The following is a 55,598-nucleotide window of genomic DNA, read 5'->3' as shown; positions in this document are numbered from 1 at the left end:
TGGACCACCTGCTGGAGTGCGTCGACATCATGGACGCCACCGGGTCCCGCGACCTGAAGCTGTGGTTCGCCGACGGCACCAACTACCCCGGCCAGGACGACATCCGCGCCCGCCAGGACCGGCTCGCCGAGGCCCTCTCGGCCGTCTACGAGCGGCTGGGCGAGGACCAGCGGATGCTGCTGGAGTACAAGTTCTTCGAGCCCGCCTTCTACACCACCGACGTGCCCGACTGGGGCACCGCCTACGCCCACTGCCTCCGGCTCGGCCCCAGGGCGCAGGTCGTGGTGGACACCGGGCACCACGCCCCCGGCACCAACATCGAGTTCATCGTGGCGCTGCTGCTGCGCGAGGGGAAGCTCGGCGGCTTCGACTTCAACTCCCGCTTCTACGCCGATGACGACCTGATGGTCGGCGCGGCCGACCCCTTCCAGCTCTTCCGCATCATGTACGAGGTGGTGCGCGGCGGCGGGTACGGCCCGGAGGTGGCGTTCATGCTCGACCAGTGCCACAACATCGAGCCGAAGATCCCGGCCATCATCCGTTCGGTGATGAACGTGCAGGAGGCCACCGCCAAGGCGCTGCTGGTGGACCGCGAGGCGCTGGCCGCCGCCCAGGCCGAGGGCGACGTGCTGGGGGCCAACGCCGTGCTGATGGACGCCTACAACACCGACGTGCGGCCGCTGCTGGCCGAGCTGCGCGAGGAGATCGGCATCGACCCCGACCCGATCGCGGCCTACCGCCGCTCCGGCTGGGCGGAGACGATCACGGAGGACCGCAAGGGCGGCCGGCAGGCCGGCTGGGGGGCGTGAGCGCGATGACGGAACAGGCACACCACCAGGCGGAACGCCGGCACCCGGCCGTGGCCGAGCTGCTGGACCGCTCCCACCGGCTGGGCGCGGACCCGAGGAACACCAACTACGCCGGCGGCAACACCTCCGCCAAGGGCACCGCGACCGACCCCGTCACCGGCGGCGAGGTCCGGCTGCTGTGGGTCAAGGGCTCCGGCGGCGACCTCGGCACGCTGCGCCCCGAGGGCCTGGCGGCGCTGCGTCTTGACCGGCTGCGGGCACTCACCGAGGTCTACCCGGGGGTGGCGCGCGAGGACGAGATGGTCGCGGCGTTCGACTACTGCCTGCACGGCAAGGGCGGGGCGGCCCCGTCGATCGACACCGCCATGCACGGCCTGGTCGAGGCCGCCCACGTCGACCACCTCCACCCCGACTCCGGCATCGCGCTGGCCTGCGCCGCGGACGGCGAGGCCCTGACCAAGGAGTGCTTCGGCGAGCGCGTCGTGTGGGTGCCGTGGCGGCGCCCCGGCTTCCAGCTCGGGCTGGACATCGCCGCCGTGCAGAAGGCGCACCCGCAGGCGATCGGCTGCGTGCTGGGCGGCCACGGCATCACGGCGTGGGGAGCGACCAGCGAGGAGTGCGAGCGGAACTCGCTGCACATCATCCGCACCGCCGAGGCGTTCCTGGCCGAGCGCGGCCGTCCGGAGCCGTTCGGGCCGGTGCGGGAGGGGTTCGCGCCGCTGCCGGAGGGCGAACGCCGTGCGCGGGCCGCCGCGCTGGCGCCGGTGATCCGCGGGCTGGCGTCGGCCGACCGGCCGCAGGTGGGCCACTTCACCGACGCCGAGGTGGTGCTGGACTTCCTCTCCCGCACCGGGCACCCGCGGCTGGCGGCGCTGGGCACCTCCTGCCCGGACCACTTCCTGCGCACCAAGGTCCGGCCGCTGGTGCTTGACCTGCCGCCCTCCGCGCCGCTGGAGGACGCCGCGGCGCGCCTGAGGGAGCTGCACGCGGCGTACCGCGAGGAGTACCGCGCCTACTACGAGCGGCACGCGACGCCCGGCTCCCCCGCGATGCGCGGCGCCGACCCGGCGATCGTGCTGGTGCCGGGCGTGGGCATGTTCTCCTTCGGCAAGGACAAGCAGACCGCCCGGGTGGCGGGCGAGTTCTACGTCAACGCCATCAACGTGATGCGCGGCGCGGAGGCGGTCTCGACGTACGCCCCCATCGAGGAGTCGGAGAAGTTCCGCATCGAGTACTGGGAGCTGGAGGAGGCCAAGCTGCGACGGATGCCCGCGCCGAAGCCCCTCGCGACGCGGATCGCGCTGGTGACGGGCGCCGGCTCCGGCATCGGCAGGGCGACCGCGCGGCGGCTGGCCGCCGAGGGCGCCTGCGTGGTGGTCGCCGACGTCAACGCGGGCGCCGCCGCCGAGGTCGCCGAGGAGCTGGGCGGCCCGGACAAGGCGGTGGCGGTCACGGTGGACGTCACCGACGAGCAGCAGATCGCCGCGGGGTTCGAGGAGGCGCTGCTGGCGTTCGGCGGCGTCGACCTGGTGGTGAACAACGCCGGGATCTCCATCTCCAAGCCGCTGCTGGAGACGACGGCGGCCGACTGGGACCTGCAGCACGCGATCATGGCGCGCGGGTCGTTCCTGGTGTCGCGCGAGGCGGCGCGGGTGATGACCGAGCAGGGCCTGGGCGGCGACATCGTGTACATCGCGTCGAAGAACGGCGTGTTCGCCGGGCCGAACAACATCGCGTACGGCGCGACGAAGGCCGACCAGGCGCACCAGGTGCGGCTGCTGGCGGCCGAGCTGGGCGAGCACGGCATCCGCGTCAACGGCATCAACCCGGACGGGGTGGTGCGCGGCTCGGGCATCTTCGCGGGCGGCTGGGGCGCCAAGCGGGCGGCGGTCTACGGGGTGGAGGAGGAGAGGCTGGGCGAGTTCTACGCCCAGCGGACGCTGCTGAAGCGGGAGGTGCTGCCGGAGCACGTCGCGAACGCCGTGTTCGCGCTGACCAGCGGCGACCTCAGCCACACCACGGGGCTGCACATCCCGGTCGACGCCGGGGTGGCCGCGGCGTTCCTGCGGTGACCGCGCCGGGCGCCCGGCCGTTCGCCGCCGTGGATCTGGGGGCGTCCAGCGGGCGGGTGATGCTGGCGTTCGCGGGCGGCGGCACGCTGTCGCTGCGCGAGGCGTACCGCTTCGGCAACCATCCGGTGCGGGCCGGCGGCACCCTCCACTGGGACATCCTGGCGCTGTACCGGGGGGTGCTGGAGGGGCTGCGGGCCGCGGGGCAGGCGGCGGGGGGCCGCCTGGCGGGCGTCGGCATCGACTCCTGGGCGGTGGACTACGGCCTGCTGGACGCCTCGGGCGCGCTGCTGGGCAACCCGGTGCACTACCGGGACGAGCGGACCGGCGGCGTTCCCGAGCGGGTGTGGGAGCGGCTGCCGCCCGAGGAGCTGTACGCGGCGACGGGGCTGCAGCACCTGCCGTTCAACACCATCTACCAGCTGGCCGCCGCCGAGGGCAGCCCGCAGCTGGCGGCGGCGCGGCGGCTGCTGCTGATCCCGGACCTGGTGTCGTACTGGCTGACGGGCGAGGCGGGCACGGAGCTGACGAACGCCTCCACCACGCAGCTGATCGATCCGCGGACCGGCGACTGGGCGCGGCCGGTGGCCGAGGTGCTCGGCGTCGACCTGGGCCTGTTCGCGCCGCTGCGCGGGCCGGGCGATCCGGCCGGGCGGCTGCTGCCGGAGGTGCTGGAGGAGACGGGTCTGCCGGGGCCGGTGCCGGTGTGGGCGGTCGGCTCGCACGACACCGCCTCGGCGGTGGTGGGGGTGCCGGCGGCGGGCGCGGGCTTCGCGTACATCGCCACCGGCACGTGGTCGCTGGCGGGCCTGGAGCTGGACGCGCCGGTGCTGACGGAGGACTCCCGGCGCGCCAACTTCACCAACGAGCTGGGCGTGGACGGCACGGTGCGCTACCTGCGCAACATCATGGGGCTGTGGCTGCTGCAGGAGTGCCTGCGGGAGTGGGAGGCGGCGGGCTTGCGGTGCGAGCTGGGCGAGCTGCTGGACGAGGCGGCCCGGCGGCCCGCGCTGCGGTCGGTGGTGGACGCCGGGGACCCGGCGTTCCTCGCCCCGGGGCGGATGCCGGAGCGGATCGCCGCGGCGTGCCGGGCCGGCGGCCAGCCGGAGCCCGGGGACCCGGCGCAGACGGTGCGGTGCGTGCTGGACTCGCTGGCGCTGGCGCACCGCCGGGCGGTGGTGGACGCGCAGCGGCTGTCGGGCCGGGAGGTGAGGGTGGTGCACGTCGTGGGGGGCGGCGCGCACAACGAGCTGCTGTGCCAGCTGACGGCGGACGCGTGCGGCCTGCCGGTGGTGGCCGGCCCGGCGGAGGCGGCGGCGCTGGGGAACGTGCTGGTGCAGGCGCGGGCGGCGGGCCCGGTGGGCGGTGGGCTGGCCGAGATGCGCTCGCTGCTGCGCGAAACGCAGAGCTTGCGGCACCATGAGCCCTCGGGCGACCGCGCGGCGTGGGACCGGGCGGCGGCCCGGATCGCCGACGGCGGGAAGGGGTGAGGTGCGACGATGCGGGTCGCGCTGTTCGTCACCTGTGTCAACGACGCGCTCTATCCGCGCACCGGACAGGCGGTGGTGGCGCTGCTGGAGCGGCTCGGGGTGCGGGTGGAGTTCCCCGGGGAGCAGAGCTGCTGCGGGCAGCCGCACTTCAACACCGGCTACCGGCACGAGACGGAGCCGCTGGTGCGCCGCTTCGAGCGGGCGTTCCGCGGCGTTGACCACATCGTGACGCCGTCGGGCTCCTGCGCGGCGATGGTGCGGGAGAACTATCCGCGGATCGGCGCGAAGGCGGCGGAGGAGGGCCGGGGCGGGGAGCTGGCCGAGGCGGCGGCCTCGGTGGTGCCGCGCACCCTGGAGCTGACGGAGTTCCTCGTGGACGTCCTCGGCGTGACCGACGTCGGGGCGTACTACCCGCACACCGTCACCTACCACCCCACCTGCCACGGGCTGCGGATGCTGGCTCTGGGTGACCGGCCGCGGCGGCTGCTGGGGCAGGTCAAGGGCCTGGACCTGATCGAGCTGCCGGGCGCGGAGGAGTGCTGCGGCTTCGGCGGCACGTTCGCGGTGAAGAACGCCGCGGTGTCGGCGGCGATGGGCGCGGACAAGGCCCGGAACATCACGGGCACCGGCGCGGAGGCGGTCTGCACGGTGGACAACTCCTGCCAGATGCACATCGGCGGCACGCTGGCCCGCACGGGGTCGCCGGTGCGTCCGGTGCACATCGCGGAGATCCTGGCCAGCACGAAGGAGCGTCCCTGGTGAGGTCACGGTGAGCGACGAGCGCGCGGCTGCCGGGTCGCGGACGACCGCGATGACCGCGCACTGCCGCGCGATCGCAGAAGCGAACGGACGGGCACAGTGAGCGGCACGTATCTGGGCATGCCGGCGTTCCCGGAGGCCGCGGCCCCGGCCGTGGCGGACGAGCGGCTGCGGGGCAATCTGCGGCACGCCACCCACACCATCCGCGACAAGCGCGCCCGGGCCGTGGCCGAGCTGCCGGACTGGGCGGGTCTGCGGGCGGCGGGCGCGGCGATCAAGGACCGGACGCTGCGTCACCTCGACCACTACCTGGAGGAGCTGGAGCGTTCGGTCACCGCGGCGGGCGGCCGGGTGCACTGGGCGGCCGACGCCCGCGAGGCCAACCGCATCGTCACCCGGCTGGTGCTGGCGACGGGCGAGCGGGAGGTGGTGAAGGTCAAGTCCATGGCAACGCAGGAGATCGGGCTCAACCAGGCCCTGACGGCGGCCGGGATCCGGGCCAGCGAGACGGACCTGGCGGAGCTGATCGTGCAGCTCGGCGACGACCTGCCCTCCCACATCCTGGTGCCGGCCATCCACCGCAACCGGGGCGAGATCCGGGAGATCTTCGCCGAGCGCATGGCGGACTGGGGCCGCCCGGCGCCCGACGGCCTGACCGATGCGCCCGCCGACCTGGCGGAGGCGGCGCGGCTGCACCTGCGGCAGAAGTTCCTGGACGCGAAGGTGGGCGTCTCCGGCGCGAACTTCATGGTGGCCGAGTCGGGCACGCTGGTGGTGGTGGAGTCCGAGGGCAACGGCCGGATGTGCCTGACGCTGCCGGAGACGCTGATCTCGGTGGTCGGGATCGAGAAGGTCGTGCCCACCTGGCGGGATCTGGAGGTCTTCCTGCAGCTGCTGCCGCGCTCCTCCACGGCGGAGCGGATGAACCCCTACACCTCGATGTGGACGGGCACGGCGGACGACGACGGGCCGCGGGAGTTCCACCTGGTGCTGCTGGACAACGGGCGCACCGACGCGCTGGCGGACGTGGTGGGGCGGCAGGCGCTGCGCTGCATCCGCTGCTCGGCCTGCCTGAACGTGTGCCCGGTGTACGAGCGGGCCGGGGGCCATGCGTACGGCTCGGCGTATCCCGGGCCGATCGGCGCGATCCTCACGCCGCAGCTGCGCGGGGTGGGCACGGAGCTGGACGCGTCGCTGCCGTACGCCTCGTCGCTGTGCGGCGCCTGCTACGAGGTGTGCCCGGTCGCCATCGACATCCCGGAGGTCCTGGTGCACCTGCGGGAGCGGGTGGTGGAGGGCGGCGAGGTCACGGTGCGCGGCGGCAAGCGGGTGATCCGGCCGGCGAAGGGGCACGCCGCGGAGCGGGCGGCGATGCGCGCGGCCCGCTGGACGCTGGACCATCCCGGGGCGTGGCGTACGGGGCAGCGGCTGGCGTCGCGGACGCGGCGGCTGCATCCGCGGCGGCTGCCGGGGCCGGGCCGGGCGTGGTCGGCGACGCGGGAGCTGCCGGAGGTGCCGGCCGAGTCGTTCCGGGACTGGTGGCGGCGCACGCGCGGCGGCGCGGCGGGAGGGACCGGCGATGGGCGGGCGTGAGGAGGTGCTGGCGCGGGTGCGGCGGGCCCTGGCGGACGTGCCGCGCGGGGAGTCGCCGCGGGACGTGCCGGTGGCGCGGGACTACCTGGACAGCCACTCCCCCGCCGACGCGGTCGCGATGCTGGCGGACCACCTGGCCGACTACCGGGCGCAGGTGCACCACACCGACGAGGCGGGCCTCCCGGCGTTGATCGCGCGGCTGCTGACGCAACGCCGGGCCCGCCGGGTCCTGGTGCCGGACGGGCTGCCCGCCGGGTGGCTGGCCGAGGCCGGGGATGTACGCCGGGTGGCCGACGAGGCCGGGCTCACCCCGCGCGAGCTGGACGCGGTCGACAGCGTGGTCACGGGCTGCGCGGTGGCGATCGCCGAGACGGGCACCCTGGTGCTGGACGGCGGGCCCGGCCAGGGGCGGCGGCGCGTCACCCTCGTGCCCGACCACCACGTCTGCGTCGTGCGCGTCCCGGACCAGGTCGTGGACTCCGTGCCGCAGGCGCTGCGGCGCCTGGCCCCGGACCGGAACCGGCCGCTGACGTGGATCTCGGGCCCGTCGGCCACCAGCGACATCGAGCTGAACCGGGTCGAGGGCGTGCACGGGCCGCGCACGCTGGAGGTCGTGCTCGTGCGGCCGGCCACCTGAGTCGCCGGCACCCGCGATGAGTGAGATCGTGGCCGGTATGGAGCTTGTGGAGGCGTTCGACCGGGGGCTGGAGGAGTTCGGCCGGCGGGTGCACCGGGTGCGGGGGGACCAGTGGGACGACGGCACGCCCTGCACCGAGTGGTCGGTGCGCGACCTGGTCAACCACCTCACCGGCGAGCACCTGTGGGCGCCCTGGCTGCTGCGGGGCGCGACCCTGGAGGAGGTCGGCGACCGGTACGACGGCGACGTGCTCGGCCAGGACCCGGTGGCGGCCTGGGACGAGGCGGCGGCCGCCTCGCACGAGGCGGTCCACGAGCCGGGCGCGCTGAAGGGCCGGGTGCACACCAGCGGCGGCCTGACGCCCGCCGAGGAGTACCTGCGGCAGATGATCCTCGACCTCACGGTGCACGCCTGGGACCTGGCGCGCGGCATCGGGGCCGACGACCGCCTGGACGACGGGCTGGTCGCGCTGGTGTGGGACTACGCCAAGGACACCGTCCCGGCCTGGCAGGGCTTCGGCATGTTCGATCCGCCGGTGGAGACGCCCGCCTCGGCGAGCCGGCAGGACCGGCTGGTCGCGCTGCTGGGCCGCCGGCCCTGACAACACCCGCGAGGGTCAGCCCAGGGTCGCGGCCGGACCGGCCGGCGTGAGCAGGTGCGTGGCGACGCTCCCGGCGCGCGGGCCGAGGAGCGAGGCGAGCTGGTCGGCCGCCTGGTCCAGGGCCTTGGGCCCGGCGTCGGGGTCCACGGTCTCCAGCAGGAAGACGACGTGGCGGGAGTCCGGCGTGACCTTGGTGCGGTCGCTGTCGCGGTGGTTCCAGTGCCGGGTGAGGACGGCCGGGCCGTCGGCGTTCTCATCGGCGTAGATGACCTCGCCCGCCCTGACGGGCTCGGCGGTCTCCGGCTCGCCGAGCGGCGTGAAGGTCTCCTCGCCGGTGGCGAACCGCAGGGTGATGCCGCCGCGCACGGCGGCCAGGTCGAAGGCGCCGGCCGGGACGCCGTGGGTGAGGGAGACGGCGTTGTAGGCGTCCACGGCGGCGTTGACGCGCGGCAGCCGCCCGGACTTGGCCAGGCGGCGGCCGAGGGCGTCCACGCTCGGACGGAAGCGGCGCGGGTTGGTGCCGAACGCCCGGTACGCCGCGTGCCAGGAGGCGAGCAGCGGGTCGGTCTCGGCCGGCGGCTGCCAGCCGCCGGCCGCCGCCGCGCGCTCCAGGCCGGCGAGCAGCGCCTCGGCGTCCTCCCAGGGCTCGCCGCCCTCGAGGTCCGTCGCGACGACGGCGGCCACCGCCAGATGCGGGAACGCCGCGCCGATCTCGTCCGCCACCCTCAGTTTCGTCATGGCCCCCTGGCTCTCTCCTCGTCGGGCGACCGCAGCTTACCCGGGGCCGGGGCCTAGTCCGATCGTCGCCCGGCCGATCGGTCCCGGGCCCGTTACCGGGCGGCCCGGGGATCCGTACCGTCGGCCGCATGGACACACGGGCAGCGGGAACGCTGGACGAGGCGCTGGGCCGGTTGCACGCCACCGGGCCGGAGTTCGAGGGCCGGCTGACAAATCACGGGCCGATGGCGGTGGAGGCCATGGTGCGGCGCGGACAGGGGGCGCGCGTGCACCGCTGGGTCGACGCCTACGCCCGGCGGCTGGAGGAGCGGCCCGGGCGCTACGGCCGCGTCACCGGGGAGAACTGGCGCGAGGCCCTGGGCGATCCGCGGTATCTGGCGGACTGGGCCGGGTACTTCGCGGAGCGGCTGGCCGAGGCGCCGTGGCGCGCGGTGCTGGCCGAGTGGTGGCCGAGGCTGCTGCCGGGGATCGCCGCCGGTGCCACCCATCCGGTGATCCGGGTGGGGCACGCGGTCCGGGTGCTGCTGCGCGACGGGGAGAACGAGCCGCGCCTGGCGGAGCTGGCGCACGGCCTGGGATACTGGGCCGCGCGCCACCAGCCGCTGCCGCCGGGGATCGCGCGGCCCGCCGCCCCGGGCCCGGCGGGCGAGGCGCTGCGGGCGGTGCCGCGGGTGCCGGACCCGTCGGGCGGCATCAACCACCGGCTGGGTCAGATCACCCGGCTGCCCGCCTGGGACGAGGGGGCGCCGGGCGCGGACTCCGGCGCGGCCCGGGAGCGGCTGGCGGAGCTGGTGCGGGCGGCCACCGGGTACTACGCCACGCACGGGCACGGCCAGCCGGTGATGCTGGTGCACGCCGCGACCGCGCCCAACGCCGTGCTGCGGGCGCTGCCCGCGCTGCCGCCGGAGCTGTGGCCGAGGAGCCTGTCGGCGGCGTGGTCGGCGAGCGCGGCGGTGGTCGCGGCGTACGCGCCGGGCGACGGCCCGCGCGAGCCGGCGGAGCCCGGCGGGGTGAGCGCGGAGGAGCTGTTCGAGCGGGCGGCGGCGCACGGGGACGAGCACGCCATCAAGCTGGTGGACACGGCGCTGGACGTGGCCGCCGCGCACCCGGAGGACGGGCTGGCGGGGGCGGCGGCGCTGCGCGCGGTCGAGCTGATCGACCCGCTGTCCTACTGACCCGCGCCCCCGGGCGGGCTGCCGGCACCGCTCAGCGGAGCTGAACGGATCGGTGAAGCGTTCATGCCCGGTGCTTCACGGTGGCGGCGCGGGCGGCGCTCCCGGCGTCAGGCCGTCGCCTCCCCCAACGCCTCGCCGAACGCCTCGTAGGCGCGCGGGTCGAACAGCACGAAGCGCAGCTCGGTGAAGTCGCCGGCCCGGGAGGTCTCGCGGACGGCCCGCACGGCGATGCGGGCGGCGTCGGCCAGCGGCCAGCGGTAGACGCCGGTGGAGACGGCGGGGAACGCCACGGTGGCGGCGCCCAGTTCGGCGGCGACGCGCAGCGACTCGCGGTAGCAGGAGGCCAGCAGCGCGGAGCGGTCCTCCTCCTCGGTGTGGACGGGCCCGACGGTGTGGATCACCCAGCGCGCCGGCAGCCGCCCGGCGGTGGTGGCGACCGCCTGGCCGGTGGGCAGGCCGCGCCCGTAGCGGGAGGCCCGCAGGCGCCGGCACTCGGCGAGGATCTCCGGGCCGCCCCGGCGGTGGATGGCGCCGTCCACTCCCCCGCCGCCCAGCAGCGAGGAGTTGGCGGCGTTGACGACGGCGTCGACGTGCTGCTCGGTGATGTCGCCCAGCACCCGGGTGATGTCCGTCATGCCGCCGGCTCCTGCCGGCGGGCGGCCCAGGTCAGGCCGCCCAGGAGGTGGCGGCGGAAGTCGGGGTCGGCGTAGGACTCCCGGGTGTGGCCGAGGGCGGTGTAGAAGGAGCGCCCGCCGGCGTTCTCGTGGCACCAGATCAGCGGGTGGTCGGCGCCCATGCGGCCGCCCTCGTAGGTGGTCTCGTCGGCGGTGGCCAGCACCCGCACCCGGCCGCGCGGGTTGGCGGTGAAGTTGTACCACTCGTCGGTGAAGGCCCAGCGCTCGCCGAGGTGGGCGGTGGCGGGGTGGTCGCGGTCCTCCACGGCCAGTTCGCCGGGCTGGAGCGCGGGATGGCCGTCGAAGACCGCGCCGACGGCCTCCTGGCCGTACCAGGGCCAGTCGTACTCGGTGCAGGCGGCGCCGTGGACGCCGACGAAGCCGCCGCCCCCGGCGAGGTGTTCGCGCAGCGCGCGGCGGCTGTCCTCGGTGAGGACCTCGCCGCTGGTGGACAGGAACACCGCGGCCGCGCAGCCCGGCAGCCACGCGGCGAGCTCGCCGGGGTCCTCGGTGGCGTCGACCTCGAAGCCGTGGGCGGCGCCCAGCTCGCGGAAGGCGTTCACGCCGTCGGGGATCGATTCGTGGCGGTAACCGGTGGTGCGCGTGAAGACGGCGATGCGGGGCGGGTTCATGGGTTCCCATCGTAGGAGGGGTGCCCCGCGCCCGGGAGCAGTGCCCGATCGCGTCGGATTCGTGCTGTCCGCTACCACGATCGGGGGGTTCTCGCGTCTTCCGCCACGGGCGGGTCAGGCCGCATGATCTTGTGGCGTTCGCCGGAGTGAGGAGTAACCATGCACCGCGAGCAGGCCGCCCGTTCCTTCGACCAGCAGGCCACCGCCTGCGCCCGCCTGGGCTCTCCGCTGTGCGCCGCGCTGCTCGGGCGCGTGGCGGCGGACATCCGGGAGGGCGGGCCGTGCGCCGAGGCGATCGCGGGGCACGAGCGCGCGACGCGGGACGACGCGGTGCCGCTGCGGCTGCTGGGCGGCGTGCACGCGCTGGCGCTGACCGGGCGGGCCCCGGAGCTGGCGGCCCACTACCCCAGCGCCGGCGGGGCGTTCGACCCCGGTCGCCCCGCCGAGGCCTGGCCCGCGTTCCGTGCCGCCGTCGCCGGGCACCCGGAGTGGGTGCGGCGGTGGCTGGAGCGGCCGCCGCAGACGAACGAGGTGGGCCGGGCCAACCTGCTGCTGGCCGGGCTGCTGTACGCCGTGCCCACGGCGCAGCTGCCGGTGCGGCTGTTCGAGCTGGGGTCGAGCGCGGGGCTGAACCTGCGGGCGGAGCAGTTCCGGTACGAGGGCGGGGACTTCGCGTGGGGCCCGCTCGACTCGCCGGTGCGGCTGGCGGACGCCTGGCGGGGCGAGGTGCCCGGCTGGCTGCGGGCGGGCGCGGCGCGCCACGAGGCGCTGCGGATCGTCGAGCGGCACGGCTGCGATCCCGCGCCCATCGACCCGCTGTCGGCCGACGGCTCGCTCGCGCTACGCGCGTACCTGTGGCCGGACCAGCCGGAGCGCCGGGCCCGGCTGGACGGGGCGCTGCGGGTCGCGGCGAAGGTGCCGGCCACGGTGGAGGCGGCGGGCGCGGCGGAGTTCCTCGCGGGGATCACGCTGGAGCCGGGCACGCTGACCGTGGTGTGGCACTCGATCATGCGGCAGTACGTTCCGGCCGGGGAGTGGCGGCGGGTGGAGGCGGAGCTCGGCCGGCTGGCGGCGGCGGCAGACGGCGGCGCGGGCTTCGTGCGGGTGTCGTTCGAGCCGCGCGTGGCGGCGGGCAGGGAGCGCTTCTGGCTGGCCGTGCACCGGGCCGGTGAGCCAGAGCGCCTGCTGGCGACGGCCGGTCCGCACGGTCTTCCGGCGTTCGCGCCGCAGACTTGAACCATGACACTCGATGCGCGCAGGCGGCCGCGGTCAGGGCGCGGCAACCCGTTCTTCGCCCGGTGCTACGCGCGGCTGAGCCCGGCGATGGACCGGCGCGGCATGGCCGGTCACCGCGCCGCGCTGCTGGCGGGCCTGGCCGGCGAGGTGGCCGAGATCGGCGCCGGCAACGGCCGGAACTTCCCCCACTACCCGCCCGGCGTCGCGCGGCTGGTGGCGGTGGAGCCCGAGCCCCGGCTGCGGCGGCTGGGCCGCGAGGCGGCGACGGCGGCCCCGGTGCCGGTGACGGTCGTCGCCGGGGACGCGGCGCGGCTGCCGCTGGCCGACGCCTCCTGCGACGCCGTCGTGGCCTGCCTGGTGCTGTGCTCGGTCGCGGATCCGGGGGCGGCCCTGGCCGAGGCGTACCGGGTGCTGCGGCCCGGCGGGGTGCTGCGTTTCCTGGAGCACGTGCGGGCGCCGTCGGTGGGCGTGCGGCGCGTGCAGCGGGTCTTCGACGTCACGCTGTGGCCGCGGCTGATGGGCGGCTGCCACACCGGGCGCGACACGGTGGCCGCGATCGGGCGGGCCGGGTTCGAGCTGGGCGAGGTGCGGGCGTTCCGCTTCCCCGACGCGCCGACGCCGACCGCCTACCACGTCTCCGGCGGCGCGTGTCGCCCGCCCGGCCCCCCGCCGGGCACGCCCTAGGCTCGCGGCATGCCTCCCGCGCGCTTCAAGAGCATCTCCCTGGACGCCAACGACCACCAGGCGCTCGCGGACTGGTGGTGCGCCGCGCTGGGATACGTCAGGCGCGAACCGCCCGCGGGCGAGGAGTGGCCGCCGGAGTGGCCGGTGGCGATCTACGACCCGTCCGGCCAGGGCCCGCTCATCTGGATCAACCCGGTGCCGGAGCGGAAGTCGGTGAAGAACCGCATGCACCTGGACCTGTGGGGGAACGCCGAGGAGCTGCTGGCGCTGGGGGCGCGGATGGTCAGGCGGCGGGACGCGGAGCGCGACTGGGACGTGCTGGCCGATCCGGAGGGCAACGAGCTGTGCGTCTTCACCCCGCCGCCGGAGCCGGCGGTGCGCCCCTCGGTGCGCTGACGAACCCGCCCGCGGTCACACGCCCCGCCAGGTGCGGCGGTCGCGGGCCACGCCGTAGATCGTCTCGATCACGTCGGGCTTGAGGACCCCGCCGCGCTCCGCCAGGGACGGCAGCTCCGGCTCGGCGAGCACCTCCACGTCCCGCGGCCCGGTGCCCACCTCGACCCGCGCGGCGGCGACGCAGACCAGCACGGGCCGCACCTCGACGGGGAAGCCGCAGCCGCGGGTCAGGGCGTGGGCGGCGCGGGTGCCGTCCCGGCGGCAGGTGCGGACGTACGGCTCGGCGCGGCGGCGTCCCGCCCGGGCGACCTCCACGGTGTCGCCGCCCACGGACAGCCGCGCGCCGCGGTGGAAGACGGTGCGGAAGCTCAGCACGCCGGCCGGGCCGATGGCCAGGTGGGAGATGTCGGGCGCGCCGGGCAGCGGGACGGAGTGCAGCACCCGCCAGCCGACGCCGGCGAGCCGGTCGAGGCGGGCCCCGGCGAACTGCTCGCCCAGCAGCCGGGCCCGCAGGTCTCCGGCCTCGCGGGAGCGCGCCAGCAGCCGGTCGCGCAGCCGCCGGGCGCGGCCCGCCGGGAGCGCCGCCACCCGGCCGTGGAGGGTCTCGCCCGGCCGGTTGGGCGCGAGGTCGTCGTCGGGATGCAGCCACAGCGGCCCGCCGCCGTAGGGCTGCCGGTCCGGAGTCTCCGGGTTCTCCATCGCACACCCCCAGACCTCCATGACACCATCGGGCGGGCCCGCGAGGCGAGTGCAGGAGGCAGATGGCAGTGGAGCGGCTGATCGACACCGTGGCCTGGGTGCACCTGGAGGGCGGACGGATCCTGGGGGCGCGTTCCCGGGGCCGGGAGCTGTTCTACATCCCGGGCGGGAAGGTCGACCCCGGCGAGGGCGAGGTGGCGGCGCTGGTGCGGGAGGTGCGCGAGGAGCTGGCGGTGGAGCTGCTGCCGGACACCGTGGCCTACCTGGGCACCTACACGGCGCCGGCGGACGGGCACCCGGAGGGCACCCTGGTGCGGATGGCGTGCTACACGGGGGCGTACCGGGGCACGCTGACGGCCAGCAGCGAGATCGAGGAGATCGCGTGGCTGCGGCTGGCCGACCGGCACCGGACGGCGCCGGTGGACCACGCGGTCTTCGACGACCTGGCGGCCGCGGGGCGCCTGGTGTGACGCCGTGCGGCTAGCATGGGGACCTGGCTGATCGTGAGGTGGCGGTGGTGGCCGGAACACGGACGGACGGACGGGTCGAGCGGGGGAAGAGGACCCGGCGGCTGGTGCTGGGCCGGACCATGGACATCGCCTCCGTGGAGGGGCTCGACGGGCTGTCGATCGGCCGGATCGCCTCGGAGCTGGGTCTGAGCAAGAGCGGCGTCTTCGCGCTGTTCGGGTCCAAGGAGGAGCTGCAGCTGGCGACCGTCCGGGCGGCGCGCGCGGTGTTCGCGGACCGGGTCGCGCGGCCGGCGGGCGAGACCCCGGCGGGGCTGGCGCGGGTGTGGCGGCTGTGCGAGGGGTACCTGGAGTACTCCCGGTCGCGGGTCTTTCCCGGCGGCTGCTTCTTCGCGGCGGTCGCCGCGGAGTTCAGCGCGCGGCACGGCGCGGTGCACGAGGCGGTGGCGGCCTGCCGCGTGGAGTGGCTCGACTTCGTTGCGGGCGTGATCGAGGAGGCCCGGCTGGCGGGCGAGCTGCGGCCGGAGGTGGACGCGCGGCAGCTGGCGTTCGAGCTGGCGTCGTTCATGGAGATGGCCAACTCGCAGTCGGCGCTGCACGGCGACGACTCCGGGTACGACCGGGCGTGGGCCGCGATCCTGGCGCGGCTGCGGGCCGGCGCCGCGGACCCGGAGGCGGCGGGGGCGGCGCTGGGGCCCGTGGGGGTGGGTCCGGCCGCGTCCTAGGGCCTGCCGGCCGGGCCGTGGCCCTGGCCGGCAGGCTGGGTGGCCGGCTCGGCGAGGGGCTCTGTGGCGGCGGCGAAGTCGAGGACGGCGTCGATGACGGCGGGGTCGGCGATGAGGCGGCGGTGTCCCAGGCCCCGGGTGACCAGCAGGTCGGCCTGCTGCCCGTAGGCGGCGGCGATGCGGCGTGCCTGGCCGGTGTCGATCGTGTCGTCGGCGTCGTCGTGGATCACCAGGACGGGGTGGGTGTGCTCGGCGGGCCGGTGGGTGGCGGCGAAGCGAGCCCAGATGTTGGCCTCGCCGGGGAACATGCGGCGTTCGATCTGGCGGCGCAGCTCGGCCTTGAGGCGGGGCCCGACGCCGAGTTGGGCACAGAACCGGTCCACGACGTGGTCGAAGTCGGACGGGGCCGAGATGGAGACGAGCCGGTCGGCGGTGACCTGGCCGCGAATGGCGAAGAACGCCGCGGTGCCGCCGACGGAGTGGCCGATCACGGCGGCGAAGCGGCCGTGCCGCTCGTGGAGGCGCCGGGCGATCTCCCGGTAGTCCAGGATCGTGGTGGTGGCGCCGCCGGAGTCGCCGTGGCCGGGGGCGTCGAACGCGACGGGGCTGTAGCCGCGCTCCAGCAGGGCCTGGACGAGGGGGGCGAAGCGGGAGGCGCGGGAGGCCCAGCCGTGCATCAGCAGGACGGGGCGTTCACCGCTGCCCCAGGCGTAGACCTCCACGTCGGCGCCGTTCACGCGGAGCCGGTCCCGCCGGGCCCGCCGCATCACGGGCTCCTCGGCGGGCCGCGGCCGGCTGCGGCCGGCGGGGAGGCGGAAGAGGCGCAGGGCCAGGCGGCCGGCGGCGCGGGGGGCGATGCGGGAGAGCGTGGCGAGTGCGGTGCGGACGAGTGCGGCCCTGAGGTTCATGCCCGGCGGCTCCTCGGTCGGTGGCGAGCGGGACGCCGAGATAGTAGCACGACCGTTCGCATAGTTTGTTTGCGGGCAGCCGGGGACCCGGTGACGAGGCAGGGGCCACGGTCAGGGAGCCGCCTCCACGGCCCGCGGCGCCCGGGCGTCCCGCCGCACCAGGGCGGCGTACCGGCCGTCGAGCGCCAGCAGCTCCGCGTGGGTGCCGCGCTCGGCGACCCGGCCGCCGTCCAGCACCACGATGAGGTCGGCGTCCCGGATCGTGGAGAGCCGGTGCGCGATGGTCAGCGTGGTGCGGCCGGCCGACAGCGCGTCGATGGCCTGCTGCACCGCCTCCTCGGTACGGGTGTCCAGCGCGGAGGTGGCCTCGTCCAGGACCAGCACCGGCGGGTCGCGCAGGATGGTACGGGCGATGGCCAGCCGCTGCTTCTCGCCGCCGGAGAAGCGGTAGCCGCGCTCGCCGACGACGGTGTCGTAGCCCTGGGGCAGCGCCGCGATCAGCTCGTGGATCTGGGCGGCGCGCGCCGCCCGCTCGACCTCGGCCGGCGTGGCGTCCGGCTTGGCGAACCGCAGGTTGTCGGCGACGGAGGCGTGGACGAGGTACGCCTCCTGGGAGACCACCCCGACGGCGCGGGACAGCGAGGCGAAGCTCAGGTCGCGCACGTCGACGCCGTCGAGGGTGATGCGGCCCTCGGTGACGTCGTACAGGCGGGGCACCAGGTAGCCCAGCGTGGTCTTGCCCGCCCCCGTCGGCCCGACGACGGCGAGCGAGCCGCCCGCCGGGATCGTCAGGTCGATGCCGGACAGGGTCGGCGGCGCGTCCGGGTCGTAGCCGAAGCTGACCTTCTCGAAACGGATCTCGCCGCGGGCGCGCTCCAGCTCCACCGGCTCGGGCGCCTCGGTGATCTCCACCGGCAGGTCGAGGTACTCGAAGATCCGGTGGAACAGCGCCAGCGACGCCTGGATGTCGACGCCGGTCGACAGCAGCGACACGGCCGGGCGCAACAGGCCCTGCTGGAGGCTGACGAACGCCACCAGCGTGCCGATCGACGGCGGCGTGCCGCCGAGTTCCAGCATCGCCCCCGCCGACCAGTACAGCAGGGCGGGGATGGCCGCCATGATCATGCCGATCGTGGACATGCGCCAGCGCCCTGCCATGCTGGCGCGCACCTCGAGGCCGACCAGTTGCTCGGACTCGGCGGCGAAGTTGCGGGTCAGCGCCTCGGCGCGGCCCATGGTGCGGCCCAGCAGGATCCCGCTGACCGACAGCGACTCGGTGACGATGGCGGCCATCGCCGCCATCTGCGTCTGCCGCTGCGTGGTGATCCGCTTCCGCTCGCGCCCGACGCGACGCGCGATCCAGACGAAGAACGGCAGCAGCGCCAGCGAGACGAGGGTCAGCCGCCAGTCCAGCGCCAGCATCGCCACCACCGTGGCCACCACGGCCGTGAGGTTGGAGACGAGCGAGGTCGCGGTGGAGGTGACGGTGGCCTGCATGGAGCCGATGTCGTCGGCGATGCGGGACTGCACCTCGCCGGTGCGGGTCCGGGTGAAGAACGCCAGCGGCATCTGCTGGAGCTTGGCGTAGACGCCGGTGCGCAGGTCATGCATGACCTGCTGGCCGACGGTGGTGGATATGAGGGTCTGCAGCACGCCGAAGACGCTCGCCGTCACGGCGGTGGCGATCATGCCGAGGGCCAGCAGCGCGAGCAGCCCGGTGCGGCGCTCGGGCAGCGCGGTGTCGATGATCTCGCGCAGCAGGAAGGGGGAGGCGACCCCCACGAGGGAGGAGGCGGCGACGAGCAGGCCGACGAGCGCGAGGCGGCCCCGGTAGGGGACGAAGAGGCGGAGGATGCGGCGTATCTGGGCGGGTTGGGAGAGCTGCGGGAGCGGCGAGGGCTGTTCGGGCTGCGCCGGCGCGGGCAGGCTGTCGTGCGGCATGGGCTCCTTCGAGGGCCGTCGCCGGCCGCGGCGAGGCGGAGCCGGCGAGAACGAGGACAGAACGAGGCGCGAGGGCGGGGACATCGCGGGACCGGACGATGCCGGTGCGAACGGATGGGACAGCCTTCCAGCCTACGGCCGGAGGCAAGGTGTCACTCGCCGCCGCGCAGATCGCCCAGCGTGCGCCGGGCGCACGCGATCCGCGCGAAGCGGACGGTGGTGCCCTCGCCCAGCGGCGACTGGGCGAGGAACCCGGCCCGGGTGTCGTGGGAGCCGTCCGCGTCCAGCGCGAAGTACCGCACCAGGTGCCAGAAGTGGCCGTCGTGCGAGGCGTGGAAGGCGTACGCCCCGCCGATCCGCGCCACGCGCAGCCAGATCTCGCCGCCCTCCGCTGTGAAGCCGTTGGCGTCGTCGGAGGTGCCGCGCGTCACCACCGAGACGATCGTCGGCCTGCCCTGCGGCGACAGCTCGAGGCAGAGCTTGGCCCAGGTGTCGGCGTCGCGGTGCAGCAACAACACCCCGGCGTCGTAGGTGGACGACAGCTCCGCCGTCACGTGCGCGCTGAGGGTGAAGTCGCCCTGCAGGCGCGCGAGGAGGGCGGGTGCGGAGGCGAAGCGGTCGGGGCCGCCGGGGTCGCTGAACAGGTCGGTCCGCGGCGGGGAGGTGATCGTGAGGGCGTCGTCGCCCTCGACCCGCCAGTCGGTGGGTGTCCCCAGCCAGCGCAGCGGCGCGGGCACCGCGGGCAGCGGCACCGGCGCGTCGGTGTCCATCAGGTCCACGCCGCGACCCTACGCCGCGGGCGGTGTCCTGGCCAGGTGCCGGCGCCGGGCCGGCCGGGGTGCTCGCCGCGGGCCTCCGCCGCGTGTTACCAAGTGCCATGCCCGACGCATCCCCACTCCCCCGGCCCTCCGCGCCGCCGGCGCGCGGCGCCTACGACGCCGTGATCGTCGGCGGCGGCCACAACGGCCTGGTCGCCGCCGCCTACCTCGCCCGCGCGGGACGGAGCGTGCTGGTGCTGGAACGCCTGGCCCGCACCGGCGGCGCGGCCGTCTCCCACGCGGCGTTCCCGGGCGTCGCGGCCCGGCTGTCGCGCTACGCCTACCTCGTCAACCTGCTGCCCCAGCGCATCGTGCGGGACCTCGGGCTGCGGCTGGAGCTGCGGAAGCGGCCGTTCTCCTCCTACACGCCGGCGGTGCGCGGCGGCCGGGCCACCGGGCTGCTCGTCGGCGGCGGCGAGGCCAGGACGCGGGAGTCCTTCGCCCGGCTGACCGGCTCGGACCGGGAGTTCGAGGCGTGGCGCCGCTTCTACGCCATGACCCGGCGGGTGGCCGTCCGCGTCTTCCCCACCCTCATCGAGCCGCTGCCCACCCGCGCGGAGCTGCGGCGGCGGGTGGCCGACGACGCCGCCTGGGAGGCGCTCTTCGAGCGGCCGCTGGGCGAGGCGGTGGAGGCGGCGTTCGACGACGACCTCGTGCGGGGGGTGGTGCTCACCGACGCGCTCATCGGGACTTTCGCCGCCGCCCACGACCCGTCGCTGCGGCAGAACCGGTGCTTTCTGTACCACGTCATCGGCGGCGGCACCGGCGACTGGGACGTGCCGGTCGGCGGCATGGGCGCGGTGACCGACGCGCTCGCCGACGCCGCCAGGTCGGCCGGGGCGGAGATCGTCACCGGCCACGAGGCGACGGCCGTCGCCACCGACGGCCGCGCCGCCGAGGTGCGCTTCCGCACGGCGGAGGCGGAGGGGCGTGTCGGCGCGGAGCAGGTGCTGGTGGGCGCGGCGCCGGGCGAGCTGGCGCGGCTGCTGGGCGAGGAGCCGCCGCCCGCCGCCGAGGGGGCGCAGTTCAAGGTCAACATGCTGCTCACGCGGCTGCCGCGGCTGCGGGACGCCGACGCCGACCCGCGCGAGGCGTTCGCGGGGACCTTCCACGTCGCCGAGGGCTACCGGGAGCTGGAGGACGCCTACCGGCAGGCGGCCGGCGGGCGGCTGCCGGCCACGCCGCCGTGCGAGCTGTACTGCCATTCGCTGACCGACCCCTCGATCCTCTCTCCCGAACTCGCCGCCCGGGGCCACCAGACGCTGACCGTGTTCGGACTGCACACGCCCGCACGGCTGTTCGCGGCGGACAACGACGCGGCGCGGTCGGCGCTGCTCGACGCCACGGTGGCGGCGCTGGAGGAGCACCTGGCGGAGCCGCTGGCGGCGTGCCTCGCGCGCGACGCCGACGGCCGGCCGTGCGTGGAGGCGAGGACGCCGCTGGACCTGGAGCGCGAACTGGGGCTGCCCGGCGGCAACATCTTCCACCGGGAGCTGGCGTTCCCCTATGCCCAGCCCGGTTCGGAGGGCCGGTGGGGGGTGGAGACCGGGCACGCCAACGTGCTGCTGTGCGGGGCGGGCGCGGTCCGCGGCGGCGGGGTGAGCGGTGTTCCCGGGCACAACGCGGCGATGGCGGCGCTGGGTTGGTAGCGCCAGACAACGTTTTCTGAAGTGGCGGGGAGCATGCGGAAAGTTTCGAGTTCCTGCCTGATAGAGAACTTTTCTCTATCAATGCGGTGGGTCGCCGCAGGGGGCGACCCGTGGAATGCGTGCTGGGAGCGGCTGATCGCCAACTCCCACTCGGACCCGGCTGGGCCCCCAACCCGCAGGCCACGATCACCCTCGGCGGCGACGGGCAGAACTACCCGACGCTGTGAACTGGGCTTCGGCACGCTCTGCTACGCGTCCAGGCCTGAGACGGGCGGCGTGACGTCCGCCCTGCCCGCGGCCCGGCCCGGTTCGCTAGGCCGTGCCGGGCGGCGGCGGGGCGGTGGAGTCCCGGACGACCACGTGGGTGCCGAGCATGGCGTGCTGCTCGGCCGAGGACACCTCGCCCTCGCGCAGGCCCAGCGCCAGCCGCACGGCCGTCCGGCCGAGCTCCTCGTAGGGCACGTGCACGGTGGTCAGCTGCGGCCGCAGGTCGGTGGCCGGGTCCACGTCGTCGTACCCGACGAGGGAGACGTCGGCGGGGACCTCGATCCCCGCGTCGCTCAGCGCCGCCAGCGCGCCCGCCGCGACGGTGTCGGTGACGGCGAAGACGGCCGTGAAGTCACGGCCCACGCGGAGGCGTTCGCGCAGCCGCTCGTACGCCTCGGCGCGGGTGAAGTCCGAGTGCTGCACCAGCGTCTCGTCGAAGGGCGCGTCGAAGTCGGCCAGGGCCCGGCGGTATCCGGCCAGCCGGCCGGCCGCCGTGGTGGAGCCGTTCGGACTGGTGCCGAGGATGAGGATCCGCCGGTGTCCCTGGGCGAGCAGCCGGCTGACGACGGCGTACGCGCCGCCCTCGTTGTCGTACTCCACACAGGTCGCGGGAACGCCGGAGCCGAGCGGTGGACGGCCGCAGAGCACCAGCCGGGAGCCGGAGGCGTCCAGGGAGTGCGCGATGGCCGTCATCTGCTCGCGGTAGGCGGCGTCGTCCACCACGCCGCCGATGAGGATGACCGCGCCCGCGCCCTGCTCGCGCATGGTGCGCACCACAGACAGCTCCCTGACCGGGTCGCCCTGGGTGGTGCAGATCAGGCAGATCCGGCCGCGGCGCGCCGCCTCCTCCTCCACGCCGTGCGCCACCTGCGCGAACGACGCGCCGCGCACGTCGTTCAGCACGAAGGCGACGGTGGGGGTGCCCCGGCCGCGCAGGGCGCGGGCGTGGGTGTTGGCGACGTAGTCCAGCTCCCGGATGGCGCGCAGCACGCGCTGCCGGGTGCGCTGGGCGACCGGGTAGTTGTCGGCGAGCACGCGGGAGACCGTCGCCATCGAGACCCCGGCGCGCTCGGCCACGTCGCGCAGGGTCGCCGGCGCTGCTGGGGTAGCGGACGCGGCGTCCGAAGGGATCATGGCAACGCTCCGCAGAAAGCGTTTCTCGGCCTGCTGCTCATCGTGATGAGTCTATCCGCCCAGCCTCGGCCGAATCGCCGTCCCGTGGCGCCCTGAGCACCGCGCGGAGCCCGGCGACGCGCCTGGACAGCGATTTCTACGGGGTGCCGGCTCCCCCCTCCCCGCGCCCGGAGCACGGTCCGGCAACCCCGGCAGCAACCCTCGCGGCGTCGGCGGCGACTTACCAGTATGGCGAGAGTTCCCCATCCTTCCCCCCACGCGGGGGAACTCTCGCCGCCTTCGCTCTCCCCCGGGCCGTCGGGGGCGCGCCGGAGCAGGCGGACGCGGAGTCGGCCGACTGCCGGGGCAGCGAGACGGGCCGAGGGGCCGCCGCGTCGGCGGCGGGAAGCCGGCGACCGGCCCGGCACGGACACCGGCGAGCCGCCGACGGCAGGACCGACGCGTCACGCGCACAACGCGCCGACCTGCGGACCGTGACCGACCGGAGCGGACCACAGGCAGCCGGGCACGCACGCCGCGTACCGGAGCAGCGGGACGGCGACGGCGAAACGGCCGAGGATCCGCCGCGCCAGCGGCGGAACAGTCAGCGAGCTTGCCCGGCGCGGACACCAGCGGTCCTGCCGACGGCAGGACCGACGCGTCACGCGCACAACGCGCCGACCTGCGGACCGTGACCGACCGGAGCGGACGGGCCTCCGCGTTCCGCGCGGCGAGCGCGGCGAGCGCGGCGAGCGCGGCGAGCGCGGCGAAGGAAGCTACCGGCCAGCCGGCCGGCGGCGCCGGCCGCAGCCCGAGGGCGAGCCGCTCCGGCTGGTGAACCGCGACAGCGAAGACCATCGCTCGGGCCCTCGCACGGCGGGTGGCCCTCTGGACCAGGACGGAGGCCACCGCCCTCGCACCGGCGCGGAGCAGCGGGTGCGGTCGGGGGCCACGTCCCTTCTACATGGCCCCGGCCCGGCACCCGCTGCCCCGCGCCTCGGCTTGGGCGGGTGCGCGGGGAGGCCATCGCCCACTCCCCGCGCACCCGCGGTCTTCGTGGCGCCGTGTCACCGGCGCCGTCCGGCGTCCGCGGGTCGCTGACGCCGGCTACTGCAGCCAGCGGTGGCGGCTGACGAGGGGCAGCCTGGCCCAGTACCGGCCGAGCCCCCAGACGCGCCCGGCCGAGCAGGCGGCCGCCACGATCATCGCGGCCGCGTAGATGACGTGTTGATCGACGAGGGGGTTGGGGGACCCGCTCGGCGAGCCGTCGGACAGGTGACGGGCGGGCGGGAACTCGCCGAGCCAGAGGAACAGCATCATGGCGGTGCCCGCCACGGCCGTGAGGCGCAGCGCGACGCCGCACACGAGGGCGACGCCGAGGCCGAGCATCCCGGCCATGTACAGCAGGTCCACCCAGGCCTGGCCGGCCCAGTCGTGGTAGGTCGACTCCATGGGGCCGACGGAGACGTTGGCGAGATAGCCCTCCGCCGGCGAGTTGCCCTCCAGCCACGAGCTCTCGGACGTGGTGGCGTAGCCCCAGCCGAAGGTCTTGTCCAGGAAGGCCCAGAGGAAGATCGACCCGGTGGCGATGCGCAGCGCCGCCAGCGCTCTGCCCGCGGCCGGTGACGCGGCCCCGACGCGGTCCCCGGCGACCGCCGGGGGTGACAGGGCTGCGGTGGTAAGGGATGACATTTCAGGCCCTTCTCGAATCCTTTGCCACGACAGGGTCGTGACGTCTCATCGGGAGCGAGAACCGCCGCCGGGTGGTGGACCCTCCGGCGCCCTGCGGGCGGTCGGCGGTCCGATTTGGGAGCGCTCCCACCCGACGGCGGCAAACACATGCTGCGAAAATGTCATGCCTTCGTCAATGACCTCGACCGTTCCAGTTTCAAACAAATGCTTGCCCAGTACGCCCCACCCGCCCCGGATGACTACAGGAGGTGTCGACACAGCCATCCGGGGCGGGTCCCGCCTCAATCCGCGTCGTCCCTGACGGAGTCGAAGCGGCGGCGCCCGCACACCCACCGGACAACCCCCGCTGAACGGGGGCCCGGAGCGGCTACACAACGGTGGGAGGCGGAGGGATTCGGGAACGTACGGCGTTCGGACCGAAGGGTGGCGGGGACACGAGCACGGCAACCGGCGGCGGTCACCGAGTCACAGCCCCTCGCCTCGACTTCGCCGGTTGAACGCACTGAGCTTGTTGGCTTCCTTCACCCACAGCCAGAGCAGCGGGCGGCGGTCCTCGCCACGCCGACGCTCGGCCTCGCCCCGTTCAGCCGGCGGCGGGTCGCCGGCGTCCTCGTCGCACTCATGTGCGGACGACCGGCTGCCAGAGCAAGAGAGGTGGCGCGCGAGCGGGATGCCTTGGGGGGGTGGCATGGTTGCGGCCCTTCTCGATCCTTGGGTCTCCGGTAGAGAGCCACCGCCGAGCACGAGCGTCCCGCGGCCAATGGGAGCGCTCCCACTCAGCGGATGTCTTCATACTGCGGGCGCGTAACGGTCAGGTCAACACCTTGTGCGTTCCTTTTTGAAACAGAGAAAACTGCCAACGACGCCGATCCGTCTAGACCACCTGCACGGCGTGAACCCACGCCGTCGGCGAATGGCCCGGTGAGGCGCGCGGCGTGGGGCCTCACCCCACCCGATGGCTTCGGGGTGTGAAGCCGCCTCCCCCTGCTCCGGCTCCCTGCTCCGGCCACGTGCTCCGGCGACGCCGCGGCGTCCCGCCCGCGCCGGACGCGAGACGGGAAAATGCGTTGAAATTCGGCCCCTCGGACCAGGACCCTTGCCAGGTTGACCACTTCCGTTCGAGCCCAGTCTGGGATGTCATGCAGATTCGCGATCTTCCGTACTCCGACCCCGGGGAGCCCGATGTACGGTCCGGATTCCGGTTCCTGGTCTGGCTCTTCCGCCGCCAGCTGGGCGGCCAGGCGCGGACGCTGGCCTGGGGGATCCTTCACGTCTCCTGCGTCGGCACGCTGCCGGTGTTCCTCGGGCTGGGCGTGGACGCCGTGGTGGACGGCTCGGGCCGTGAGCTCGCCGTCATCGCGCTGCTGATGCTGGGGCTCACCGCCGTGATGGCGTTCGCCGACGCCATGGTGCACCGGACGGCGGTGACCAACTGGATCACGGCGGCGGCGCGGGTGCAGCAGTTGCTGGCCCGGCGTACCGCCGAGCTCGGCGGCGTGCTGACGCGGCGGGTGGCCGCGGGGGAGGTGGTGAAGGTCTCCACCGGCGACGTGGAGAAGATCGGCTGGTTCGTGGAGTCGTTCTCGCGGTTCGCCGCCTGCGTGGTGGTGACCCTGGGCGTGTGCACCGGGCTGGTGGTGTACGAGCCGAGGCTGGGGCTGATCGTGGCGGCCGGGATCGCCGCGGTGGTGCTCAGCGTCTTCCCGCTGCTGCCGGCGGCCACGCGGCGGGCCGACCGGGAGCGGGCGAAGTCCGGGCGGGCCACCGAGCTGGCCTCGGACACCGTCGCCGGGCTGCGCGTGCTGCGGGGCATCGGCGGCGAGGAGCTGTTCCTCGACCGGTACCGCCGGGCCTCGCAGGAGGTGCGGGCGGCGTCGGTACACAGCGCGCGGATGTGGTCGCTGATCGACGCCGTGCAGGTGGTGATGCCCGGGCTGCTGCTGCTCGCGGTGATCTGGCAGGGCGCGCAGCTCGCCCGGGATGGGCGGCTGTCCGCCGGCGAACTGGTCACCGTCTACGGCGCGGTGATGTTCCTGATGTTCCCGCTGCGCATGTTCCAGGAGACGGCGATGGCGTTCACCTTCTCCCGGCCCTCGGCCAAGCGGGCCGTGCGGGTGCTGGCGCTGCGGCGGGAAGAGGAGGCGACGGCCGCGCCGGAGGGGCCGCTCGCGGGCGAGCTGTGGGACCCAGTGACGGGGCTGCGCGCGGCCGAGGGGCTGCTGACGGCGGTGGTGTGCGGCGATCCGGACGCGGCGGAGCGGCTGGCCGAGCGGCTCGGCGGGCATCCCGCCCAGGGCCGGGGCGAGCCCTCGGTCCGGCTGGGGGGCGTCGCGCTGAACGAGGTGCCGCTGGCGAACGCCCGCGAGGCGGTGCTGGTCCAGGACAAGGATCCGGTGCTGCTGTCCGGCACGCTCCGGGAGCTGCTGGCCGTGCCCGCTTCCGGGCGGGTGTCGGCGGCCGACGCGCTGCGGGCCGCGCAGTGCCAGGACGTGCTGCGGGCGCTGGCCCAGGGGGCGCCCGACGCGAGCGGGGACCCGATGCGGACGCGCATCACCGAGCGGGGCCGTTCGCTGTCAGGCGGCCAGCGGCAGCGGCTGGCGCTGGCCCGGTCGCTGATCACCGACCCGGAGGTGCTGGTGCTGGACGAGCCGACCTCGGCCGTCGACTCGCACACCGAGGCGCGGGTCGCGGAGGGCGTGGGGGCGCTGCGGTCGGGGCGCACCACCGTGGTGTTCACCTCCAGCCCGCTGCTGCTCGACCGCGCGGACGCGGTGGCGTTCGTGCGCGACGGGCGGGTGGCGGCCACCGGCTCGCACCGGGAGCTGCTGCGCGCCGCTCCGGAGTACCGGGCGATCGTGACCCGGGAGCCGGAGGCCGACGCCGCGGCCCGGCCCGATGACGACGCGGGGTCCCGTGACGCGGAACCCGCCTACTACGCCGAGGAGTCCGCATGATCGGGGTCAGACCCCCGGAGTACGACCCGGCCACCGGCGAGCACGCGACCCGGCTCCCCGTGGCCGGCCCGGCCACGGTCCGCGCCTACGTCGGCGACCTGCTGCGCCGCCACCGGGGGGCGTTCGCCGTGCTGGTGGCGGCCAACGCGGTCGCGGTGATCGCGTCGATGGTCGGCCCCTATCTGCTGGGGCAGGTGATCGAGTCCCTCGCGGACGGCGAGAGAGAGCTGCACCTGGGGCGCACCGTCGCGCTGTTCGCCGTGGCGCTGGCGGTCCAGGCGTTCTTCGTGCGGCTGGTCGTGCTGCGGGGCGCCATGCTGGGCGAGCGGATGCTGGCCGACCTGCGCGAGGACTTCCTGGTCCGCTCGGTGGCGCTGCCGCCGGGAGTGCTGGAGCGCGCCGGGACGGGCGACCTGCTGGCGCGGATCAACACCGACATCGACCGGCTGGCGCAGGCCATGCGGGAGGCCGTGCCGCAGCTGGCGATCGCCGTGGTGTGGGTCGGGCTGCTGCTGGGCGGCATCGTGGTCACCGCGCCGCCGCTCGGCCTGGGCGTGCTGATCTCCGTGCCGGTGCTGCTGGCCGGCTGCACGTGGTACTTCCGCCGGGCGCCCTCGGCATACCGCTCGGAGGCGGCCGGATACGCCGCCGTGGCCGCCGTGCTGGCGGAGACGGTCGATGCCGGGCGGACCATCGAGGCCCACCGGCTGGAGCGCGACCGCGTCGCCCTGTCGGACCGGCGCGTGAAGGAGTGGACCAGTTGGGAACGCTACACACTCTGGCTGCGTTCCATTCTGATTCCGACGATCAACGTCTACCACGCCACGATCATGGGCGGCGTGCTGCTGCTGGGCGGCTGGTTCGTGCTGGAGGGCTGGGTCAGCGTGGGCGAGCTGACGACCGGTGCACTGCTGGCGCAGATGATGATCGAGCCGGTGGGGATGATCCTGCGCTGGTTCGACGAGCTGCAGGTGGCGCAGGTGTCGCTGGCGCGGCTGGTGGGGGTGCACGAGATCGAGGACGAGGCGGGCGACGACGCGGTGACGCCCGAGGGCCGGGAGCTGACGGCCGACCGGGTGCGCTTCGGGTACGTGGCGGACAACGACGTACTGCACGGCGTGTCGCTGGAGGTGCCGCCCGGCACCCGGCTGGCGCTGGTCGGCCCGTCCGGTGCGGGCAAGTCCACGCTGGGCCGGCTGCTGGCCGGGATCTACGCCCCCCGCCGGGGAGAGATCACCCTCGGCGGGGCGCGGCTGGCGGGCATGTCCGCCGAGCGGGTGCGCGAGCAGGTGGCGCTGGTCAACCAGGAGCACCACGTGTTCGTCGGGCCGCTGCGGGACAACCTGCTGCTGGCCCGGGAGGACGCCACGGACGCCGAGCTGTGGGCGGCGCTGGGCGCGGTGGACGCGGACGAATGGGTGCGGTCGCTGCCGGACGGCCTGGACAGCGAGGTCGGCTCGGGAGGGCTGACCGTCACCCCGGCCCAGGCACAGCAGATCGCGCTCGCCCGGCTGGTGCTGGCCGACCCCCACACGCTGGTGCTGGACGAGGCGACCTCGCTGCTGGATCCGCGGGCGGCCCGGCACCTGGAGCGCTCGCTGGCGAGCGTGCTGGAGGGGCGGACGGTGATTGCCATCGCGCACCGGCTGCACACCGCCCACGACGCTGACGTGATCGCTGTGGTCGAGGACGGCAGGATCAGCGAACTCGGCAGCCACGACGAGCTGGTGGCGGCGCAGGGGGCCTACGCCGCCCTGTGGCGCTCCTGGCACAGCTGACCCGGGTCACCGGAGGGAGCGCCGGGGGCGTGGCGGGATCAGGCGGCGAGGACCGCCGCCCCCACGCCCCCGGCGGCGCCGATCACCACGAAGACGGGCATCAGTATGCGGTTCTCCACCCAGGCGCCGGCCCGGAAGCGCATGAAGCGGGGGGTGCCCAGCGGGTACCAGCGCTTGCCGGCGATGGGCAGCGGCCACAGCATGGGGCAGCCGGAGATGGTGAGCGCGTCGCCGAGGGTGTGCACCACGGCGCCGATCACGATGGGCAGGCCGATCCACAGGTAGGGCTGGTCCTCGAAGAGCCAGTTGGAGCCGTTGCCCGGCTCGTCGAGGGTCGCGGCCAGCAGCCAGGCGCTGGTCGCGCCGAGCAGCCACACCAGCACGTCGCTGGAGACCCGGGCCATCCGCCACAGCAGGCCCTCCACGGCGAGCACCACGTGGACGAAGAGCGTGACCAGCACCGCCCAGCGGCCCCAGGCGACGGCGGCGGCCGAGAAGCCGGCCCCGATGAGGACGGCCCACACCCATGTGTGGGTGAGGGTGCGGTGCCCGCCGCTGCGGCGCCGCTCGCCCTTCGCCCGGGTGGCGTTGTAGACGACGGCGGAGATCTTCCCTATGAGGATGGCCAGCAGCCGGGACGGCGGGCCGAAGGCGCGGGAGATCGTCGCCGAGGGCTGGTCGAGGTCGGGGGCCAGCGCGGCGCCCGCGCAGATCAGGGTGCCCACCACGAGCACCGGCCAGGGCATGGCATGGTCCGCGTACGCGACCGCCGCCCCCACCCCCAGCCACACGGCCGCTCCTGACAGTGAATGCGCCGGTCCCATCATGACTGCGCCCCGCCCCTTCTGTTGTCGACTCGCCTGCCGCGTCGCAAGGTTGTCGTCCTGTGAGTTCTTCGTCGGCGCGACAGCGTAGTGCCTCGTGATCTTCGCAGGAGCGGCCGGTTCCCGCCCGGACACCGGATGCGGGCAGTATGGGGGCGTGACCCTTATCGATCAGATGCCGGACGGCAGCGACCCCGATGCCCTCTTCGACGCGTTCTCGACGTGGGCGACGCAGCAGGGGATCTCCCTGTATCCCGCGCAGGAGGAGGCGCTGATCGAGGTGGTGTCCGGGTCGAACGTCATCCTGTCCACCCCGACGGGCTCGGGAAAGTCCCTGGTCGCGGCGGGGGCGCACTTCGCCGCGCTGGCACGGGATCAGGTCACCTTCTACACGGCGCCCATCAAGGCCCTGGTGTCGGAGAAGTTCTTCGACCTGTGCAAGCTCTTCGGCACCGAGAACGTGGGGATGCTCACCGGCGACGCGTCGGTCAACGCCGACGCGCCGGTGATCTGCTGCACCGCCGAGGTGCTGGCGTCGATCGCGCTGCGGGACGGGGCGGAGGCGGACATCGGCCAGGTGGTGATGGACGAGTTCCACTTCTACGCCGAGCCGGACCGGGGGTGGGCCTGGCAGATCCCGCTGCTGGAGCTGCCGCAGGCGCAGTTCGTCCTGATGTCGGCGACCCTGGGCGACGTCAGCCGCTTCGAGGAGGACCTGACGCGGCGCACCGGCCGGCCCACCGCCGTGGTGCGCTCGGCGACCCGTCCGGTGCCGCTGAGCTACGAGTACCGGGTGGCCACTCTGACGGAGACGATCACGGATCTGCTCGAGTCCCGTCAGGCGCCGGTCTACATCGTGCACTTCACACAGGCGCAGGCGGTGGAGCGGGCGCAGGCGCTGATGAGCATCAACATGTGCAGCCGGGCGGAGAAGGACGAGATCGCCTCGCTGATCGGCAACTTCCGCTTCACCACGCGGTTCGGGCGCAACCTCTCGCGGTACGTGCGGCACGGCATCGGGGTCCACCACGCCGGGATGCTGCCGAAGTACCGGCGGCTGGTGGAGAAGCTGGCCCAGGCGGGGCTGCTGAAGGTCATCTGCGGCACCGACACGCTGGGCGTCGGGGTCAACGTGCCGATCCGTACGGTGCTGTTCACCGCGCTGACGAAGTACGACGGGAGCCGGGTGCGGGTGCTGCGGGCGCGGGAGTTCCACCAGATCGCGGGGCGGGCCGGGCGGGCCGGGTTCGACACCTCGGGGCTGGTGGTGGCGCAGGCGCCCGAGCACGTGGTGGAGAACGAGAAGGCTCTGGCCAAGGCGGGCGACGATCCGAAGAAGCGCCGCAAGGTGGTCCGCAAGAAGCCGCCGGAGGGCTTCGTCAACTGGAGCGAGAACACCTTCCAGCGGCTGATCGCCGCCGATCCTGAGCCGCTGACCTCCCGCTTCCGCGTGACCCACGCCATGCTGCTGGCCGTCATCGCCCGGCCGGGCAACGCGTTCGACGCGATGCGCCGGCTGCTGGAGGACAACCACGAACCGAGGCGGCAGCAGCTGCGGCACATCCGGCGTGCCATCGCGATCTACCGCTCGCTGCTGGACGGCGGCATCGTCGAGCGGCTGGAGTCCCCGGACCCGCAGGGGCGCATCGTGCGGCTGACCGTCGACCTCCAGGCGGACTTCGCGCTCAACCAGCCGCTGTCCACCTTCGCGCTGGCCGCCTTCGAGCTGCTGGATCCCCAGTCGCCGTCCTACGCGCTGGACATGGTGTCGGTCGTGGAGTCCACGCTGGACGATCCCCGGCAGATCCTGGCGGCGCAGCAGAACCGGGCCCGGGGCGAGGCGGTTGCGGCGATGAAGGCGGAGGGGGTGGAGTACGAGGAGCGGATGGAGCGGCTGATGGACGTGAGCTACCCGCGGCCCCTGGAGGAGCTGCTGTTCCACGCCTACGGCGTCTACCGCAAGAGCCATCCGTGGGTGGGCGATCATCCGCTCTCCCCCAAGTCCGTCGTCCGGGACATGTTCGAACGGGCCATGACTTTCTCCGAGTTCGTTTCGCACTACGAGCTGGCGCGCACCGAGGGCATCGTGCTGCGCTATCTGGCCAGCGCCTTCAAGACGCTGGAGCACACCGTCCCCGAGGATCTGAAGTCGGAGGATCTTCAGGACATCACCGCCTGGCTGGGCGAGATGGTCCGTCAGGTGGACTCCAGCCTGCTGGACGAGTGGGAGCAGCTGGCCAACCCCGAGGTCGAGGACGCCGACGAGGCGCAGGAGCGGGCCGACCAGGTGACGCCGGTGACGGCGAACCCGCGCGCGTTCCGCGTGCTGGTGCGCAACGCCATGTTCCGCCGGGTGGAGCTGGCGGCCCTGGACCGGTTCGAGGAGCTCGGCGAGCTCGACGGCGAGTCCGGCTGGGACGCCGACGCCTGGTCCGATGCCCTGGCGGCGTACTGGGAGGAGTACGAGGAGCTGGGCACCGGGCCCGACGCGCGCGGGCCCCGGCTGCTGCGGATCGAGGAGCTGCCGCAGGACGGCCTGTGGCGGGTGCGGCAGACCTTCCACGATCCGGAGGGCGACCACGACTGGGGCATCTCGGCCGAGGTGGATCTGGCCGCCTCGGCGGCCGAGGGCCGGGCTGTGATCAAGGTCACCGACGTCGGTCAGCTGTGACCGGTGCGCGAGGCCGGGCGAGGGCGCGGGCCTCTCGCAGCGCCTCGCGCAGCATCCCGGCGTACCACCGCGATTCGTCCGGGTCGGTCACCCTCAGCACGGCCCGCACGGCCGCGTCCTCCCGGTGATCCCCCAGCGGCGGGCGCAGCCGGTGGAGCCGGGCCCGGGCGACGGGGTCGGGCACGGTGTCGGTCACCACGGCCGGGTCGAGCACCGCCGCCGCCACCGCGGCCCTCTCCCAGGCGTTCCCGGCCTGCTGGGCGAGCAGGCCGGTGTGCCGGGCGCGCCATCGCCGGGGCCGCCAGTCCGCGCCCCCGCGCAGCTCCCGCAGCAGCCCGCCCGGGGCAGGGCCGCTGAGCAGCTCGGGATGTCGCAGGGCGAACAGCCGCAGCTCCTCGGCCGGATACCGCCACACGATGGCGCGGTGGTGGGGGTGGAAACTCAGCGGGGCCAGGCAGCCGCCCCGGGCCAGCCGGGAGAAGCGGGCCGGGGAGATCCGCAGCAGCGCGGCGCCCTCCGAGGCGTTCACGAGGCGGATGCGGTCGCGCAGCGCGCCGGGGAAGCCGGGTGCCGAGGCCAGGCGCTCGATCTCGGCGCGGGGCACCCGCCGCTCCCAGGGGACGCCGGACGCCACGGTGGCGATGTGTCCGAGCCGCACGGCGATCTCCAGCTCGCGGCGCCCGAGAGCGAGCGCCGCGGCGGCGTGCCGCTCGCTGACCGAGGCGTCCGTGCCGCCCTCGGCGTCGCGCCGGCCGGCGTCACGGCCGCCGGCGACCAGGGCGGCGGGGCGGGGGAAGCTCTCCAGGACGGGCGACATGACCATGGCTGTCTCCTCGCAACAGATCGACTACTCTATGTAGTCAGCATAGCCACAGCCAGCCCCTATTGGCAACTCTGCGTGACAATCCGCTGCCTCGACGAGGCCGCCCCGGCGATCAGCGCGTGTCGCGGGCCGCGAGGCCCATGTGCTCCCCCACCTTGTTCACCAGCAGCGTCATCTCGTACCCGACCTGCCCGATGTCGGCCTCGGCGTCCGTCAGGACGCACAGGCAGCTGCCGTCCCCGGCCGCCGTGACGAAGAGCACGCCGTCATCGAACTCGATCATCGTCTGCCGGACATCGCCGCACCGGAAGTGCTCCCCGACCCCGTTGGCGAGGCTGTGCAGACCGGAGGCGACGGCCGCCAGATGCTCGGCACTGCTCCGCCGCAGACCCCGGCTCACCGAGGTCACGAGCCCGTCGCTCGACAGCAGCAGGACGTGTCGCACCCGCGGCACGCGCTGCGCGAGATCGTCCAGCAGCCAGTCGAGCGTGGTGCCCAGTGCCATCCCCAGCTCCCCCTTCTCGTAAGGCGACTGCTGTGTCAGCCTTCCCCACTCATGGGCCATCGGCAACCATTTCTTCGGCACCGCTATCCGGAAGCGACCGTACCGTTTTCTCTGGTCAACCTGCCTGGGGAGATGCCTCGGCCGCCGCGCCCGGCGGGAAGGGCCCCGGCCGCGGGGTCAGCGGCCCAGCTCCTTGCGGCCGACGCGGCGCAGCCGGCGACGCTGCGAGGAGTCGAGCATCAGATACGCGGCCGCCGGGATGCCGAGCATGACCAGCGCGGCGATCCAGAAGTTCGTCAGGATCCACAGCACCAGGCCGACACCCACCGCCCCGATGGCGATCTTCGCACCACGAGACATATCCCTACCTCCTTGGCCGAGGCGGCGGTCCCGCTGCCTCACTCCGGTGAACGCCTCTCCAGTGTCCTGCGTTCCGGCCGGATGGGGACCGCGCGCCGCCCGCGGATTCCGCTCGGCGCAGCTCAGCGCAGCTCGGCGCCGACCGCGTGCATGTAGCGCAGCGCCTGCCGGTAGGAGTCGACGAGTCCCGTCTCGGCGTACGACAGGCCCGCGCCCCGGCAGTAGCGGCGCACCAGGGGCTGGGCATGCCGCAGGTTCGGTCGGGGCATGCTGGGGAAGAGGTGGTGCTCGATCTGGTAGTTGAGCCCGCCCATCATCCAGTCGGTCAGCCGGCCCCGGCGCACGTTGCGCGAGGTGAGCACCTGGCGGCGCAGGTGGCCCCACCGCTCGCCGTCGGAGTCGGGCATCTCCATGCCCTTGTGGTTGGGGGCGAAGACCGAGCCCAGGTGCAGGCCGAAGAGGGCCTGGTGGATGAGCGCGAACACCACGGCCCGGCCCAGCGGCATGGCCGCGCCCAGAAGCGCCACGTAGCCGACGTAGTGGAGGGCGATCAGCACCCCCTCGGTGACGCGGGCCCGGCCCTGCCGGTCCCAGCCCTGGCGGGTGGCCACCATGCGGACGCTGGCCACCTTCAGCGCGATGCCCTCCAGCAGCAGCAGCGGGAAGAACAGGTAAGCCTGGTTGCGGGTGAGCCAGCGGGCGACCCCCTCGCGCCGGGCCGCCTGGGTCTCGGTCCACACCAGCACGCCCTCCCCGACGTCGGGGTCCTTGTCGAGGTGGTTGGGGTTGGCGTGGTGCCGGTTGTGCTTGTCGTTCCACCAGGCCGAGCTCATGCCGAGCAGCAGGTTGCCGTGGACGAGGCCCAGCAGCCGGTTGACGCGGCGGCTGGTGGCGATCTGAGCGTGGCCCGCGTCGTGGCCGAAGAACCCGGTGCGGGCGGAGAGCGCCGCCAGCGGCACGGCCAGGGTGAGCGCCCACCAGGAGTCACCGAACGCCAGCATCGCGGCGGCGACGGCGGTCAGCGCCACGGCGTTGACCGCGATGCCCACCGCGTACCAGCCCGTCCGCCGGTCGAGGAGACCCTCTGCCCTGATCTGGCGCAGCAGGGGGGCGAACTCGTCGCCCTGGGCTGGCCGGGGGCGGGGAATGGCCGGGGCGGCGGAGGTGTTGGGCATGGGGTCTCCGAGACGTCGGGGCAGGCTCTGCACGAACCGTAGGAATCGGCCAACCGTACGTGCTAGTGCCGCAGCACCCGGAACGGGGTGTACCCAGGTCCCGGGAAAAAGGGGGGCCAGCCCCCTTTCGCACTCACACATTTCATGATCAACCGAGATCTGCGGTATGGTCGGCGGCTCTGCCGTGTCGGCTAGTCAAATTTGAGGAGTTCAGCACCGCCGTGCCCGCGAGCCCTCCGCCCCCCGGCCAGGCCGCGGCGCTCACCCGCTGCGCCGCCGTCTTCCAGCCCGCCGATCCGCCCCGCGAGTCCACCGTCGCCTTCTTTGACCCCGACGGCGAGCGGCCGCCGCCCGGCCCCGGCGAGGCCTCCGGGCTCCCCGTCGCCCTCCCCGGCACGGACGGCGCCGTCGCCACCCGGACCGTGCCCGCCCTGGTGCTGCCGCTGCGCGAGGCGCTGCCGGTGCTCACCCGCGCCCGCGCCACCGGTGGCCACCCTGCCGCCGCCTGCTGGGGCGCCGCCGCCGTCCTGGCTCTCCAACTGGCCGCGCGCGGCCGCCTCCTGCCCGGCCTGACCGACGCCGACCACGACGCCTGGCGCCTGGGACCGCTGGATACCGCCGACGCCGAGCGGCTGCGCGAGCTGGCCGAGGCCATGCCGCCGCAGGCCCACGCCGTGCCGCTGCCCGGCAGCCCCGCGGACGCCCCGCTGCTGCCCCGTCAGGAACGCCTGCTGCGCGCCTTCCTCGACGCCGTCGCCGACACGCTGCCGCGCACCCCCGCCGCCGCGCTCGCCGCCGGCGGGCCCGCCTTCGCCGACGACGGCGCCGCCGGCCCGCCCCGCCGCAGCCCTCAGCACCGCGCCTGGGCGCAGGAGGTGGCGGCCGGGCACGACACGGGCGTACGCCTCTCGCTCCGCATCGAGGTCGAGGGGCTGGACGCGCTCGAGGGACGGGACGCGGCGCCCCCCGGCGCGGCCGGCGGCGGGCGGCCCCGGTTCCGCGCCGTCCTCCAGCTCCACAGCCTCACCGATCCTGCCCTGGTGGCCGACGCCGCCGAGGTGTGGTCCGGCGACTCCCCCGCCGCCACCGCCCTCGGGCCGCGCGCCCGCACCGACGCGCTGCTCACCCTCCGGCGCGCCGCGGCGGCCTGGGAGCCGCTGACGCCGCTGCTGAACGCCGCCGTGCCGGACGCCGTCGAGCTGGCGGAGGAGGAGATCGGCGAGCTGCTCGGCGCGCCGGCCGGCCGCGCGCTCAACGCCGCCGGTGTCCAGGTCCACTGGCCCCGGAGCCTGACCCGCACCCTCACCTCGCACGCCGTCGTCGGAGGCGACGGCGGCGGCGACGCCGCGCCGGGACCCGACCCGTACCGGGAACGGCCGTCCGCGCTGCCCTCCCGCCTGTCCCCCGACGCGCTGCTGCGCTTCGACTGGCGGTTCGCGCTCGGCGACACCCCGCTGACCCGCGAGGAGCTGGACCGGCTCGCCGAGTCCGGCCGCCCCGTCGTGCGCCTGCGGGAGCGCTGGGCCCTCGTCGACCCCGATCAGGTGCGCCGCGCCCTGGCCCGCCGGGACCGCAAGCTCACCACCGCGGAGGCGCTGGGCGCCGCCCTGGCGGGCAGCACCGAGGACGAGGGGGAGCGCGTCGAGGTGCGGGCGGCCGGCTGGCTCGCGGCGCTCCGCGACCACCTGGCCGATCCCGGCCGCGAAGTCGCCGCCCCCGTCCCGCAGCCGCCGCGCCTCGCCGCCACCCTGCGCGACTACCAGCTGCGCGGCCTGAACTGGCTGCACCGGATGACCTCACTCGGCCTCGGCGGCTGCCTCGCCGACGACATGGGCCTGGGCAAGACGATCACCCTGATCGCCCTGCACCTCCATCGCCAGCTCAACCCCGCCACTGCGGGCCCGACGCTGGTGGTCTGCCCCGCCTCGCTGCTCGGCAACTGGCAGCGGGAGATCGAGCGCTTCGCCCCCGGCACGCCCGTACGCCGCTACCACGGCGCCTCCCGCGCCCTCCCCGAGCCGGCGCACACGCCGTCGCGCACACCGCCGCAGGACGGCGGCTTCGTGCTCACCACCTACGGCACCATGCGGCTGGACGCCCACCTGCTGGCCGACGCCGCGCCCTGGTCCCTCGTCGTCGCCGACGAGGCGCAGCACGTGAAGAACCCCGCCTCGGCCACGGCCCGCCGCCTGCGCCTCATCCCCTCCCGGGCGCGGGTGGCGCTCACCGGCACCCCGGTGGAGAACAACCTCTCCGAGCTGTGGGCCATCCTCGACTGGACCACCCCCGGGCTGCTCGGGCGCCTGGGCACCTTCCGCCGCCGCTACGCCGACGCCGTCGAGGGCGGCACCGACCCCGCCGCCGCCGAGCGCCTGGCCCGCCTCGTGCGCCCCTTCCTGCTGCGGCGCCACAAGACCGACCCCGGCATCGCCCCCGAGCTGCCGCCGAAGACCGAGACCGACCACCCCGTGACGCTCACCCCGGAGCAGGCGGGCCTGTACGAGGCGCAGGTCCGCGAGGGGCTGGCCGCCGTCGCGGGCACGGACGGCCTCGCCCGCCGTGGCCTGGTCGTCAAGCTGCTCACCGCGCTGAAGCAGATCTGCAACCACCCGGCGCAGTTCCTGAAGGAGGACCGGCCGCGGCTGGCGGGGCGTTCGGGAAAGCTCGAACTCCTCGACGAGCTGCTGGACTCCGTCCTCGCCGAGGGCGCCTCCGTCCTGGTCTTCACCCAGTACGTGCGGATGGCGCGGCTGCTTCAGGGCCACCTGGCCGAGCGCGGGGTGGACAGCCTGCTGCTGCACGGCGGCACGCCGGTGGCGCGCCGGGAGGAGATGGTGCGGCGTTTCGGCGCGGGCGAGGTGCCGGTGTTCCTGCTCTCCCTCAAGGCGGCCGGTACCGGCCTGAACCTCACCCGCGCCGAGCACGTGGTGCACTTCGACCGCTGGTGGAACCCGGCCGTCGAGGCGCAGGCCACCGACCGCGCCCACCGCATCGGCCAGGACCGTCCCGTGCAGGTCCACCGGCTGATCGCCGAGGGCACGGTCGAGGACCGGATCGCCGCGATGCTGCGCGACAAGCGGCGGCTGGCCGACGCCGTCCTCGGCTCGGGCGAGGCCGCCCTCACCGAACTGACCGACGCCGAGCTCGCCGCGCTGGTCGGGCTCGGGGACGCGCCGCGAGGAGGCGACGGCCGTGCGTGACGCATACCGTGACGCATACGAGGGGCACGAGGAGCGCGAGGACGGCCGCGAAGGCGAACCCGAGGCGTACGAGCGGGTCTTCGCCGCCCCGCCGCCCCCGCGCGGGCGCGGCTTCGCCACCACCTGGTGGGGGCAGCGCTGGCTCAAGGCCCTGGAGGACACCGCCCTGGACACCCAACGCCTTCGCCAGGGCCGCCGCCACGCGCGGGCGGGCGCGGTCGGCGCGGTCTCGGTGCGGCCCGGACGGCTGACGGCCGTGGTGCGGGCCGGCGACGGCACCGCCCACCGTGCCGACGTGCTGCTGCGGCGGCTGACGGCGCCGGAGTGGGAGCGGCTGCTCGACACCATCGCCCGCGAGGCCGGCCACCTCGCCGCGCTGCTCGACCGGGACCTGCCCCCGGCCCTCGCCGACGACGCCGAGGCCGCCGGGGTCGAACTGCTGCCCGGCATCGGGGACCTGGAGCCCACGTGCGACTGCGGCGAGTGGGACCACTGCGCGCACACCGCCGCCCTGAGCTACCAGGTGGCCCGGCTGCTGGACGCCGACCCGTTCGTGATCCTGCTGCTGCGCGGCCGCCCCGAGCCGGAGCTGCTGGCGGAGCTGCAACGCCGCAACGCCGCCCAGGCGCCCGCGCGGGAGCGCGCCCCGGAGCGCGGCGTGCGCGAGCCGGAGCGCGCGGGCGTGCCCGCCGCCGAGGCGTACGCGCGGCCGCCGGCGCCGCTGCCCCCGCCCCCGCCGCCGGTCGGGGAGCCGGGCACCCCGCCCGCGCTCGGCGGCGTCGCCGCGCCCGGGCCCGGTCTCGACGTCCCCGCGCTGGAGTTCCTCGCCCGCGCGGCCGCTGTCCGCGCGCGCAGGCTGCTCGCCGAGGCCCTGGCCCCGCCCGCGCCCACGCCCGCGCCCGCGCCCGCCGGGCCTGCCGCCGGGACGGCGTGGGCCCCGCTCGGCCGCTGGCAGGACGCGGCGCGGCTCGCGGCGCTGGCCCCGCCCGCGAGGATCCTCGGACGGCTGGCCGAGGGATGCGGCCGCACCCCGCGTGACCTCGACATGGCCGTGCGGGCCTGGGAGTTCGGCGGCCCGGCGGCGCTGGCGGTGCTGGAGGACGCCACGCTGGCCGTCCCCGCCCGGGCCGTGGCGCGGCTCGCCACCGCCTGGGAGGAGGAGGCACGGCCGGTGCTGCGCGGCGCGGGCAACCGCTGGACGGCCGTCGGCACCGGCGCCCAGCTGCGCTGCGGACCGGACGGCCGCTGGTGGCCCTACCGGAGGGAGGGCGGCCGCTGGTGGCCGGCGGGCCCGGCGGAGGCCGACCCGGCCGCCGCCTTGGCGGCCGCCCTCGCGGCGGTTCAGGCCAGCGCGTCCAGCACGGCGTAGTAGCCGCCGGACTGGCCGTCGGCCGTGGGGTGGTAGGAGTCGGTGATCGGCCAGGTGACGCTGTGCAGCCACTCGGCGTCCGAGCAGATCTCGTGCCCGGTGAAGGCGGTGCGCACGTCGCCGTAGGTGAAGCCGTGGTCGGCGGCGCGCTTGCCGATGACGTCGCTCATGTTGTCGGCGGCGCTGTTGATGGCGGCCCGGGACTCCTCGCTGATGCCGAAGGAGCAGCTGCCGTCGAGCTGGTAGATGCGCGGGTAGCCGAGGACCACGACCTGCGCGTTGGGTGCCCGGTCGCGGATGGCGGTGTAGACGGCGTCGAGCCGGCCGGGGAGGGTGCCGGAGATGTACTCGTTGGCCGTGGCCACCGCCTCCACGCAGGCGTCGGTGCCCTGGAGCACGCAGGTCGACATGGTGTCGACGAAGCCCGCGTCGTTGCCGCCGATGCTGATGGTGACCAGCGTCGTGCCGGAGTTGAGCGGGTCGAGCTGGCTGGCCAGCACGTCCTCGGTGGTCGCGCCCGAGCAGGCGGTGAAGTCGAAGGAGGAGGGGGCGTTGGCGTCGGCCCACAGCTCGGGGTAGGCCAGGGCGCTGCGCAGGCAGTCGCCGCTGGCATCGTCGTAGCTGCCGGCGCCGACGCCGGAGGAGTAGGAGTCGCCGAGGGCCACGTACGCGGCGGCGGCCGCGGGGGCTTCCTCGGCCGTGGCCGCGTGGCCGAAGGCGGTCACGCCGACGGCGAGGACGGCGGTGGCCGCCGCCGTCAGGGTGCGGCGCAGCTTCATGGTCTCTCCTGAAGTCTCTGTGGGGGTAGGGGGTTTGAGTGCCGGTAGCAGCGTTCTACCCGCGTCACATCATGTCCACGCCAAGCAGGTAAACGCCGCGGTAACACCAACGAGCCACACGCCGAGAGGTGTCGACGAAACTTTTCATAGGGGTTGTAGAAAGCCAGGGTGCGGCCTAGCGTGATCGAACAGCAGAGAACAGATAGCAACAGCGCGGACCGGCGCCGACGAGCCGCGCGACGTCAGAGGAGACGCATGGACATCCGGCCTGTGGACGACCGGCTTCCCTACTACGAGGACCACTCCCCCGGCAGCGGCGCCCTTCCCGCCCGCTCCTGGTACGCCGATTCCGACGCCGCTCGGCTGTCGCTGAACGGCGCGTGGGCGTTCCGGCTGTCGGACACCGCCGAGGGCACCGGCACCGCCTTCACCGAGGACGACGCCGACACCTCGGGCTGGTCCGAGGTGCGGGTCCCCGGGCACTGGGTGCTCCAGGGCCATGGCGCCCCCGCGTACACCAACGTCAGCTACCCCTTCCCCGTGGACCCGCCGCGGGTGCCGACCCAGAATCCCACCGGGGACCACCGCCGCGTCTTCGACCTGCCCGGCGACTGGCCGGCGGGCGGGGAGAGCGTGTTGCGTTTCGAGGGCGTGGAGTCCTGCGCGCGGGTGTGGCTCAACGGGCAGGAGCTGGGCTGGTTCACCGGCTCGCGGCTGCCGCACGAGTTCGCCGTCGGGGGCCTGCTGCGGCCGCGCGGCAACGTGCTGGCCGTCCGTGTCCAGCAGTGGTCGGCCGCCAGTTACCTGGAGGACCAGGACATGTGGTGGCTGCCGGGCATCTTCCGCGACGTCACCCTGCACCACCGGTCCCAGGACGCCCCCGCCGACTTCTTCGTGCACGCCGGCTACGACCACTCCACCGGCCAGGGCAGCCTGCGCGTCGACTGCGATGTCCCCGGCCAGGTCACCGTGCCCGAGCTCGGCCTGGACCTGGCCACCGGCCAGGAGGCCCGCGTGGCCGTCGAGCCCTGGAGCGCCGAGGTCCCCAGGCTGTATGACGGGGAACTGACCACCCCCGGCGAACGCATCCCGCTGCGGATCGGGTTCCGCACCGTCGGCGTGGAGGACGGGGTCTTCAAGGCCAACGGCCGCCGCATCCTCTTCCGCGGGGTCAACCGGCACGAGTTCCACCCCGAGACCGGCCGGGCGCTGGATGTGGAGACCATGCGGCGCGACATCCTGCTGATGAAGCAGCACAACATCAACGCCGTCCGCACCTCCCACTACCCGCCCCACCCCGCCTTCCTCGACCTGTGCGACGAACTGGGCCTGTGGGTCATCGACGAGTGCGACCTGGAGACCCACGGCTTCTGCTTCTTCCCCAACTGGCGCGGCAACCCCGTCACCGACGACCGCTTCACCCCCGCCCTGGTCGACCGCGCCCAGCGCATGGTCGAACGCGACAAGAACCACCCGGCCGTCGTCATCTGGTCCCTGGGCAACGAGTGCTCCGCCGGGCAGGGCCTGTCGGAGATGGCCGCCTGGATCCGCGAGCGCGACCCCTCCCGCGCCGTGCACTACGAGAACGACTACTCCTACGGGGACAGCGACTTCTACTCCCGGATGTACGCCCCCCACGCGGAGGTGGAGGCCATCGGCCGCCGCGAGGAGCCGCCGCTGGAGGACCCGGCGCTGGACGCCCACCGCCGCGCCCTGCCATTCATCCTGTGCGAGTACGCGCACGCCATGGGCAACGGCCCCGGCGGGCTGGCCGACTACCAGCGGCTGTTCGAGACCTACGAGCGCTGCCAGGGCGGCTTCGTGTGGGAGTGGATCGACCACGGCCTGCCCAAGCAGACGCCGGACGGCCGCACCTACTTCGCCTACGGCGGCGACTTCGGCGAGGAGCTCCACGACGGCAACTTCGTCTGCGACGGCCTCCTCTTCCCCGACCGCACCCCCTCGCCCGGCCTGATCGAGTACAAGAAGGTCATCGAGCCGGTCCACATCACCGGCGACGGCACGGCGGGCACCGCCACCATCACCAACGGGCACGACTTCGCCGACCTCGCGCACCTGGCGTTCACCTGGGCCTACGAGGTGGAGGGCGAGGAGGTGGCCAGCGGGCCGCTGGCCGTGCCGCCGCTGGCCCCCGGCACGGGCGCCGACGTGAAGCTGCCCGCCCCGCCCGCCGGCGACCACGCGGGCGAGGCCGTGTGGACCATCCGGGCCGAGCTCGCCGCCGACACCCCCTGGGCGCCGCAGGGTCACCTCGTCGCCTGGGGGCAGCTGCCGGCCGATGCCCGGCGGCTGCCCGAGCGGCCCGCCGCCCTCGCCGCCCCGCGCCGGGAGGCGGGCACCCTGCGCCTGGGCCCGGCCGTCTTCGACGCCGCCACCGGCACGCTCCGCGAATTCGGCGGCCTCACCCTCCACCAGGGCCCGCGGCTCGACGTGTGGCGGGCCCCGACCGACAACGACCTCGGGGCGTCCTGGCAGGACGACGCCACCCGCTACGGCGTGAAGTGGCGGGAGATCGGTCTGCACCGCGTCCACCACCGCGTCGACGCCGTCAGCGCCGACGACGAGGGCCTGACCGTCCGCACCCGCGTCGCCCCCGCCGCCACCGACCTCGGCCTCTACGCCGACTACCGCTGGACCGCCGGCACCGACGACGACCGGCTGCTGCTCACGGTGACCGTCACCCCCGACGGCGACTGGCCCTGCCCGCTGCCGCGCCTCGGCGTGCTCCTCGGCCTGCCCGACTCCTGCGACCGCGCCGCCTGGTTCGGCGGCGGCCCGGGAGAGGCGTACCCCGACACCCGTGCCGCCTCGCGCCTCGGCCGCTACGCCAAGACCGTCGACGCCCTGCAGACCCCGTACGTGCGCCCGCAGGAGAACGGCGCCCGCTCGGATGTCCGCTGGGCAGAGCTGCGCGACGCCGACGGCCCTGGCCTGCGCGCCACCGCCCTGGCCGACCCCTTCTGGTTCACCGCCCGCCGCTGGACCAGCCACCACCTCGACGCCGCCGACCACACCACCGACCTGGTGGCGGGCGACACCGTCTGGGTCACCCTCGACCACGCCCAGCAGGGCATCGGCAGCCAGTCCTGCGGCCCCGGCCCGCTTCCGCAGTACCACCTCACGGTGGCGCCGACGGAGTTCTCCCTCGCGTTCACCGCGCTGGATCGTCGTTGACGACCGCGCCCAGCCGGGCGCGGCGCGCGGCCGCGGCCCCACGGCTCCTCAGCCGTGGGGCCGTAGCCGCCTCCTGCGCCGGCTTCGTGCTGATCGGCGCGCTGCAGGCGCTGTACGGCCCGGCCGTGCCCGCGCTGCGCGAGGACCACGGCCTGACACCCTCGGGCGCCGGCATGGCCCTGAGCATGCACTTCGTCGGCGGCGTCGCAGGCGTGCTGGCCATGAGCGCCATGCCCGCCCGGGTGGGCAACCGGGTGCCGCTCGGCGCGAGTTACGCCCTGATGGTGGCCGGCTGCCTCGGCTTCGCGCTGGCCGGGAGCTGGCCGCTGGCGCTGGCGGCGGCCCTCGTCGGCGGCCTCGGCTTCGGCGGCGTGGACTACGGCCTCAACCACCTGTTCGCCGTCGGCTTCGGCGACCGCGGCGCGGCGATGCTCAACGTTCTCAACGCCTTCTTCGGCGTCGGCGCGGTCGCCGGCCCCGCGGTGCTCGCGCTGCTGGGCCCCGAGCGCTACCCGCTCGCCTTCGCCGCGTGCGCGCTGCTGGCCGCCGCGCTCATCCCGCTCCTGCGCGGCGTGGCGCCGCACGAGCCGGAGCCGGACGGCGAGGGGCCGGCGCCGGCGGTCCCCCGGGGGCGGCTGCTGACGCCGGTGCTGTGCGGCTTCTTCGCGCTGTACGTGCTGAACGTCGGCGTGGAGGCGGGGGTCGGCGGCTGGGAGCCCACGCACCTGGAGGAGGTCGGGTACGGCGCGCCCGCCGCCGCGACCGCGACGGCCGTCTTCTGGCTGATGATGACGGTCGGCCGGTTCCTGGTGGTGCCGCTGACGCTGCGCTGGAGCGCCGAGCGCATCCTGCTGGTCTGCGGGGCCGCCATGACCGGCTGCCTGCTGCTGACCCTCTCCCCCGGCGCCGCGCCGTACGCCTACGCGGGCGTCGGGCTGTTCATCGCGCCCGTCTTCCCCACCGGCCTGGTCTGGCTGCACCGGGCCGTGCCCCGGGCGCGGCGGGCGGGCGCCTGGGTGTTCGCGGTCTCCATGATCGGCGGCGTGGCGGCGCCGCCCGTGCTGGGCCGGGGCATCGAGCTCTCGGACATCGACGCCGTGCCGCTGCTGCTGACGGCGATGTCGGCGCTGGGCCTGGCCGTCACCGGCTGGCTGGTGGCGGCGACGCGCGTCAACGCCCGCACCCGCGACCGCCGCTGACCGCCCGGCCCTGGCGACGCCCGCCTCCCGTTCACGAACTCCTCTCGCATCCGCCGCATCCGCCAATCACTTGCCTGTTGTCATACACATTTATGGGCATGCCTAGACGAGCAGGAAGTCGGCCTGGCCGGACTTGACGGCCTGGACGAAGCGCTGCATCTCGCGGCGCGAGCAGATCAGCGCGGGCCCGTCGGGGTCGCTGGACTGGCGAAGCGCCACCCGCCCGTCCGGCAGCGTCATCACCTCCACGCACGAGCCGCCGTTGCCGCCGCTCCACGGCTTGCGCCACCCGACGGCGCCGAGCTGCCGGGCGGGCATGCCGTTGTATATGCGGTCCATGAGGTCAGATCTCCTTGCGAATGCCACTGAGGATGGCCTCAGTCCGGTTCAGTGGCGCGGCCTGCGCGCACATCCGGTCCAGTGCCTCCCGGAAGGCCGAGACCTCTTCCCGCTGGTCGAAGTACGCGGCGCCGACCAGGCTCTCCGCGCAGGCTACGTCGGGAAGTTCGGGAAGCGGGAACCGGAAGAGGTGGAAGGGCCCGTACATGGCCGAATGCGGTCCGGCCGAGAACGGCATGATCTGCAGCCGCACGTGCGGCGCCGTGCCGGAATCGATCAGCTTCGAGACCTGCGCCCGCATCACGTTGGGCCGGCCGATGGGACGGCGCAGCACGGTCTCGTCCACCACCACCCACAGCAGCGGCGGGTTATCGCGGGTGAGCAGCTCCTGGCGGGCGAGGCGGAGGGAGACGAGCCGCTCGATCTCCCCGGCGGGGGCGTGCGGCATGCCGGCGCGCAGCACGGTCGCGGCGTACGCCTCGGTCTGCAGCAGGCCGGGGACGTAGTGCGGCTCGTACGCGCGGATCTGGTCGGCCTCGGCCTCCAGGCTGACGAACGCGCTGAACCAGTCGGGCAGCACGTCGCGGTAACGGTGCCACCAGCCGGGCCGGTTGGCCTCGCGCGCCAGTGTCAGGAAGCCGTCGATCTCGCCGGGGTCGGTGACGCCGTAGACCCTCAGCAGCTTCTCCACGTAGGGGACCTTGAGGCCGACCTGGGCCTTCTCCATGCGGCGTACGGTGGCGTGGGTGACGTCGAGTGCCCGCGCGGCCTCCTCGAAGGAAACGCCGGCACGCTCGCGCAGCACCTGCAGCCGCCTGCCGAGCACCATCCGCAACGCGGTCGCGGCTCCGCTGGCCTGACTACTCGTCACCGCCTCTTCCCCTCCAACTGACGCGATGGCTCGGTAGTCTGCCACGGCGTCAGCCGGGACAACAGTCTGATATCGACGATTCTGTAATTTGCAGTATGCCTCTTGCCGGATGCGAGGGACAGTGCCCACAGTAGGACCGTGGCCTTCTCCTCCCACACACAGCCCCTGACGCGGCACAACGCCTCGACGGTGACCGGCGCGCGTTTCACCTTCCACCTGCCCGCCGTCGAGCCCTCGGCGGCCGAGGCCAGACGCCGCGTACGCCGCCAGCTCGCGCTATGGCACCTTCCCGAAGCGACGTGCGACAACGCGCAACTGGTCGTCTCGGAGCTGGTCACCAACGCGCTGCGCCACACCCGCAGTCAGACCGTCGCCTGCGAACTGCGCCTGGCCGGGCCGCTGTTGCGGATCGCCGTCGCAGGCGACGGCTCCGGGCCCAGCGAGGTTCCGGGCGAGGCGGGCGAGGAGGACGAGGGCGGCCGCGGCCTGTTCCTGGTGTGCGCGCTGTCGGAGGGCTGGGGCGTCAGACCCCGGGACTCCGGGCAGGGGCACGTCGTCTGGGCCGACCTGACCGCCCGCCCCGGATCCCGCTGAACGGTCGGCGCCACTCACGCTCGCCTCCCCGCCGCCCTCGGCTCCCGCATCGATCGCACCGCCCACATCTCCCACATCGCGGGCCCACCCCTCTCCGGGCGTCGGCCGGGGCCACAGGATCGGAAGGCAGCCGAACGGCGTTCGGTCCCTCGGACGCCGGAGGCCGGCCCGTGGGGCGGCCGGGCAGGCGCACCGCGCTCAGGCGGCGCGCGCGAGCCCGGCGTTCGTCATGCTCCGCAGGGAGCGGACGCCGAGGAGGCCGACGGCGAGGGCCAGGCAGCCGCAGCCGAGGCTGAAGGCGTAGCCCCAGCGGGGGCCGCTGGCGTCGACGATCAGCCCGGCTGCGAGGACGCCCAGCGCCTTGCCCAGGCCGACGGCGGTGGACAGCCACGTCATGCCCTCGGTGAGCGACTCGGCGGGCACGCCCTCGCGCACCAGGCTGTAACCGGCGATGATGGCCGGCGCGATGAGCACGCCGGAGAAGAGGGAGATCGCCCACAGCGCCGCCACCGACGGCATGGCCCACAGCGGTGCGACGCCGGCGACCATGGCGGCCATGGTGAGCAGGAAGCGCCGGTGCAGGGAGAGGGTCCAGACGCGGGCGCCGTACCACAGGCCGCCGACGGCGCTGCCGAGGGCGTAGGTGCCGAGGACGCCGCCGACCATCCAGGGCTCGCCGTGCTCGTCGACGAAGGAGACGGTGGCCAGTTCGTGCCCGGCGAACATCGCCGCGGTGCACACGTACATGCCGCACATCAGGCGCAGCCCGGGAATGGTGATCGCGCGGCGGGAGGCGGCCTGCCGGGGCAGCACGGGCGGCTCGGTGCGGCGCTGGGCGGCCAGCAGCAGGGCGCCGGTGGTGCCCAGCGTGGCGACGGCGGCGACGCCGGCCGCGGGGTGGAGCAGGACGATGACGGAGACCAGCAGCGGCCCGACGACGAAGGTCAGCTCGTCGGCCACCGACTCGAAGGAGTAGGCGGACTTCAGCAGCGTGCCGTCACCGCGCCCGGCGAGGTGGCTCCAGCGGGTGCGCACCAGGGCCGACATGGGCGGCATGCTCGCGCCCCAGGCGGCACCGGCGGCGAAGAGCGCCCAGGTGGGGGCGTCGAGTTGGGCGGCCAGCAGGAACGCCGCGCCCGCGGCCCCGAAGACCCACGCGAGGGGCCTGAGCGCGCGGCGCTGCCCGAGCCGGTCCATCAGGTAGCCGAGCTGGGGCACGAGCAGGGCGTAGCACACCGCGCCGCCGGAGGCGACCGAGCCGGCCACGGCGTAGCTGCCGGTGGCCTCGGTGACGAGGAAGACGGTGGCGAGGCTGAGGGTGGACATGGGCAGCCGCCCGACGAGGGTGGCGGCGACGAAGCCGCCGACGCCCGGTACCCGGAAGATCTCGCGATAGCTCCGCAGCCCGGCGGCGGCCTGTCCCATGGTGAGTGATCATGCCTGCCCCGCCGCCGGGCGGCACGCCATTTTCCGGCGGCCCGTCGGCCGGTCAGCCGCCCAGCAGCATCATGGCGATGCCCGCGGCCAGCAGCGTGGCGGCGGCGATGCGGGGGCCGCCGAAGCGCTCCTTGAACAGCCAGGTGCCGAGCATGGCACCGACGATGACGCTGGACTCGCGCAGCGCGGCGACCGGCGCGAGCGGGGCGCGGGTCTGCGCCCACAGCACCATCCCGTACGCGGCCGTCGACACCGCGCCGCCCAGCAGGCCGAGCCACACGAAGGGACGGGCCCGCACGAGCAGTTCGCGGCCCTGGAGCGCCAGGCCGATGACGGGGATGGCGGGTCCCATGAGGGCGATCAGCCAGCCGGTGTAGCCGAGGGCGGTGCCGGAGGCGCGCACGCCCGCGCCGTCGACGACGGTGTAGGCGGCGATGGCCAGGCCCGTGGCGACGGCGGCCAGCAGGGCGGCGGCGCGCGGCCGCCCGCCGGCGTCGCGGATGCCCCACAGCGCGACGCCGACCAGGCCGGCGCTGGCCGCCGCCACGCCCGCGGTCTGCCAGGCGCCGGGCCGCTCGCCGAGGAAGACCAGGGCGAGCACGGTCACCACCAGCGGGGCGGTGCCGCGCGCGATCGGGTAGACCTGCCCGAAGTCGCCGAGTTGGAAGGAGCGCATCAGCAGCAGCTGGTAGCCGAAGTGGAGCGCGACCGAGGCCAGCAGGTACGGCCAGCAGGCGGCGTCCGGCATCGGGGCGGAGGCGGCGATCGCCAGGCCGCAGACGGTGTCGGCCGCGCCGATGAGTGTGAAGGCGACGAGCTGGTCCCTGATGCCGTGGGCGATGGCGTTCCAGGAGGCGTGCGCGACGGCCGCCGCGAGCACGACGGCGACGACGAGCGGTGTCATTTACGTCACAGCGTCCCGGGCCGCTCGGCCACGTCCACAAGGCGGGCGCCCGCGTGGGCGACGAGGTCCCCGGGGCCGAGCGGGAAGACGGTGTGGGGGGTGCCGGCCGCCGCCCAGACCGTGGCGTGGGCGAGCAACCCCCGGTCGGCGAGGGCGCGCAGCGGCGTGACGTGCCCGAACGGCGGCACGCCGCCGATGGCGTACCCGGTGGCCGTCCGCACCGTCTGGGCGGTCGCTCTGCGTACGCGCCGGGCGCCGAGCTCGGCGCGGACCCGCTCGGTGTCCACCCGGGAGGCGCCGTCGATCAGCACGAGGAGTGGTTCGTCATCGACCTCGAAAACCAGGGACTTTACTATTTGATTAACATCGCATGGGATTGCCTTGGCGGCCTGGGCCGCCGTGCGGGTCTCCTCGGGGAAGGCACGGATCGTCACTCCGTCCAGCCCGAACCGGGTGAGGGCCGCGGCGAATCGCGGGTGCGCGGTGGCGGAAGGTGTCATGGCCTCGGGACCCTAGCCGCCCACTCGTCCTGGCCGCGAAGGAAATTGCCGGCTGCCCGCCCCGCCGCCCGGCATGCGACACGGAACGGACTCGGAGGATCAGTGGACGTCTCGCTCATGGTGTGGGTACTCACCGTCGTGGTGCTCAGCGCCCTCATCGCCATCGACTTCTTCTTCGGACGCAAGCCGCACGAGGTGACGCTGAGAGAGGCGGGCACCTGGACCGTGGTGTGGATCGTGCTGGCCGTGCTGTTCGGGATCGGCCTGCTGATCGCCGGCGAGGGCACGGCCTCCGGCGAGTTCTTCGCCGGCTACGTCACGGAGAAATCCCTCAGCGTGGACAACCTCTTCGTCTTCGTACTGATCATGACGAAGTTCGCGGTGCCGCCGGAGTTCCAGGCGCGGGTGCTGATGGTCGGGGTGCTGATCGCGCTGGTGATGCGCGCCGCCTTCATCGCGCTGGGAGCCGCCCTCATCGCGGCGTTCTCCTGGGTGTTCTACATCTTCGGCGCCTTCCTGATCTGGACGGCGTGGACGCTGATCAAGGAGGCCCGGGCCGAGGAGCACGACGAGGAGTACCAGGAGAACCGCTTCCTCAAGATGATCGAGCGGCGCTTCCCGGCCACCGACCGGTACCACGGCACGAAGCTGCTGGTCCGGGAGGGCGGCCGGAAGCTGATGACGCCGATGCTGGTGGTGATGCTCGCGATCGGCAGCACCGACCTGCTCTTCGCGCTGGACTCCATCCCGGCCATCTTCGGCCTCACCGAGGACGCCTACATCGTCTTCACCGCCAACGCCTTCGCGCTGATGGGCCTGCGTCAGCTGTACTTCCTCATCGGCGGGCTGCTGAAGAAGCTGGTCCACCTCTCCTACGGCCTGTCGATCATCCTCGGCTTCATCGGCGTGAAGCTGGTGATGCACGCGCTGCACGAGTCGGGCGTCCACGTTCCGGAGATCAGCACGCCGGTCTCGCTCGGCGTGATCTGCGTCGTGCTCGCGGTCACCACCGCCACCAGCCTCATCGCCACCCGCCGCGAGGACCGGTCCGCTTCGGTACGGTGACGGGCAGGAACCGGCGGGCCGGGCGAAGCGTTCCCCCTTCGATGGAGTCCGGGCAAAGCGGACCCACGGGGCCCCGCCGGTGGTGAACGGGAGGCAGGCCATGACGAGCGAGCCGCGCGATGACGAGCCACAGCGCGAGGAGCGCGCCGATCGCGAGGGGCACGACGAGTGGGACGAGGTGGTCCTCGACGAGAGCTTCGTGCGCGGCGCGGAGGTCCGCGAGCCGACCGCCCGGACGCGGATGCTCCGCGAGAAGTGGAAGAAGGACGCGCCGGACCCGCAGCCCTGGCGCTCGGACGCCCCGCCGACCGGCTGGATACACGGCTCCCCGCCCGGCAGATCGCGCCGGCGCCGCTGGTTCCGCAGGAGAGGGCCGGGCGGCGCCGGGGAGTGACGCGGAGAGCGAGGGTAGGTGAAGCGCACCTCTCGTGAGATCCGGACGGCCAACCGGTATCGCGTGCTGCGGCAGGCCATCGCCGACTCCCCGGTGTCCCGGCCGCGGCTGGCGGCGGCCACCGGGCTGAGCACGGCGACGGTCGCCACGCTCGTCGGCGAGCTGACCGACCTCGGCATGCTCGTGGACGCCGGGTTCGAGGACTCCGGCGGCGGCCGGCCGCGCGGCCTGGTGGGGATCAACCCCGGCGGCGGCACGCTCATCGGCGTCGACGTGGCGGAGACCTACGTCCACGCCGAGGTCTTCGACCTGGCCTGGACGGTGCTGGCCCGCGCCGAGCGGACGCTGCACCCTGCCGACAGCGCCCCGGACCAGGTGGTTCGCGCCATCGCCCAGGCGGTGCGGGCGGTCGCCGGCCACCGGGCGGCGGCGGGGCGGCGGGTGCTGGGGGTCGGCGTCAGCGTCCCGGGCGTGGTGGACCGCGAGGCGGGGGTCCTGGTCTTCGCGGGCAACTGGGGCTGGCGGGACGTGCCGCTGCTGCGTCTGCTCGCCGAACACCTCCCGCACCGGCTGTTCCTTGTCAACCCGCTGCACGCCTGCCTGGCGGCGGAGCTGTGGTCGGGGGCGGCGCGCGGGCGGGACGACGCGGTGGTGGTCAACCTCGGCACGGGCGTGGGCGCGGGGCTGGCCCTCGGCGGCGAGCTGCACCGGGGGGCCTCGGGCAGCGCCGGCGAGTGGGGGCACACCACGCTGGTGCTGGACGGGCGGCTGTGCCACTGCGGGAGGCACGGCTGCGTGGAGACGTACGTCGGTGCCCCCGGCATCGTGCAGAACCTCCGGGAACTCAGCCCGCTCAGCCCGCTGCTGCATCCCGACGACCAGACGGAGACGATTGCGGCGCTGGCCCAGGCCTGCCGGGAGGGCGACCCCGTCGCGGTCAAGGCGATGCGGGAGACCGCCTCCTACCTGGGCGCGGCCGTCGCCGACCTGGTGAACCTGCTCGACCCGGAGATCGTCGTGCTCAGCGGCTGGGTCGCCCGGCGGCTCGGCCCGCCGCTGCTGCACCAGGTACGCCAGTCCGTGGCCCGCCACGCGCTGCGCCGCCCGGCGGGGCGGGCGGAGATCATGCTCAGCCCGATCGCCGCCAACCCGGTGAGCCTGGGCGCGGCGAGCTTCGCGCTGGAGGGGGCGCTGGGTCCGGGCGGCGGGGCCCGCCGCGGCTGAGCGTCACGCCCGGTGGACGCGCGCGGCCGCCTCGCCGAGCCGCTCGATCACGCCGGGCTCGTGGGCGCCCGCCTGCGAGAAGATCACGTGGTCGACGCCCGCCTCGGCCAGCCGGCCGCACGTCTCGGCCATCTCCTCGGCCGAGGCGTCCTCGGCGGCGTGACTGAGCACCGTCTTCTCGATGTCCTCGTACGGGCGGCGCTCGCGCTCGCAGTGCTCCCGCAGCACCGCCAGCTTGCGGGGCAGTTCCGGCGCGTCGAAGAGGTTGCAGGCGTCGGCGTACCGGGCGACCAGGCGCAGCGTCTTCCGCTCTCCGCCGCCCCCGACGAGGACCGGCGGGTGCGGGCGGCGCAGCGCGGGCGGCGAGTTCAGCGGCCGCCGAAGCCGGTAGTGGACGCCCTCGAAGGGACGGGTGTCCCCCGCCCACATCTGGTGGGCGATCCGCAGGGTCTCCTCCAGCCGCTCGAACCGCTCGGCCACCGGGGGGAAGGGGATGCCGAGCCCCAGTGACTCCTCCTCGTGCCAGGCCGCGCCGATGCCGAGCCAGGCGCGGCCGCCGGAGAGCACGTCCAGGGTGGTGACGGTCTTCACCAGCACGCCCGGGTGGCGGTAGACCGCGCCGGTGACCATGCCGCCCAGGGTGATCCGCTCGGTCAGCGCGGCGGCGTACGCCAGCGCGGTGTAGCACTCCAGCATGGGCTCCCCGGGGTCGCCGACGTACGGGATCTGGAAGAAGTGGTCCATCACCCACAGGCTGTCGAGGCCGGCCTGGTCGGCCTCGCGGGCGATCTGCGCGAAGGCCGGGCCGATCCGCTCCGGGCCGCCGGGGTAGGTGAAACGGGGAAGCTGGACTCCGACGCGCATGCGGTCTCCTCGTCGTCCTGGCCGTCGTCGTGGCCGGTCAGGGGCACCTTAGGCAGCGGCGGGCGCGACCGGCGGAGGACGACGCGCCGGCGGAGTGACGTCGAGGACCATCGCTATGCTGCCTCCCGCCCGCGCAGAAAGCGTTTTCCGGACGGCGCGCGGCCTATCCAGGGAGTGCGATCGTGTCGAACGGCCCGTTTCACGCGGTGGACACCGGCGAGGAGCCGGGCCCGACGGCGCCCGCGCTGCTGCTGGTGCACGGCTGGGGAAGCGACGGCGAGGACTGGTCCGAGCACCTGCCGCTGCTCGCGCCGCACCACCGGGTCCTCGTGCCCGACCTGCCCGGCCACGGCCGCACCCCCGACCGCCCCGGGCGCTGCGCCCCGCGCGCGGTGGCCGCCGACCTGGCCGACTGGCTCCGCGGCCTGGGCACCGGGCCCGTCGTCGCGGTGGGCCACTCGATGGGCGGCCAGGCCGTCACCGCGCTCGCCGTGGAGCACCCCGCGCTGGTCCGGTCGGTCGTCGCCATCGCCACCGCCTACGGCGGGGACGCGGCCGAGGCCACGCGGCTCCCCGGCGAGCAGGAGGCCCTGCGCCGGGAGGGCGCGGCCTGGGCGGCGCGTTTCGTGCGCCGCGCCTTCACGCCCGCCACGCCGGAGCGCGTGCGGCGCCGGCACGAGCGGCTGATGGCCGCCATGGACCCGGAGGTGCTGATCCGCTACCGCGAGGCGATGTACCTGGCGCCGGACGCCTTCGGGCTGCGGCCCGCCGCCGAGGCGTACCTGCGCGGCCGCCGCTGCCCCGCGCTGGCTCTGCACTCCTCCCCCGCCGCCGCCGCGTGGGAACGCCCCCTGCTGCGCCACCCCCTCTCCCGCGTCGAGCTGTGGGAGGGCGCGGGCCACTACCTGCACGAGGAGCGTCCGGCCGAGCTGACCGCCCTGGTGCGGGAGTGGATCACGGCGACCGCTCACGCCGCCCACGCCGGGGAGGGCCCGGAGGAACCCCGGCTATGCTGACCCTCATGCGATCGTCCTACTGGCACGCCGTCACCCCGCCGCCCGCCCGCTGAGGGCGCGCGGCTCGCGAGTTTCTCCCTTCCCCGGCCCCGGGCCCCGCCTGGCCCGGCCGGATTCCGGCGCGCCCTCCTGCTGATCCGCCCAAGGACCCCAACGGCCTCAACGGAGCAGGACGCATCGGACCATGGCTTCTTCCACGCCTTCTTCCACGCCTTCTTCCACGCATGCCCCAACGCCCGCCCCCGCCCTCCCGGCCCTCCGCCGGGCGCCCGCGCACCCGCGCCTCGCGCACGCCGCCGGGCCGCTGCTGGTGCTGGCCGCCGCCGCGCTGTGGGGAACCACCGGCACCGCCGCGAGCTTCGCGCCCGGCGCCGCGTCCCCGCTGTCGATCGGCGCCGCCACCATGGGCATCGGCGGGCTCGTCACCCTCGCGCTGGCCGGGCGTTCGGCCCTCGCCGTGCTGCGCGACGGGCGCGCCGCGCTCGGCTGGGCGCTGCTCGGCGCGCTCAACGTCGTCGTCTACCCGCTGGCGTTCTACACCGCCATGGACTTCGCGGGGGTGGCGGTCGGCACCGTGGTCACCATCGGCTGCTCCCCCGTCTTCGCCGCGCTGCTGGAGCGGCTGGTGGACGGCACCGGCCTGAGCCGGCGCTGGCTGGCGGCCACCCTCGCGGCGGTCGCCGGCTGCACGGCGCTGGTGCTGACCGGCGACGCCGAGGCGGGCGGCGACCGGATCCCGGCCGGCGTCGCGCTGGGGGTGCTCTCCGGCGCCTGCTACGCCGCCTACGCCTACTGCGGCGCGCGGCTGATCCGGCGCGGCCACTCCTCACGGGCCACCATGGGCGCGCTCTTCGGCCTGGGGTCGGCCGTGCTGGTCCCCGTCTTCGCGGCGACCGGCGGCGGCCTGGTGGGCGAGTGGCGCGGCGTGGCGGTGACCGCGTACCTCGCGCTGGTCCCCATGTACCTGGCGTACGTGCTCTTCGGCGCGGGGCTGGCCCGGGTGACGGTGAGCGCCGCCACCACGCTGACGCTGCTGGAGCCGGTGGTGGCGGCGGTGCTCGGGGTGGCCGTGGTCGGCGAACGCCTCGGCGGCTGGGCCTGGACGGGGGTGGGCCTGGTCGTCGTCGGCCTGCTGGTGCTCACCGTCCGCCGACGGCGTCAGGTCTCCTGAAGCATGAACTGCTGCCAGGCCGCTCCGTCGGAGCAGGCGTACTGCGCCAGCCGGGTGCCGTCCGCCGTGGACTCGTCCAGGACGTCGAGGCACTTGCCGCTGTGCCGGGCGGTGAGCGTGACGTAGCCGTCTCCGGCGCCGGCGGCCTGCCACTGCTGTGCCTGGCCGCCGTCGCAGGGCTGCTGGACCACCCTCGCCCCGTCGGCGGTGGAGGCGTCCGCGACGGCCAGGCACATCGAGCTGTGCCGGGTGACGAGCTGGACGTAGCCCTCACCGGCGTCGCGCTGCCAGAACGCCTGGTTGCCGCCGCCGTTGCACGGGTACTGCGCCAGCTCGGCGCCCGCCGCCTGGGACTGGCTGACGACGTCGGCGCACTTGCCCGAGTGGCGGGCGGTCAGCGTCTGGTACGGCCCGCCGCCGGGTGTGAGGGTGCCCGCGGCGGTGTCGATGGTCAGCTCCGGCGCCCAGCTCATGGACAGGCTCCGGTCGTCGGGGAAGGTCAGCGGCAGCCAGACGTACCGGGATTCGTTGACCGGCCCGTCCCAGGCGCCCGCCCAGCGGTCGCCCATGTACAGGTAGGCGGTCTCGTCGGTGCCCTGGATCGGCAGGACCCAG

The 55,598-nt window shown here is 74.7% G+C and carries 49 protein-coding genes (1 of these 49 running past the window's edge); 27 read left to right on the top strand and 22 right to left on the bottom strand.

The genetic code is table 11. The features are described 5' to 3' along the window. The 7 genes from rhaI to ACTWQH_RS25025 form a co-directional block, all read left to right on the top strand. A protein-coding gene (gene rhaI, locus ACTWQH_RS25055; protein ID WP_443288999.1) for an L-rhamnose isomerase crosses the window boundary here: on the top strand, window positions 1-809 show its 3' portion. Its footprint begins 352 nt before the window's first position; the window shows 809 of its 1,161 coding nt (coding positions 353-1,161); its start codon lies beyond the left edge, outside the window; the stop codon is at window positions 807-809. Window positions 810-814: 5 nt separating this feature from the next. Further along, a complete protein-coding gene (locus tag ACTWQH_RS25050; protein ID WP_443288998.1) occupies window positions 815-2,881 on the top strand; it encodes a bifunctional aldolase/short-chain dehydrogenase in 2,067 nt (688 codons plus the stop codon). Continuing rightward, window positions 2,878-4,368, top strand: coding sequence for a rhamnulokinase (locus tag ACTWQH_RS25045; protein WP_443288997.1), 1,491 nt, complete (start codon window positions 2,878-2,880; stop codon window positions 4,366-4,368). The genes ACTWQH_RS25050 and ACTWQH_RS25045 overlap by 4 nt, the downstream gene beginning before the upstream one ends. A 9-nt stretch (window positions 4,369-4,377) precedes the next feature. After that, window positions 4,378-5,130, top strand: coding sequence for a (Fe-S)-binding protein (locus tag ACTWQH_RS25040; RefSeq protein WP_443288996.1), 753 nt, complete (start codon window positions 4,378-4,380; stop codon window positions 5,128-5,130). Window positions 5,131-5,226: 96 nt separating this feature from the next. Then, window positions 5,227-6,720, top strand: a complete 1,494-nt coding sequence (locus tag ACTWQH_RS25035; RefSeq protein WP_443288995.1) for a lactate utilization protein B — start codon at window positions 5,227-5,229, stop codon at window positions 6,718-6,720. Further along, entirely contained in the window at window positions 6,707-7,357 is a 651-nt protein-coding gene (locus ACTWQH_RS25030) for a LutC/YkgG family protein (protein ID WP_443288994.1), read from the top strand. Before ACTWQH_RS25035 ends, ACTWQH_RS25030 begins: the two co-directional genes overlap by 14 nt. 37 nt (window positions 7,358-7,394) lie before the next feature. Then, window positions 7,395-7,958: a TIGR03086 family metal-binding protein gene (locus ACTWQH_RS25025; protein ID WP_443288993.1), complete on the top strand. Its 564-nt coding sequence runs from the start codon at window positions 7,395-7,397 to the stop codon at window positions 7,956-7,958. 15 nt (window positions 7,959-7,973) lie between these two features. Here the strand turns inward: ACTWQH_RS25025 and ACTWQH_RS25020 are convergent, their stop codons facing one another. After that, window positions 7,974-8,696, bottom strand: a complete 723-nt coding sequence (locus ACTWQH_RS25020; protein ID WP_443288992.1) for a B3/B4 domain-containing protein — start codon at window positions 8,694-8,696, stop codon at window positions 7,974-7,976. Window positions 8,697-8,824: 128 nt separating this feature from the next. On the opposite strand from ACTWQH_RS25020, the gene ACTWQH_RS25015 reads away from it, so the two are divergent. After that, window positions 8,825-9,871: a questin oxidase family protein gene (locus ACTWQH_RS25015; protein ID WP_443288991.1), complete on the top strand. Its 1,047-nt coding sequence runs from the start codon at window positions 8,825-8,827 to the stop codon at window positions 9,869-9,871. A 107-nt stretch (window positions 9,872-9,978) separates the two neighbouring features. On the opposite strand, the gene ACTWQH_RS25010 is transcribed toward ACTWQH_RS25015, so the two are convergent. Both ACTWQH_RS25010 and ACTWQH_RS25005 read right to left on the bottom strand, forming a co-directional pair. After that, a complete protein-coding gene (locus ACTWQH_RS25010) occupies window positions 9,979-10,506 on the bottom strand; it encodes an O-acetyl-ADP-ribose deacetylase (RefSeq protein ID WP_443288990.1) in 528 nt (175 codons plus the stop codon). Next, window positions 10,503-11,177, bottom strand: a complete 675-nt coding sequence (locus ACTWQH_RS25005; RefSeq protein WP_443288989.1) for a ThuA domain-containing protein — start codon at window positions 11,175-11,177, stop codon at window positions 10,503-10,505. The genes ACTWQH_RS25010 and ACTWQH_RS25005 overlap by 4 nt, the downstream gene beginning before the upstream one ends. Window positions 11,178-11,336: 159 nt before the next feature. Between ACTWQH_RS25005 and ACTWQH_RS25000 the strand changes: the two genes are divergently transcribed. The 3 genes from ACTWQH_RS25000 to ACTWQH_RS24990 are packed head-to-tail and all read left to right on the top strand — an operon-like array spanning window position 11,337 to window position 13,493. Beyond that, window positions 11,337-12,413: a DUF2332 domain-containing protein gene (locus ACTWQH_RS25000; protein WP_443288988.1), complete on the top strand. Its 1,077-nt coding sequence runs from the start codon at window positions 11,337-11,339 to the stop codon at window positions 12,411-12,413. Window positions 12,414-12,416: 3 nt separating this feature from the next. After that, window positions 12,417-13,097, top strand: a complete 681-nt coding sequence (locus ACTWQH_RS24995) for a class I SAM-dependent methyltransferase (RefSeq protein ID WP_443288987.1) — start codon at window positions 12,417-12,419, stop codon at window positions 13,095-13,097. Window positions 13,098-13,106: 9 nt separating this feature from the next. Next, window positions 13,107-13,493, top strand: a complete 387-nt coding sequence (locus ACTWQH_RS24990) for a VOC family protein (protein WP_443288986.1) — start codon at window positions 13,107-13,109, stop codon at window positions 13,491-13,493. Between the two features lie 15 nt (window positions 13,494-13,508). Here ACTWQH_RS24990 and ACTWQH_RS24985 read toward each other — a convergent pair whose 3' ends face one another. Continuing rightward, window positions 13,509-14,192, bottom strand: coding sequence for a nuclease-related domain-containing protein (locus ACTWQH_RS24985; protein ID WP_443288985.1), 684 nt, complete (start codon window positions 14,190-14,192; stop codon window positions 13,509-13,511). Between the two features lie 62 nt (window positions 14,193-14,254). Between ACTWQH_RS24985 and ACTWQH_RS24980 the strand changes: the two genes are divergently transcribed. Both ACTWQH_RS24980 and ACTWQH_RS24975 read left to right on the top strand, forming a co-directional pair. Next, window positions 14,255-14,662 carry an NUDIX hydrolase gene (locus ACTWQH_RS24980; RefSeq protein WP_443288984.1) on the top strand — a complete coding sequence of 136 codons (408 nt, stop codon included), beginning with the start codon at window positions 14,255-14,257 and terminating at the stop codon, window positions 14,660-14,662. Window positions 14,663-14,709: 47 nt separating this feature from the next. Beyond that, complete coding sequence (locus tag ACTWQH_RS24975) at window positions 14,710-15,384, top strand: TetR/AcrR family transcriptional regulator (protein WP_443288983.1); 675 nt, start codon at window positions 14,710-14,712, stop codon at window positions 15,382-15,384. On the opposite strand, the gene ACTWQH_RS24970 is transcribed toward ACTWQH_RS24975, so the two are convergent. The 3 genes from ACTWQH_RS24970 to ACTWQH_RS24960 form a co-directional block, all read right to left on the bottom strand. Next, on the bottom strand, window positions 15,381-16,292 hold the full coding sequence (locus ACTWQH_RS24970) for an alpha/beta hydrolase (RefSeq protein ID WP_443288982.1): 912 nt from the start codon (window positions 16,290-16,292) through the stop codon (window positions 15,381-15,383). The genes ACTWQH_RS24975 and ACTWQH_RS24970 overlap by 4 nt on opposite strands. A gap of 111 nt (window positions 16,293-16,403) precedes the next feature. Continuing rightward, window positions 16,404-18,233 carry an ABC transporter ATP-binding protein gene (locus ACTWQH_RS24965; protein ID WP_443288981.1) on the bottom strand — a complete coding sequence of 610 codons (1,830 nt, stop codon included), beginning with the start codon at window positions 18,231-18,233 and terminating at the stop codon, window positions 16,404-16,406. 152 nt (window positions 18,234-18,385) lie between these two features. Then, window positions 18,386-19,003 carry a DUF1349 domain-containing protein gene (locus tag ACTWQH_RS24960; RefSeq protein WP_443289001.1) on the bottom strand — a complete coding sequence of 206 codons (618 nt, stop codon included), beginning with the start codon at window positions 19,001-19,003 and terminating at the stop codon, window positions 18,386-18,388. Between the two features lie 107 nt (window positions 19,004-19,110). Here ACTWQH_RS24960 and ACTWQH_RS24955 point away from each other — a divergent pair, with 107 nt between their 5' ends. After that, the gene (locus tag ACTWQH_RS24955; protein WP_443288980.1) at window positions 19,111-20,700 is read left to right on the top strand and encodes a phytoene desaturase family protein; all 1,590 of its coding nucleotides are present in this window, start codon (window positions 19,111-19,113) and stop codon (window positions 20,698-20,700) included. Between the two features lie 312 nt (window positions 20,701-21,012). Here the strand turns inward: ACTWQH_RS24955 and ACTWQH_RS24950 are convergent, their stop codons facing one another. Both ACTWQH_RS24950 and ACTWQH_RS24945 read right to left on the bottom strand, forming a co-directional pair. Next, window positions 21,013-22,101: a LacI family DNA-binding transcriptional regulator gene (locus tag ACTWQH_RS24950; protein WP_443288979.1), complete on the bottom strand. Its 1,089-nt coding sequence runs from the start codon at window positions 22,099-22,101 to the stop codon at window positions 21,013-21,015. 1,086 nt (window positions 22,102-23,187) lie between these two features. After that, on the bottom strand, window positions 23,188-23,772 hold the full coding sequence (locus ACTWQH_RS24945) for a hypothetical protein (RefSeq protein WP_443288978.1): 585 nt from the start codon (window positions 23,770-23,772) through the stop codon (window positions 23,188-23,190). 1,139 nt (window positions 23,773-24,911) lie between these two features. On the opposite strand from ACTWQH_RS24945, the gene ACTWQH_RS24940 reads away from it, so the two are divergent. Both ACTWQH_RS24940 and ACTWQH_RS24935 read left to right on the top strand, forming a co-directional pair. Further along, on the top strand, window positions 24,912-26,726 hold the full coding sequence (locus ACTWQH_RS24940; protein ID WP_443288977.1) for an ABC transporter ATP-binding protein: 1,815 nt from the start codon (window positions 24,912-24,914) through the stop codon (window positions 26,724-26,726). Beyond that, entirely contained in the window at window positions 26,723-28,504 is a 1,782-nt protein-coding gene (locus ACTWQH_RS24935; protein WP_443288976.1) for an ABC transporter ATP-binding protein, read from the top strand. Before ACTWQH_RS24940 ends, ACTWQH_RS24935 begins: the two co-directional genes overlap by 4 nt. 38 nt (window positions 28,505-28,542) lie before the next feature. Here ACTWQH_RS24935 and ACTWQH_RS24930 read toward each other — a convergent pair whose 3' ends face one another. Further along, entirely contained in the window at window positions 28,543-29,331 is a 789-nt protein-coding gene (locus ACTWQH_RS24930; RefSeq protein ID WP_443288975.1) for a metal-dependent hydrolase, read from the bottom strand. Between the two features lie 154 nt (window positions 29,332-29,485). Here ACTWQH_RS24930 and ACTWQH_RS24925 point away from each other — a divergent pair, with 154 nt between their 5' ends. Continuing rightward, the gene (locus tag ACTWQH_RS24925) at window positions 29,486-31,999 is read left to right on the top strand and encodes a DEAD/DEAH box helicase (RefSeq protein WP_443288974.1); all 2,514 of its coding nucleotides are present in this window, start codon (window positions 29,486-29,488) and stop codon (window positions 31,997-31,999) included. On the opposite strand, the gene ACTWQH_RS24920 is transcribed toward ACTWQH_RS24925, so the two are convergent. From ACTWQH_RS24920 to ACTWQH_RS24905, 4 genes are all read right to left on the bottom strand, one after another. Continuing rightward, entirely contained in the window at window positions 31,977-32,822 is an 846-nt protein-coding gene (locus ACTWQH_RS24920) for a DUF6397 family protein (RefSeq protein WP_443288973.1), read from the bottom strand. The genes ACTWQH_RS24925 and ACTWQH_RS24920 overlap by 23 nt on opposite strands. A gap of 112 nt (window positions 32,823-32,934) precedes the next feature. Next, window positions 32,935-33,327 carry a roadblock/LC7 domain-containing protein gene (locus ACTWQH_RS24915; protein WP_443288972.1) on the bottom strand — a complete coding sequence of 131 codons (393 nt, stop codon included), beginning with the start codon at window positions 33,325-33,327 and terminating at the stop codon, window positions 32,935-32,937. Between the two features lie 177 nt (window positions 33,328-33,504). Next, window positions 33,505-33,687 (bottom strand): hypothetical protein, encoded by a 183-nt coding sequence (locus tag ACTWQH_RS24910; protein WP_443288971.1) that lies wholly within the window; start codon window positions 33,685-33,687, stop codon window positions 33,505-33,507. A gap of 122 nt (window positions 33,688-33,809) precedes the next feature. Continuing rightward, window positions 33,810-34,862 carry a fatty acid desaturase family protein gene (locus tag ACTWQH_RS24905; protein WP_443288970.1) on the bottom strand — a complete coding sequence of 351 codons (1,053 nt, stop codon included), beginning with the start codon at window positions 34,860-34,862 and terminating at the stop codon, window positions 33,810-33,812. A 221-nt stretch (window positions 34,863-35,083) separates the two neighbouring features. On the opposite strand from ACTWQH_RS24905, the gene ACTWQH_RS24900 reads away from it, so the two are divergent. Both ACTWQH_RS24900 and ACTWQH_RS24895 read left to right on the top strand, forming a co-directional pair. Next, on the top strand, window positions 35,084-38,062 hold the full coding sequence (locus tag ACTWQH_RS24900) for an SNF2-related protein (RefSeq protein WP_443288969.1): 2,979 nt from the start codon (window positions 35,084-35,086) through the stop codon (window positions 38,060-38,062). Beyond that, window positions 38,055-39,431, top strand: coding sequence for an SWIM zinc finger family protein (locus ACTWQH_RS24895; protein ID WP_443288968.1), 1,377 nt, complete (start codon window positions 38,055-38,057; stop codon window positions 39,429-39,431). Before ACTWQH_RS24900 ends, ACTWQH_RS24895 begins: the two co-directional genes overlap by 8 nt. On the opposite strand, the gene ACTWQH_RS24890 is transcribed toward ACTWQH_RS24895, so the two are convergent. Then, complete coding sequence (locus tag ACTWQH_RS24890) at window positions 39,404-40,210, bottom strand: SGNH/GDSL hydrolase family protein (protein WP_443288967.1); 807 nt, start codon at window positions 40,208-40,210, stop codon at window positions 39,404-39,406. The two genes, ACTWQH_RS24895 and ACTWQH_RS24890, sit on opposite strands and share 28 nt — an antisense overlap. Before the next feature lie 255 nt (window positions 40,211-40,465). Between ACTWQH_RS24890 and ACTWQH_RS24885 the strand changes: the two genes are divergently transcribed. Both ACTWQH_RS24885 and ACTWQH_RS24880 read left to right on the top strand, forming a co-directional pair. Further along, entirely contained in the window at window positions 40,466-43,405 is a 2,940-nt protein-coding gene (locus tag ACTWQH_RS24885; protein WP_443288966.1) for a glycoside hydrolase family 2 TIM barrel-domain containing protein, read from the top strand. Further along, the gene (locus tag ACTWQH_RS24880) at window positions 43,402-44,604 is read left to right on the top strand and encodes an MFS transporter (RefSeq protein WP_443288965.1); all 1,203 of its coding nucleotides are present in this window, start codon (window positions 43,402-43,404) and stop codon (window positions 44,602-44,604) included. The genes ACTWQH_RS24885 and ACTWQH_RS24880 overlap by 4 nt, the downstream gene beginning before the upstream one ends. A 102-nt stretch (window positions 44,605-44,706) precedes the next feature. On the opposite strand, the gene ACTWQH_RS24875 is transcribed toward ACTWQH_RS24880, so the two are convergent. Then, on the bottom strand, window positions 44,707-44,943 hold the full coding sequence (locus ACTWQH_RS24875) for a DUF397 domain-containing protein (protein ID WP_443288964.1): 237 nt from the start codon (window positions 44,941-44,943) through the stop codon (window positions 44,707-44,709). Window positions 44,944-44,947: 4 nt separating this feature from the next. Further along, the gene (locus tag ACTWQH_RS24870; RefSeq protein WP_443289000.1) at window positions 44,948-45,772 is read right to left on the bottom strand and encodes a helix-turn-helix domain-containing protein; all 825 of its coding nucleotides are present in this window, start codon (window positions 45,770-45,772) and stop codon (window positions 44,948-44,950) included. A 180-nt stretch (window positions 45,773-45,952) separates the two neighbouring features. Here ACTWQH_RS24870 and ACTWQH_RS24865 point away from each other — a divergent pair, with 180 nt between their 5' ends. After that, window positions 45,953-46,408 carry an ATP-binding protein gene (locus tag ACTWQH_RS24865; protein ID WP_443288963.1) on the top strand — a complete coding sequence of 152 codons (456 nt, stop codon included), beginning with the start codon at window positions 45,953-45,955 and terminating at the stop codon, window positions 46,406-46,408. Window positions 46,409-46,606: 198 nt separating this feature from the next. Here the strand turns inward: ACTWQH_RS24865 and ACTWQH_RS24860 are convergent, their stop codons facing one another. The 3 genes from ACTWQH_RS24860 to ACTWQH_RS24850 all read right to left on the bottom strand — a co-directional run bounded on the left by ACTWQH_RS24860 (window position 46,607) and on the right by ACTWQH_RS24850 (window position 49,249). Beyond that, a complete protein-coding gene (locus tag ACTWQH_RS24860) occupies window positions 46,607-47,833 on the bottom strand; it encodes an MFS transporter (protein ID WP_443288962.1) in 1,227 nt (408 codons plus the stop codon). A gap of 64 nt (window positions 47,834-47,897) precedes the next feature. Next, entirely contained in the window at window positions 47,898-48,749 is an 852-nt protein-coding gene (locus ACTWQH_RS24855) for an EamA family transporter (RefSeq protein WP_443288961.1), read from the bottom strand. 5 nt (window positions 48,750-48,754) lie between these two features. After that, complete coding sequence (locus tag ACTWQH_RS24850; protein WP_443288960.1) at window positions 48,755-49,249, bottom strand: YbaK/EbsC family protein; 495 nt, start codon at window positions 49,247-49,249, stop codon at window positions 48,755-48,757. Window positions 49,250-49,351: 102 nt separating this feature from the next. Between ACTWQH_RS24850 and ACTWQH_RS24845 the strand changes: the two genes are divergently transcribed. The 3 genes from ACTWQH_RS24845 (at window position 49,352) to ACTWQH_RS24835 (ending at window position 51,932) form a co-directional block, all read left to right on the top strand. Further along, window positions 49,352-50,314 carry a TerC family protein gene (locus tag ACTWQH_RS24845; protein WP_443288959.1) on the top strand — a complete coding sequence of 321 codons (963 nt, stop codon included), beginning with the start codon at window positions 49,352-49,354 and terminating at the stop codon, window positions 50,312-50,314. Between the two features lie 100 nt (window positions 50,315-50,414). Then, a complete protein-coding gene (locus tag ACTWQH_RS24840) occupies window positions 50,415-50,708 on the top strand; it encodes an SGM_3592 family protein (protein ID WP_443288958.1) in 294 nt (97 codons plus the stop codon). 18 nt (window positions 50,709-50,726) lie between these two features. Continuing rightward, window positions 50,727-51,932, top strand: a complete 1,206-nt coding sequence (locus ACTWQH_RS24835) for an ROK family protein (protein WP_443288957.1) — start codon at window positions 50,727-50,729, stop codon at window positions 51,930-51,932. Between the two features lie 3 nt (window positions 51,933-51,935). On the opposite strand, the gene ACTWQH_RS24830 is transcribed toward ACTWQH_RS24835, so the two are convergent. Then, entirely contained in the window at window positions 51,936-52,796 is an 861-nt protein-coding gene (locus tag ACTWQH_RS24830) for an LLM class F420-dependent oxidoreductase (RefSeq protein ID WP_443288956.1), read from the bottom strand. Window positions 52,797-52,978: 182 nt separating this feature from the next. Here ACTWQH_RS24830 and ACTWQH_RS24825 point away from each other — a divergent pair, with 182 nt between their 5' ends. Together ACTWQH_RS24825 and ACTWQH_RS24820 are read left to right on the top strand one after the other, a co-directional pair. Continuing rightward, window positions 52,979-53,812 carry an alpha/beta fold hydrolase gene (locus ACTWQH_RS24825; protein ID WP_443288955.1) on the top strand — a complete coding sequence of 278 codons (834 nt, stop codon included), beginning with the start codon at window positions 52,979-52,981 and terminating at the stop codon, window positions 53,810-53,812. Window positions 53,813-53,996: 184 nt separating this feature from the next. Next, window positions 53,997-54,983 (top strand): DMT family transporter, encoded by a 987-nt coding sequence (locus ACTWQH_RS24820; RefSeq protein ID WP_443288954.1) that lies wholly within the window; start codon window positions 53,997-53,999, stop codon window positions 54,981-54,983. Here the strand turns inward: ACTWQH_RS24820 and ACTWQH_RS24815 are convergent. Then, the coding region (locus ACTWQH_RS24815) for an RICIN domain-containing protein (RefSeq protein ID WP_443288953.1) at window positions 54,971-55,598 on the bottom strand (628 nt) is incomplete at its 5' end. The two genes, ACTWQH_RS24820 and ACTWQH_RS24815, sit on opposite strands and share 13 nt — an antisense overlap.

Source organism: Streptomyces sp. 6N223 (genome assembly GCF_052246635.1).
In the GTDB taxonomy this organism is placed as follows: domain Bacteria; phylum Actinomycetota; class Actinomycetes; order Streptomycetales; family Streptomycetaceae; genus Streptomyces.
Note: the sequence above shows the minus strand (reverse complement) of the source record. Positions and strands in the feature narration are given on the sequence as shown.

What these genes read in the sequence shown, in the direction of transcription:
- ACTWQH_RS24870 (WP_443289000.1), bottom strand. Translation starts at nt 45,772, where the DNA reads ATGGTGCTCGGCAGGCGGCTGCAGGTGCTGCGCGAGCGTGCCGGCGTT.
- ACTWQH_RS24980 (WP_443288984.1), top strand. Translation starts at nt 14,255, where the DNA reads ATGGCAGTGGAGCGGCTGATCGACACCGTGGCCTGGGTGCACCTGGAG.
- ACTWQH_RS24830 (WP_443288956.1), bottom strand. Translation starts at nt 52,796, where the DNA reads ATGCGCGTCGGAGTCCAGCTTCCCCGTTTCACCTACCCCGGCGGCCCG.
- ACTWQH_RS25030 (WP_443288994.1), top strand. Translation starts at nt 6,707, where the DNA reads ATGGGCGGGCGTGAGGAGGTGCTGGCGCGGGTGCGGCGGGCCCTGGCG.
- ACTWQH_RS24860 (WP_443288962.1), bottom strand. Translation starts at nt 47,833, where the DNA reads ATGGGACAGGCCGCCGCCGGGCTGCGGAGCTATCGCGAGATCTTCCGG.
- ACTWQH_RS24995 (WP_443288987.1), top strand. Translation starts at nt 12,417, where the DNA reads ATGACACTCGATGCGCGCAGGCGGCCGCGGTCAGGGCGCGGCAACCCG.
- ACTWQH_RS24820 (WP_443288954.1), top strand. Translation starts at nt 53,997, where the DNA reads ATGGCTTCTTCCACGCCTTCTTCCACGCCTTCTTCCACGCATGCCCCA.
- ACTWQH_RS24935 (WP_443288976.1), top strand. Translation starts at nt 26,723, where the DNA reads ATGATCGGGGTCAGACCCCCGGAGTACGACCCGGCCACCGGCGAGCAC.
- ACTWQH_RS24950 (WP_443288979.1), bottom strand. Translation starts at nt 22,101, where the DNA reads ATGATCCCTTCGGACGCCGCGTCCGCTACCCCAGCAGCGCCGGCGACC.
- ACTWQH_RS24970 (WP_443288982.1), bottom strand. Translation starts at nt 16,292, where the DNA reads ATGAACCTCAGGGCCGCACTCGTCCGCACCGCACTCGCCACGCTCTCC.
- ACTWQH_RS24930 (WP_443288975.1), bottom strand. Translation starts at nt 29,331, where the DNA reads ATGATGGGACCGGCGCATTCACTGTCAGGAGCGGCCGTGTGGCTGGGG.
- ACTWQH_RS24955 (WP_443288980.1), top strand. Translation starts at nt 19,111, where the DNA reads ATGCCCGACGCATCCCCACTCCCCCGGCCCTCCGCGCCGCCGGCGCGC.
- ACTWQH_RS24945 (WP_443288978.1), bottom strand. Translation starts at nt 23,772, where the DNA reads ATGTCATCCCTTACCACCGCAGCCCTGTCACCCCCGGCGGTCGCCGGG.
- ACTWQH_RS24885 (WP_443288966.1), top strand. Translation starts at nt 40,466, where the DNA reads ATGGACATCCGGCCTGTGGACGACCGGCTTCCCTACTACGAGGACCAC.
- ACTWQH_RS25025 (WP_443288993.1), top strand. Translation starts at nt 7,395, where the DNA reads ATGGAGCTTGTGGAGGCGTTCGACCGGGGGCTGGAGGAGTTCGGCCGG.
- ACTWQH_RS25015 (WP_443288991.1), top strand. Translation starts at nt 8,825, where the DNA reads ATGGACACACGGGCAGCGGGAACGCTGGACGAGGCGCTGGGCCGGTTG.
- ACTWQH_RS25040 (WP_443288996.1), top strand. Translation starts at nt 4,378, where the DNA reads ATGCGGGTCGCGCTGTTCGTCACCTGTGTCAACGACGCGCTCTATCCG.
- ACTWQH_RS25020 (WP_443288992.1), bottom strand. Translation starts at nt 8,696, where the DNA reads ATGACGAAACTGAGGGTGGCGGACGAGATCGGCGCGGCGTTCCCGCAT.
- ACTWQH_RS24940 (WP_443288977.1), top strand. Translation starts at nt 24,912, where the DNA reads ATGCAGATTCGCGATCTTCCGTACTCCGACCCCGGGGAGCCCGATGTA.
- ACTWQH_RS24875 (WP_443288964.1), bottom strand. Translation starts at nt 44,943, where the DNA reads ATGGACCGCATATACAACGGCATGCCCGCCCGGCAGCTCGGCGCCGTC.
- ACTWQH_RS24890 (WP_443288967.1), bottom strand. Translation starts at nt 40,210, where the DNA reads ATGAAGCTGCGCCGCACCCTGACGGCGGCGGCCACCGCCGTCCTCGCC.
- ACTWQH_RS25005 (WP_443288989.1), bottom strand. Translation starts at nt 11,177, where the DNA reads ATGAACCCGCCCCGCATCGCCGTCTTCACGCGCACCACCGGTTACCGC.
- ACTWQH_RS24910 (WP_443288971.1), bottom strand. Translation starts at nt 33,687, where the DNA reads ATGTCTCGTGGTGCGAAGATCGCCATCGGGGCGGTGGGTGTCGGCCTG.
- ACTWQH_RS24850 (WP_443288960.1), bottom strand. Translation starts at nt 49,249, where the DNA reads ATGACACCTTCCGCCACCGCGCACCCGCGATTCGCCGCGGCCCTCACC.
- ACTWQH_RS24960 (WP_443289001.1), bottom strand. Translation starts at nt 19,003, where the DNA reads ATGGACACCGACGCGCCGGTGCCGCTGCCCGCGGTGCCCGCGCCGCTG.
- ACTWQH_RS24985 (WP_443288985.1), bottom strand. Translation starts at nt 14,192, where the DNA reads ATGGAGAACCCGGAGACTCCGGACCGGCAGCCCTACGGCGGCGGGCCG.
- ACTWQH_RS25000 (WP_443288988.1), top strand. Translation starts at nt 11,337, where the DNA reads ATGCACCGCGAGCAGGCCGCCCGTTCCTTCGACCAGCAGGCCACCGCC.
- ACTWQH_RS24855 (WP_443288961.1), bottom strand. Translation starts at nt 48,749, where the DNA reads ATGACACCGCTCGTCGTCGCCGTCGTGCTCGCGGCGGCCGTCGCGCAC.
- ACTWQH_RS25010 (WP_443288990.1), bottom strand. Translation starts at nt 10,506, where the DNA reads ATGACGGACATCACCCGGGTGCTGGGCGACATCACCGAGCAGCACGTC.
- ACTWQH_RS25050 (WP_443288998.1), top strand. Translation starts at nt 815, where the DNA reads ATGACGGAACAGGCACACCACCAGGCGGAACGCCGGCACCCGGCCGTG.
- ACTWQH_RS24905 (WP_443288970.1), bottom strand. Translation starts at nt 34,862, where the DNA reads ATGCCCAACACCTCCGCCGCCCCGGCCATTCCCCGCCCCCGGCCAGCC.
- ACTWQH_RS24840 (WP_443288958.1), top strand. Translation starts at nt 50,415, where the DNA reads ATGACGAGCGAGCCGCGCGATGACGAGCCACAGCGCGAGGAGCGCGCC.
- ACTWQH_RS24915 (WP_443288972.1), bottom strand. Translation starts at nt 33,327, where the DNA reads ATGGCACTGGGCACCACGCTCGACTGGCTGCTGGACGATCTCGCGCAG.
- ACTWQH_RS24990 (WP_443288986.1), top strand. Translation starts at nt 13,107, where the DNA reads ATGCCTCCCGCGCGCTTCAAGAGCATCTCCCTGGACGCCAACGACCAC.
- ACTWQH_RS24965 (WP_443288981.1), bottom strand. Translation starts at nt 18,233, where the DNA reads ATGCCGCACGACAGCCTGCCCGCGCCGGCGCAGCCCGAACAGCCCTCG.
- ACTWQH_RS24920 (WP_443288973.1), bottom strand. Translation starts at nt 32,822, where the DNA reads ATGGTCATGTCGCCCGTCCTGGAGAGCTTCCCCCGCCCCGCCGCCCTG.